Below are 57671 nucleotides of genomic sequence, written 5' to 3' on the forward strand. Positions count from 1 at the left end.
GTGATTTGAGAGAAATTAAGATTTTCAGCGAAGTTCCGAGATTGGATTGGCTGGCTGTGTGATATTGCATAGCGGGTTAATTGAAACAGAATTTGCCTGGCGGCCATAGCGCGGTGGACCCACCTGATTCCATGCCGAACTCAGAAGTGAAACGCCGTAGCGCCGATGGTAGTGTGGGGTCTCCCCATGCGAGAGTAGGACACTGCCAGGCATCAAATTTAGCGTGCTGATATGGCTCAGTTGGTAGAGCGCACCCTTGGTAAGGGTGAGGTCCCCAGTTCGACTCTGGGTATCAGCACCAGTTACATGGGTTAAAGTTCGGTAGTTGTAGAAAAGAATTTACCTGGCGGCAATAGCGCGGTGGTCCCACCTGACTCCATGCCGAACTCAGAAGTGAAACGCCGTAGCGCCGATGGTAGTGTGGGGTCTCCCCATGCGAGAGTAGGACACTGCCAGGTATCAAATAAAGTAAAGACCCCATGCCAAAAGCGTGGGGTTTTTGCGTTTCTGCTATCCCGTTAATATCTATACTTCTATCTTTTGATAGAGAGTCAGTAGCCCATACTCGCAGTGTTTTATCATCTTAATATCAGTTACTTTCCTATAATTCATTAAAAATCATATTGATAGTTATGACCGATCCTTCTGTTGTTACAGAGGATTTTTGCGTTTCTGCCATATATAAAATGAATACCTGCCGTTTGCTATACTGCATATGTTGAAATTTCAGCAATGAAACATTTTCAGGTTGTCGCAGATTACTCGACTTTTTATCAAAAAGCGGCTATCTTCAGGCATCTAGAAGTCTAAACGTATAAATGGATATATTGAGGATATGGCATGCCAATTCGGGTTCCTGATGAATTACCTGCGGTGAGTTTCTTGCGTAATGAGAATGTCTTTGTCATGACCTCATCGCGCGCAAAAACTCAGGAAATTCGTCCCCTGAAGGTGTTGGTTTTGAATCTAATGCCTAAAAAAATTGAGACGGAAAATCAATTCCTGCGTTTACTCTCTAACTCGCCCTTACAGGTCGATATCCAATTGCTGCGTATTGATAGCCGTGAGTCAAAAAACACGCCAGCCGAGCATCTAAACAACTTCTATTGCGACTTTGAAGACATTCAAGAGCAAAATTTTGATGGGTTGATTGTGACCGGCGCTCCGCTAGGTTTAGTTGATTTTTGTGATGTGGCTTATTGGCCGCAAATTGAGCGCATTATTGCATGGGCAAAAGATCATGTGACCTCGACCTTATTTGTGTGTTGGGCGGTACAGGCGGCATTAAATATCTTATATGGTATCCCTAAAATGACGCGTGAGACCAAGCTCTCAGGCATTTACCCACATCAAACAGATAAACCCCAGGCGCTACTTACGCGCGGCTTTGATGAGACATTCCTGGCCCCTCATTCCCGTTATGCAGATTTCCCCGTTGAGGTGCTACAGCAATACACTGATTTAGATATTCTGGTCTCATCGGAAGAAGCTGGTGCCTATCTATTTGCCAGTAAAGATAAGCGGGTTGCTTTCGTAACAGGCCATCCTGAGTATGATGTCGATACCTTGGCAGGTGAATATCAACGAGATCTGGCCGCGGGCCTTAACCCACAAATTCCCCTCAATTATTTCCCTAATGACGATGCTTCATTATCCCCAAAAGCATCTTGGCGTAGCCACGGGCACCTGTTGTTTGCTAACTGGCTGAACTACTACGTTTACCAAATCACACCATTTGATTTGCGTCATATGAATCCTACCCTCGACTAATTTTTCCCTTCTCTAAATGTCAATAAAGGCGGCTGAATCGAGGCCGCCTTTGTATTTATTGTTCTAATAAGCACCATTAATCCCACCCAAACTGGTCTGATCTCTTTATAAAACAATAAGTTATCGCGTGAAAAATCCGTTAATGGAATCTGGTTCCTATCTGTTTAATATTAATCATCTTGTTAACAGTATGATAATAAAAGATTAAAAAATTATTTTAAATAAAAATGGAAATCGTTTTTGATTTTCTAAATTAATTGATTATTCTTAGTCCTGTCGGGATGAAAAGTAACCATAAAATCTAGCCTTCAATTTCCGGTTGGAATGCATCATCCGATACAAATCCAAGAGTGACGCTGTATTAGCGTTGGTGTGAAAGTTGTGAGATTGGGAAGGGGAAGGGAAATGACACAACAGTTAGTCGGCACGGAGTTAGTTTTCACACAGCATTTTAATGCGGCGGAACGTCAGGTTTTGCCGGATGAAGCTATCGAATTCTTAACAGAATTGGTGGTGAAATTCGCTCAGCCACGTAACGAACTCCTTGCAGTACGGGCATCCTGGCAGAAAGATATCGATCAGGGAGCGTTGCCGGATTTTATTTCGGAAACTAATTCCATTCGTGATGATGACTGGAAAATCCAAGGGATTCCTACTGATTTACGTGATCGCCGCGTTGAGATTACCGGGCCAGTTGAGCGGAAAATGGTGATTAATGCCCTCAATGCCAATGTGAAAGTCTTTATGGCCGATTTTGAAGATTCATTGGCACCAAGCTGGGACAAAGTGATTGATGGCCAGATTAACCTGCACGATGCGGTTAAAGGGACAATTTCCTATACAAATGAATCCGGTAAAATTTATCAGCTCAAACCCAACCCAGCGGTACTGATTGCGCGAGTTCGCGGCCTGCATTTGCCAGAAAAACATGTGAAATATCAGGGTGAAGCTATTCCTGGCAGCCTGTTCGACTTTGCGTTGTATTTCTACCATAACTATAAGCAACTCCTGGCCAATGGCAGCGGGCCTTATTTTTATTTGCCGAAAATGCAATCTTATCAAGAGGCTGCGTGGTGGAGTGATGTTTTCACCTTTACCGAGCAGCGTTTCGACTTACCGCAAGGCACCATTAAAGCCACGGTATTAATTGAGACATTACCTGCAGTGTTTCAGATGGATGAGATTCTCTACCACCTGCGCCACCACATTGTGGGCCTCAATTGTGGCCGCTGGGACTATATCTTCAGCTATATCAAAACACTGAAAAACCACGGCGACCGTGTGTTGCCAGACCGCCAATCAGTCACCATGACTAAGCCTTTCCTCAGCGCGTATTCCCGTTTACTGATCAAAACCTGTCATAAGCGCGGAGCTTTAGCAATGGGCGGCATGGCGGCATTTATTCCGGATAAAGACCCAGTAAAGAATGCGTTAGTGTTGAATAAAGTCCGTGCTGACAAAGAGTTAGAAGCCAGCAATGGTCATGACGGTACTTGGGTCGCGCACCCAGGTTTGGCTGATACCGTGATGGAAGTTTTCAACAAAGTATTAGGGGCACGACCAAATCAATTAGAGGTTAGCCGCGAGCAGGATAAACCGATCACCGCCGCTGAGTTGCTGGAGCCATGTAGTGGTGAACGCACGGAAGAAGGGATGCGCGCCAATATCCGGGTGGCGGTGCAATACATTGAAGCATGGATATCGGGTAATGGTTGCGTGCCGATTTATGGCCTGATGGAAGATGCCGCAACGGCTGAGATTTCCCGCACTTCTATCTGGCAATGGATACATCATCAGAAAAGCCTGAGTAATGGTCAGACGGTGACGAAAGAGCTGTTCCGTAACATGTTGAGTGAAGAAATGCAGGTAGTGAAGCTTGAACTTGGCGCAGAGCGCTTCGATGGCGGGCGGTTTGAAGAAGCTGCGCGTCTGATGGAGCGAATTACAACACAAGACGAGCTTATCGACTTCCTGACCCTGCCTGGCTACGCGCTGTTGGCATAACCCTACAAAATTGAATAATAAGGAATATCGCTATGACTACCTCTCGTACTCAACAAATTCAGCAATTGGAACAGGAATGGAAATCACCGCGCTGGCAGGGCATTATTCGCCCATATAGTGCCGAAGAGGTGATTAAATTACGCGGTTCAGTGAATCCTGAGTGCACCTTGGCGCAGCACGGTGCGAAAAGATTATGGGAATTGTTGCACGGCAAATCGCGTAAAGATTATATCAACTGTTTGGGCGCGTTGACCGGTGGTCAGGCCTTGCAGCAAGCGAAAGCGGGGGTCGAGGCGATTTATCTGTCGGGCTGGCAAGTCGCGGCTGATGCTAACACTGCATCAAGCATGTATCCGGACCAATCACTGTACCCGGTGGACTCGGTGCCGGCGGTGGTTAAACGTATCAATAACAGCTTCCGCCGCGCAGATCAGATTCAGTGGTCGAATAATATTGAGCCGGGTAGCAAAGGTTATACCGACTATTTCCTACCGATTGTGGCTGATGCCGAGGCCGGTTTTGGCGGTGTGTTGAACGCGTTTGAACTGATGAAAGCCATGATTGAGGCAGGGGCCGCCGGTGTGCATTTCGAAGATCAACTGGCGGCGGTGAAGAAATGCGGCCATATGGGCGGTAAAGTTTTGGTGCCGACGCAAGAAGCAATTCAAAAGTTGGTCGCCGCCCGGCTGGCTGCGGACGTGCTGGGGGTGCCAACTCTGCTGATCGCCCGTACTGATGCCGATGCTGCTGACCTGCTGACCTCTGATTGTGACCCGCATGATAGCGAATTTATTAGTGGCGATCGCACCGCCGAAGGATTCTTCCGCACCCATGCCGGTATTGAACAAGCCATCAGCCGCGGTCTGGCCTATGCCCCTTATGCCGATTTGGTGTGGTGTGAAACTTCAACCCCCGACCTAGCGCTGGCTAAACGTTTTGCCGATGCGATTCATGCACAATTCCCTGGTAAGTTATTAGCTTACAACTGTTCGCCGTCATTTAACTGGAAAAAGAACCTGACTGACCAGCAGATTGCCAGCTTCCAAGATGACCTGTCTGCCATGGGTTACAAATACCAGTTTATTACCCTCGCGGGCATCCACAGCATGTGGTTCAACATGTTCGACCTGGCCCATGCTTATGCACAGGGCGAGGGTATGAAGCATTATGTTGAGAAGGTTCAGCAGCCAGAATTTGCCGCTGTTGAGCGCGGCTATACTTTTGCATCTCATCAACAAGAAGTGGGCACCGGCTACTTTGATAAAGTCACCAATATCATTCAGGGCGGCGAATCCTCCGTGACGGCATTGACTGGCTCGACGGAAGAACAGCAATTTTAACCCGCGGTTTGAATAAAAGTGTTTTTTATCATGAGCCTGCATATGCAGGCTCTGTTCCGTAGGGCTGGGGGGTTATCATGGCGGTAAAACTGGAACACTTAATCGCTCAGACAATTTTGCAGGGGTTCGATGCGCAATATGGCCGATTTCTGGAGGTCACTGCTGGCGCTCAGCATCGCTTTGAACAAGCAGAGTGGCATGCTGTACAACAGGCGATGAAAAAGCGTATTCATCTGTATGACCACCATGTGGGTCTGGTGGTCGAGCAATTGAAACATATCACTGACCAGCGCTGTTTTGATGTGGATTTTCTGACTCGAGTAAAAGAGATTTACACCGAGTTGCTGCCGGATTATCCGCGCTTCGAAATCGCCGAAAGTTTTTTTAATTCAGTCTATTGCCGGTTGTTCAAACACCGAGATTTAACGCCAGATAAATTGTTTGTGTTCAGCTCACAACCCGAGCAGCGCTTTCGGGAAATCCCCCGCCCATTAGCGCGCGAGTTTGCTCCTCAGGGCAATTTAAGCGGCATGTTGCAGCTGATGCTCAGTGATTTACCGCTGCGTTTGCCGTGGGAAGATCTGCCGCGCGATATTGGCTATATCGTGGCGGCCCTGCGGCAAAATTTTACTGATGAGCAACTCGCGGGTGCCCGCTTTCAAATTGCTAATGAACTGTTTTATCGCAATAAAGCTGCCTGGTTGGTGGGGAAAATGCGGCTAGCGGATGGGGTCTATCCATTCCTGTTGCCTATCCATCACAATGAATCAGGCGCGCTATTTATCGATACCTGCCTAACCAGCAAGGCAGAGGCCAGTATCGTGTTCGGCTTCGCCCGCTCTTATTTTATGGTGTATGCGCCATTGCCCGCGGCGATGGTGGAATGGCTACGGGAAATATTACCGGGCAAATCGACCGCTGAATTGTATATGGCGATTGGCTGTCAAAAGCACGGTAAAACCGAAAGTTACCGTGAATATCTCACCTTTGTTCATCAATCTAACGAGCAATTTATTATCGCGCCAGGGGTCAAAGGCATGGTGATGTTGGTGTTTACCCTGCCGTCATTTGATCGGGTGTTTAAGGTGATTAAAGATGAGTTTGCGCCGCAAAAAGAGGTCAGTCAGGCGCGAGTTTTAGAATGCTATCAATTGGTTAAAGATCATGACCGGGTAGGGCGAATGGCCGATACCCAAGAGTATGAGAATTTCGTGATTGATAAGCATCGTATCAGTGCTGAACTGCTGGCGGAGTTGCAGAAGGAAGTGCCGGAGAAACTGGAAGATTTAGGCGACCAAATCATTATTAAGCACCTGTATATGGAGCGGCGGATGACGCCATTGAATCTCTATATGGAGCAGGCAAATGATCAGCAATTGAAGGATGCGATTGAAGAATACGGCAATGCTATCAAGCAACTGGCAGCGGCGAATATTTTCCCCGGTGATATGCTGTTTAAGAACTTCGGCGTAACCCGCCATGGGCGCGTAGTGTTCTACGATTATGATGAAATTTGCTATATGACGGAGGTGAATTTCCGCGATATTCCGCCCCCGCGCTATCCGGAAGATGAGATGGCCAGCGAGCCGTGGTATAGCGTGTCACCCAATGATGTATTCCCAGAAGAATTTCGTCATTTCTTGTGCAGTGACCGGAAAGTGCGGCACTTTTTTGAGGAAACGCACAGTGACTTGTTCCACGCCAGCTATTGGCGAGGGTTGCAGCAGCGTATTAAAGACGGGCATGTGGAGGATGTTTTTGCCTATCGGCGGAAGCAGCGCTTCTCCCAAAGGGTTTTAAATTAACGGCGACTGCGCGTTGTCACTCTGAGATGGCGCTGCATGTACACTCCGGGGCACTCTGCGCTGGGCGCACTCAGATTGACTTAGCTCGCTACGCCTTGATTCGGGGGGAATATTTCCTTAACCGCGACTCCCACCACCATAAGATTGAGTAATTTCTTTTGCGGCATGAATAACCAGCGCGCCAAGTTCTGTGACGCGATCGTCGGTAATGCGCGATACTGGGCCGGAGATGGAAATTGCGGCAAAGGCTTCGTGGTGTTCGTCGAACAGGCAGGCGGCGATGCAGCGCAGGCCGAGAGCATGTTCTTCGTCGTCAAATGAATAACCTTGCTTGCGGATCAGGGCCAAATTTTCTTTCAGACTGGCTGGACTGGTGCGGGTGTGTTGAGTATAGGCATGCAGCCCTTTCTTATGTAAAAGCTGCACCAGTTGCTCGTCTGACAGGGTGGAGAGAAAAGCTTTGCCCGCCCCAGATGCATGCATGGGCAGCTTACCGCCAATCGGCGCTGACATACGCATCAGTGCGGTACATTGCACTTGGTCGATAATAATGGCTTGATAGTCACTGTGATCCAGTACCGCCAAGTTCACGGTTTCACCGGATTCATCCATTAAACGGCGCAACATCGGGTGAACCATAGCCAGCAAATTGCGGCTTTGCAAAAAGCTGCTGCCAACAATAAAGGCATGTGCGCCCATGGTCCAAAGGCCTAAATCACCCACTTGACGGACAAAACCTTGCTGTTGCATGGTAGTTAACAGGCGATGGGTGGTTGAGTTAGGTAAACCTGCCTGTTGGGCTAAATCTGTTAGCGCGACACTTCCTTGCGATTCGGAAATATATTCCAGTAATTTAAGTCCACGAGTCAATGATTGAACCTGACCTGTCGCCGCAGGGGTAGTTTGCGCGGCTGCCTTGGGTTTCTTTCCCCGTTTGATCGAAATAGGTAGCGCCATAAATCAGCCTCTTATCTATTATTATGGAATTCATTTTCGTTTTTCAATTATGCATGCAAACAGTCAAAAATGCTCATCCGATGAGTATGGCTTTCTACCTGAAAAAGTCTCAACTGTGACTGGACTCATTACATTGACAACTTGTGCTAGGATGACTGGCGGTCTGTTAAATGGCTTATTTTTGTAGCAAATGGATTTTTCAGCATATCTGATACAAATAAACAACAAAAGATGCATCGGATAATGGCAAGGCAACAGGGTAAAGAGGCGACAGTGGTGGATACAGTTACGAATAATAAGGTTAAGGAATTACACCAGCAATTAGCACAGCGGATTTTAGTGCTGGATGGTGGTATGGGGACTATGATCCAGAGCTATCGGCTGGAAGAGGAGGATTACCGGGGCGCGCGTTTTGCTGATTGGCCCAGTGATCTGAAAGGAAACAATGACTTATTGGTGCTTTCCAAGCCCGAAGTCATCATTGCCATTCACAATGCCTATCTTGAAGCCGGCGCTGATATTCTCGAAACCAATACCTTTAACTCCACCACCATCGCCATGGCGGATTATCAGATGGAGTCACTGTCAGCTGAAATTAACTATGAAGCTACTCGTCTGGCCCGAATCTGCGCGGATGAATGGACTGCCCGCACGCCCGAAAAACCCCGCTATGTCGCCGGGGTGCTGGGGCCGACCAACCGCACCGCCTCTATCTCGCCTAAAGTGAATGACCCTGCATTCCGTAATGTCAGTTTTGATCAGTTGGTTGAAGCTTATCGTGAGTCGACCCGCGCCCTGATTGAGGGCGGTGCTGACCTGATTATGATTGAAACGGTTTTCGATACCCTGAATGCCAAAGCGGCCACTTTTGCGGTTGAATCTGAATTTGAAGCTATGGGGGTGCTGTTGCCGGTGATGATTTCCGGCACCATTACCGATGCTTCGGGCCGGACTTTATCCGGCCAAACCACCGAAGCTTTTTATAATTCTCTGCGCCACGTGAAGCCGCTTTCTTTTGGCCTAAACTGTGCTCTGGGGCCAGATGAGTTGCGTCAATATGTCGCGGAGTTATCGCGTATCTCTGAATATTATGTCAGTGCGCACCCGAATGCTGGTTTGCCAAATGCCTTTGGTGAATATGATCTGGAAGCCAAAGAGATGGCCGAGCAGATTGGCGAGTGGGCGCGGGCAGGATTTTTGAATATTGTCGGTGGATGCTGCGGGACGACACCTCGACACATCGCCGCGATGGTCAAAGCTGTCGCTGGCGTGGCACCGCGGCCGTTGCCGGATATCCCGGTCGCGTGCCGTTTAGCGGGGCTGGAACCGCTGACGATTGATGCGAATACGCTGTTTGTTAACGTCGGCGAGCGGACTAACGTTACTGGCTCGGCCCGTTTCAAGCGGTTGATAAAAGAAGAAAAGTACGACGAAGCACTGGATGTTGCCCGCCAGCAGGTTGAAAGTGGCGCACAAATCATCGACATCAATATGGATGAGGGCATGCTGGATGCCGAAGCCGCTATGGTGCGCTTCCTTAATCTGATTGCCGGTGAACCTGATATTGCTCGGGTGCCGATTATGATTGACTCCTCGAAGTGGGATGTCATCGAAAAAGGCCTGAAATGTATTCAGGGCAAAGGGATTGTTAACTCCATTTCGATGAAAGAGGGCGAGGACGCCTTTATCCATCACGCCAAATTAGTGCGCCGCTATGGCGCGGCGATGGTGGTGATGGCGTTCGATGAAACCGGGCAGGCCGATACCCGTGAGCGTAAAATCGAAATTTGCCGTCGAGCTTATAAAATTCTGACTGAAACTGTTGGTTTCCCGCCGGAAGATATTATTTTTGACCCGAATATTTTTGCTGTCGCGACCGGGATTGAAGAACATAACAACTATGCGGTCGACTTTATTGAAGCTTGTGCTGATATCAAAGCCGAACTGCCGCACGCGATGATTTCAGGCGGTGTTTCCAATGTTTCATTCTCTTTCCGTGGCAATGATCCGGTGCGTGAAGCTATTCACGCGGTATTCCTTTATTACGCCATTCGTAATGGCATGGATATGGGTATCGTCAATGCCGGGCAGTTGGCTATCTATGACGACCTGTCGGATGAACTGCGTGATGCGGTTGAGGATGTCATTCTTAATCGCCGCAGCGACAGCACTGAGCGTTTGTTGGATTTGGCGGAAAAATACCGCAGCAGTAAAAGTGGTGAAGTCGCCATTCAGCAAGCCGAGTGGCGCGGTTGGGCGGTGGGAAAACGGCTGGAATATTCGCTGGTTAAAGGGATTACCGAGTTTATCGAGCTGGACACGGAAGAAGCCCGCCAGCAGGCCGAGCGGCCAATTGAGGTTATTGAAGGGCCGCTGATGGCGGGGATGAATGTGGTGGGCGACTTGTTCGGCGAGGGGAAAATGTTCCTGCCGCAGGTGGTAAAATCCGCGCGAGTGATGAAACAAGCGGTCGCCTATCTCGAACCTTATATTGAAGCCAGCAAACAGAAAGGCACCACCAACGGTAAGATCCTGTTGGCGACGGTCAAAGGCGATGTGCATGACATCGGCAAAAACATTGTTGGCGTAGTATTGCAATGTAATAACTATGAAATCATTGACTTAGGCGTGATGGTGCCGACCGAAAAAATTCTGCGTACCGCGCGGGAAGAAAAGGTCGATATTATTGGTTTGTCTGGTCTGATTACGCCGTCATTGGATGAGATGGTGAACGTCGCCAAAGAGATGGAGCGCCAGGGCTTTAATTTACCGTTACTGATTGGGGGGGCGACCACCTCCAAAGCGCATACCGCAGTTAAAATCGAGCAAAATTACAGCGGCTCCACTACCTATGTGTCTAACGCCTCACGCAGCGTCGGGGTGGTTTCAGCGCTGTTATCTGATACGCAACGCGATGATTTTATAGCAAAAACACGCAAAGAATATGAAACTGTGCGTATTCAGCATGCGCGTAAGAAGCCGCGCACACCACCGGTCAGCTTGCAGGCCGCACGCGCGAATCAAACTGTCATTGATTGGGCGAATTATACTCCGCCAGTGGCGCACAAATTGGGGGTTCAGGCGGTGGAAGCCAGCATTGAAACCCTGCGCAATTATATCGACTGGACGCCATTCTTTATGACCTGGGCGCTGGCGGGTAAGTATCCGCGCATTCTGGAAGATGAAGTGGTTGGGGAAGAAGCTAAGCGCTTGTTCGCCGATGCCAATGAGATGCTGGATAAGTTGTCAGCCGAAGATTTACTGCATCCCAAAGGGGTCGTCGGCCTGTTCCCCGCTAACAGTGTTGGCGATGATATCGAAATTTACCGTGATGAGCGGCGCGATGAAGTGCTGGTGGTTAGCCACCATTTACGCCAACAAACTGAGAAAACTGACTTCCCGAACTATTGTCTGGCGGATTACATTGCACCTAAATCCAGTGGTAAAGCTGATTATTACGGTGCCTTTGCGGTCACCGGTGGGCTGGAAGAGGATGCGCTGGCCGAGGCTTATGATGCTCAGCATGATGATTACAACAAAATCATGATCAAGGCGCTGTCTGACCGGCTGGCCGAGGCTTTTGCAGAATATCTGCATGAGCGGGTGCGTAAAGTGTATTGGGGCTTTTCACCCAATGAAAATCTGAGTAATGAAGAGTTAGTGCGGGAAAATTATCAAGGAATTCGTCCAGCACCGGGGTATCCAGCTTGCCCAGAACATACAGAAAAAGGCCAAATCTGGCAGCTATTGGATGTGGAAACTCACACCGGCATGAAACTGACTGAATCCTACGCCATGTGGCCGGGGGCATCAGTATCGGGTTGGTATTTCAGTCATCCGGACAGCAAATATTTTGCTGTGGCGCAGATTCAGCGGGATCAGGTTGAGGATTATGCCGCCCGTAAAGGGATGCCCGTCAGTGACGTTGAGCGCTGGTTAGCACCCAATTTGGGCTATGATGCAGACTGATAGTTAACTTAATGATTCGGAAAAGAAAAAGGAGATAACCGTATAGGCTATCTCCTTTTTTAATCACACTTTTGCTGAGTTATCTGGCTAATATTAGCCTCGAGTCACCCCGGCCATAGCATTTTTCTGTTCAGATCCGCCATGAGCACCAAGCACCGGCGTTTTACCGTCTTTCAAATCACTGAGTCCACTGCCAATCATTTCGGTCACTTTGGAAGAGGCCATTATCCTGGCTCCGCCCTCAGTGTGTTTGCCATTGATATCTTGTAACTCAAGGCCATGGGTTTCCAGTGTTACATCACTGTTCTGGTTAGATATTTTCCCGCCAATCAGTTGTGTTTTCCCACCAACTTTCAGGTTAACCGTTTCTTGACCGCTAATGGAGGATTGTTCTTCAACGGCTTCATTTTCAACGACTTCTACTTCAATTTTGCCTTTGCCATTGCCACCTTTGACAGACTCATTTTGTACTTTGTTTTTGACCTTGTTACCGACGGTTTTTGCGCCTTTTTGCCACCATTTATCTTTAGTTTCTTCCTCACTTGTTGATTCGTCCAAGGTCATTTTTTTGCCCTCTTTGGTGTAACTGAGAGTTTTGACATTATCTTCTTCTTTCGTGGTGAATTTGCTGGATATTTGGTCGTATTGCTTTTTGATTTTGTCGAACAGTTTGTTGGATTTGGTGTCTAGTTTTTTCTTGACCTTGTCTGAGCCGATTGGGCTGGAATCGGCCAATTGAGTGTTCAGACTGTCCTGTTTTCCGTTACTGTGACTGGCACCCAACGCGGTTGAGACATTGACTTTATGCAACTGATCTAAACGGCTTTCGACGACCAGATTACCGCCAACATTGCCATTAATATGCTCTGCTTTGAGCTGAGCCCCCGCCAGCATCAGATCTTTGGCGGTATGCAAATTAATATTGTCGCTGTTTATCTGGGTGTTTTGCTGTGTTATGGCATTCACATTATCAATGTCAACTTTAAGCTTGGCTCCGATATCATGGATTTTCTCATTACTTTTATTATCCGCAATTCCCTTATCATCTTTATTAAAGGTGCTGTTTTGTTGCGCATTGGCCTCTACTCCAAAGCTCCAGTTACTCTTATGCTCTTTGTCCTGAGCGGACTCCAGCAAAATACCGCCCTTATCTGCTGTTAGAGTGGTTTTTTGGCTATTGATATGGGTATTTTGCATGTGAATGGCTTGCTTATCAGCGCTGCCTGCTTTAACCGTCAATGCCCCGGAGCTATTGATAACGCTCCCTTGGTATTTCGTGGCCGACTCGTCTGTTTTGGCGACATCGACTTGCATACCTGCGCTAATTCCTTTGCCATTATCCGTGCCTTTACTTTTACTGATACCCGCATTGGCGCTGGCTGACCAGGTCATATCCTGTTTTGACCCCTGAGATTCAGCAGCTTTAATATCGACTTTGCCAGCAGCTGCCAGCAGAACATCACCCGTGGCCTTTTCTTTGCTGCCGAATGATGTGCCCGTCAGTGTTAGATCTTTCCCAGTATTCAGTTCAACCCCTTGTTGACCTTGAAGATTGCTGACTTGGGCAATAGACGTGCTGCTTTCGCCTTTACTGTGCCCACCGCCTAATCCGGCACCAAATTCTTTGCTGTTGGTGTTGGTGCCGAGATTCATTTTGGCATTAGCATCAACGTTATTATGGCTTTCACTGGTCAGGTTGGTGACTTGATCAAAACGAATATCGCCGCCCGCATTGACCGAGATTTTGCCATCCCCTGCATCCATATTGGTGCCTTGATAAATAGCATCTTCTTTAACATTGATATTGATACCATTTGCTGCGTTCATGCTGCCAACTTGCGCAATTTCACCTGTGACAAGCTGAACTTTAGATCCGCCTTTGCCTTTGCCATCAACGGTAATGTCTTTACCCGTGGTGGTATAAATTCGAATATCAGCGCCGCCAGAGGTTTCTTTGATGTGCTGTTCCACTCGATTAACCGCCGCTTCAGAAGTGTGGCTGGCGGCATTCAACGTGATGGAACCCTTATCTGCTTGATATTCAGTCCCTTGGTCTTTGACCGCGCCCGTCGCATTGATGTTAATGTCGCCGCCTTTGATTGATGTTCCGGTGGATGTGTTGCTACTGAGGCTGGTCTCTTTGGTTCCACCTTTGGCGTAAACATCCAGCCCGGCGTTAGGCCCACCGAACTCATCTGCGGCATCAAGCATGCCCCCTAAATCAAGCTCTTGTGCCTTTTCTACCATATCTTCAATCGGGCGGGTGACCTCGCCGTAGGCAATATTGGCACCATAACCGACATCGACTGTGGTGGTATTGGTGACGGTTTTTTCACTGTTTTCAGCGGCGAGATTATTAACATTGGTCGCATTGACGTTGTACGAACCATCGACCTGATGGTCACTTCCTTGGTTAGTGACATCTTTTGCGGCATTGATATTCAGGTTACCGGCGACCTGTGAACCCGAAACCACGGCGGTGGATTTATCTGTGGTAGCTTGCGTGTCTTCATAACTGACGTTGGCCCCGCTGCCCGCTTTATCCATCCCGCCGTCGTAATGAACATCAACACCGACAGTCTCTTTTTCTTTATTGCTGCTGAGGGTGTCCTGTGCTGCGATGAATGAGACATTTTCACCTTTAATCTCGGCATTACCTTGGGTGGCGGTCAGGTTTGAACCGGTAAATGTGACGTCTTTCCCTGCATCCAGCGTAATTGTGCCGCCCTCAAGGGTTGCGCCATGGTGTTGAACGCTCTCTGTTTTTTCACTTTCGCTGGTATGCTCCAGTTTAATACCCGCCTGGAACTGATTATTCCCATCATCACTGGTGAAGCCCTCGATGGTCAGCTTGGTCTTTTGCTCATCAATTTTCTGCTGTTCTGCCGCAGCTTTGACGTTAATTTCGCCCAAGGTTTCAATACCGAGTTCTCCGGCACTTTTTACCAAGCTACCAATCACATCGACATTATCTTTGCTGATGATTTTAAGATTGGTGTCTGAAACTAATTCACTGCCGGTGACTTTTTCATCACGATTATTGGCTTTGTGTGAACTGCCCGTAATATTAAAAGCAACCCCGGTGCGCTCATCAATTTTTGTGGTGGTGGTACTGATGGCATTATCGATTTTAATTCCGCCATCTGCCGCCTGAACATAACCATCTTTGCTGGCTTTGACTTTACTGCCAGTAATAGAAACACCTTTATTACCCACAACAAGAATATTACCGTCGGCGGTTATTTCTGAGCGGTGGCTGTCTTCTGCATTTTTATTGTTATTATTATGGTCTATCCCCCCCAACCCCATGTTTTGCTCATTTTTACCGTTTGAGATTTTTTGATCGCGGGTTTTTTGCACATTAATATTAACCTCATTAGCATTGATTAATAAATCACCGCCAGCAGCAGCCTTAATCCCCTTGGCGCTGATTTTCCCCTCTGCGGCCAGCCCCATATTGCCACCTGCTTGTAGCGTGGTTTTATTCAGTGTTTGGGTGTCAGTTTCATTATCCCAGGTTATATCTTTGATGGTATGTGCATAATCATGGCCTTTATCGTGGATTGAATTATTATTAATCACACTCTCTAATTTTAAGTCTTTCTTGGCTTTGATAGAGAGATTGTTACCTGCCTCAATAGAAGCTCCAGAGAGTTTTATATCTCCATTAGTTGATTGAAGAGAAAGGTTGTTCCCTGCAGTGATAGTGGTGCCAATATTTTTTTGTTGTTCAGATTTTTTATTGGAAGATTTATTCCACTTACCTATCCCCAAAAATCCATCAGCGCCATCTTTAGAACTACTCGATTGAGTATTAGTAATTTTTTCTGTACCTAATTGAATATTATCACCTTGCATAATAACGTTTTTACCATCAATGATGGCGGCATCAAGGTGATTATCTCTCTTGGCAACAATAGAAATATTAGAACCTTTAATTTTGGTGCGATCGAGTGTTTGTGTCGTCGAACCATTAGAAGAGGTTTCAATTATATCGCCTGAGGTGAAAATATCACCGGCGCTGATTGTTATATTTTCACCACTTAAGCTGGCGGGAGTAGGGTTATAATTCAATTCAGGATCGGAATCGACATCAAGATTAAGTCTGCCAGGCGTTGAAATCTCTATTGATTCACGGCCAGTATACCCTTTCGACATATTGACACCATTCCCCTCCGCAGTATTAATAATACGAATTCTGTTAGCCACCATACTGCCAAATATTTTACTGTCATATGCGACGCCAGTATAGGCGTCTGATTTGAGTATTTTTCCATCCGCACTGACTTTATTTTGGCCCAATATAATATTGATATTATCTCTGGAATCCATGCTTCCGAGCATATTAATGCGTGGCGCAATTAAATCCAGTGGCCCACCAAAAATTGCATAACCTTTACCAATATTCAATAGGTTGGTGTTATTTCTGGTATCAAAACCTTGTAGATTGCCCTGATCCACTAATGGATTACCAACCACCAATGAAGTCCGATTCGTATTAATAAAACCGCAGCCGTCACAGGTAATACCATTGGGGTTAGCCAGAATATAATCAGCTGCCATCCCAAAGACTTCTTGCTTCCCCAATAATAATGACGGATTACGGCTAATTACTTCATTCAGAATAATATTGGCCGCCTGACCATTTAAATTCTGGTTAGCACTTAATTGCCCTGCGAGTTGTGATTGACCAGAACTGAGGGAGTTATTAAGTACAGCCCCCGCGTTATTAACATTAAATTCATTATATTGGTTATGGGATAAACCGGAGGCCGAGGGTTTGACGATATTGACAACCGTAACCCCATTGACTGAATTAATCCCTGGGTTATGAGCGGGATCGCCCGCACCGACAATACCTGCGGCATAACAGGTGGCTACTGATACTGAAATAATAGCGACGGCTGCCGCCAGCTTTCCTGTCGGGGAGAGCTTGAACTTATTTTGTTTCATTTTACTTCTCCATTTTTCATATTATTTGGTGTTGATGAAAACGGGATTTCACTGGCAGCGGTTAATTAAAAGGAATAAGAGAAGCGCGCCAGAACTTGAACCGGATCTTTATTTTCTGATTTACCGGACAGCAGATGACCACGACTGGCTTCAATATCCAGTTTGATATCGCGGTAGCTAACATTGATGCCAGCACTCAACCCCATGGCGCTGCTCCAGCCTTGTGATGATTGCTGAATACGACCTATATCAGCCCCTAACCGTGGCGTTATAGTGGTGTTGCCGAGAGAGAAATTGCGCGACAGAGTATTTTGTAAATACCAACCTTTATCCGCAGATAAGGTATTGCGGCTAAAACCGCGAACAGCATTGCTGTCGGTGACACTCAACCATTCAACACCCGGCAAGCGGTCGTGGGTGTATTGGCCATAGAACTGATGACTAAACAAATAAAAGTCATCGAACAATTTGAAATATTGGTTGGAGGTAATGGTGGCTTTGGTTTTAGTAAATTGGCTATCTTGATAACTGGCTGACAAGTTCTGATCGGCACCCAACCACGATAATCCCTGTTCAATACTGAGATTTACATTGAATATGCCTGTGGGCAGGATATGCAGATGGTTAACACCTAATTCAAATATTGTCAGTGTTGGGCTGCTGACCGCGATTTTTTGGTCATTAAAATAGTTTTCGGCCTGTTTATAGGTCAATTGGGCACTTAAGCCATTAATCTGGTCTTGATCGCGATAGAAAACATAATCAGAACGTAAACCATGCTGTTGGGTTTTACCTTGTAGCTCGATGGTATTAAATTGTAATTGCACCGGATAAAGATATTCTGAATAGCTGGCAAAACCACTGAGCGTTAAGGCCCCATAAGGTACGGAATAAAAGAGTGAATAGGCACGGCTGTAGTTTTTTTGCGGGTTATCAGTGGTGCTGGAAATATTCAAACTGATGGAATCTGATAATCCAAACGGATTATCGAAAGAAAATGTATTTCGGCTCAGCCATTTCCCTGTGTTTTTATTACCATAATTATCGAGAGACGCTGTCAGATGCCAGGGTTTTGACCGGGTATTACTGATTTTTAGAATTGACCCGCCAGATTCACTTCCCGGTAATATGTCGACAGTAATTTTGTTGGAGGGGAGGCGATTAGCTTGATCTAAATTTTGATCGAGTTGTTTAATATTTAATGGATGACCCAACATATTGGGGAAAATAGTTTCACTATTTAATTCGGGATCATCACTTTCAATACTCTCAATAAAGCCCTCAGTGACATCCAGCCCGAGTTCTCCCTCGTCATCGGGGGGAATGAATCGGATACGCGCCATAATATAGCCGCTGCTAAGATAAAGTTGAGTGAGTTCTCGAGCCAGCAGATTGACATGTGCGCTATTGATACATTGATCGGGTATTGCGCTTAATGACTCTAAATCTGTTGAAGTCAATAAGGTAATGCCCTGAACATAGACTCCACTGATAGGGAGGCATTGTGCGTTATCCTCTAATTCAGGGGCGCTATTTTTGGGCGTATTTATCTCTGCTTCAGGCTGTTTAGCATGAGGCTGACGGCGCTCTTCTATTAATTGATTAATTTCATTACTGCTGTTCTGTAAATTTTGGCGTGATTCATTGATCGGAGAGGGAATATCCATCCCCGGAGTGGTATTAGCGTAGGCGCCGGTGCTCAATAAAAAACATAATGCGGTGCGTTTTTTGATCATGATATCTGTGGGGAAGAGCACTGACGGAATAGGTTCAGCTCCTCCATCCTTGAGTCAAATTTACGGGCAGCACTATTACCGTCCCTGATAAGTAAAAACGGCGGGGCGGCTTGGGAATTAAGTTATATTCAGGAAAAACTGAAATATAATAATTTTTTGATATTCGCAGACAGATAAATAATGAAATTTATAATTATTTAATTTCTATTCAGGTCAATACAGGATGTTATTGATTAAATTTCAACGGGAGGGGCACAGCAAGATAAAATGGAAGGAATAGATGCCCGTTGCTAGCGGGCATGGTGAATAGGCTGAATTACTCTTTGTCTTTATTTACCGGCTTACCTGACCAATAACCCGCCAGCAGTGAACCCGATAGGTTATGCCAGACAGAGAACAGTGCGCCAGGCAGTGCGGCCAGTGGTGAGAAGTAAATTTTACCCAAAGTGGCGGCCAGCCCTGAGTTTTGCATGCCGACTTCAATCGCCAATGTGCGGCAGGTTGACTCATCAAAGCCAAACAGTTTCCCGCCCCAATAGCCACTTAACAGACCAATTCCGTTATGCAGAATAACTGCAATAATTACCACGAAACCGACCGAGGCAATGTGGCTCTGGCTACCGGCAACCACGCCGCTGATGATGGCGACGATACAGACCATCGACATCGCCGGTAGGTAAGGTTCGATGCGTTTCACGGTTTTGGTAAAGGAGTGATGGACAATTAAGCCCGCAGTAATCGGGATAACCACAATTTGCAGGATACTTTTCAGCATCCCAATCACATCGACGCTGATGGTGGCATCAACATATAAACGAGTCAGCAGTGGGGTCGCGAACACTCCCACCAGGGTCGAAACCGCAGAGATAGTCACGGAGAGCGCGACGTCACCTTTCGCCAGGTAAATCATGACATTAGACGCTGTTCCGCTGGCAACACTGCCCACCAGTACCATACCGGCAGATAAATCCGGTGGCATACGGAACAGCATAGCCAGAATCCAGGCGGTGAGCGGCATGATCAGATAATGCAGGAAAGTTGCCGCCGCAACCGGTGCTGGGCGTGATAACACCCGTTTGAAATCATCCAACCGCAGAGTGACCCCCATCGCAAACATAATCAGCATCAGCAGTGGGCCGACATAAGGGCCAATGCCGATAAATGTTGTGGGGCGGAAATAGGCTGCGATTGAGAGCAGTAATGCCCAGAGAGGGAACAGCCGGGTGATTTTTACTAACATGAGGCGAGAGTCCTTAATCGTCAGTGTTAGAGATAAGAAAACCGGACGAAAGCGCCCGGTTTGTTTGTTATTGAAATAGTTTATTATTCAAAGAGATTATGATGCAGCGTTTGTACCACTTTCTCTGCATCATTACCCGGTACCAAGAAGCACAGATTGTGGCTGCTAGCTCCGTAGCAAATCATGCGGATATTGAATGGGTCTAGCACGCCGAACACTTCTTTGCCCACACCGCAAGCTTGCGACAAGTTATTACCAATAATTGCCACCAATGCCAGGTTTTCTTCCACTTCAACCCGGCACAAAGAAGAGAGTTCGGTCAGTAGCGAGCTGGTCAGCAAGCTGTCACCGGTTGATGTCGAACCGGTCGTATCCAGTGTTAGTGCCACACTGACTTCAGAGGTGGTTATCAAATCAACTGAGATATTGTGACGCGCCAAAATGTTAAACACTTCCGCCAGAAAACCGCGTGCGTGCAGCATATTCAGGCTATGCAGGGTCAGCAGAGTTTGTTTGCGGCGTAGTGCCAACGCCCTGAATAATGGCGGATTATAAGTTTCATTGCACACCAGCGTGCCGCCAGCTTCAGGATCTTTGCTTGACCCGACAAACACCGGAATATCACTGCGCACTGCCGGTAATAAGGTGGCTGGATGCAACACTTTGGCGCCGAAAGTTGCCATTTCAGCCGCTTCTTCAAAGGCGATTTTATCAATGCGTTTTGCGCCCGGAACCACCCGTGGGTCGGTGGTGTAAATCCCCGGAACATCTGTCCAGATATCAATCCGACTAACATTCAGCGCTTCACCCAGCAGTGCGGCGGTGTAATCACTGCCACCCCGGCCAAGAGTCGTGGTGCGGCCTTTACTTTCACTGCCGATAAAACCTTGCGTGACGATAATGGCTTGCTCAATACGCGGTGCTAACTGGGTCTGAGCCAGTTCAGACAATGCTTGGGTGTCCGGCTCGGCTCGGCCAAAACGGTCATTGGTGCGCATGATTTTGCGCACATCAAACCATTCCACCTCGACCTGACGTTGGCGTAATAGTTCGACAAATAGCAGGGTCGACATCAATTCGCCGTGGCTGACCAGTTCATCCGTCAGTGCCGCCGAAGTTGCCAGGCTAGCCGCTTCTGACAGCATGGCAATGTTCTCCAACATGCGGTCAATTTCTTCACGGATAACGGCGGGGTCAGAAAGTTTAGTGAGAATACTGTATTGAATACGGCGGATTTCATCTAAATGAAGGGCACGTGTTTCCTGTTCGCAACCATCGGCCAATGCGACCAACAAATTGGTAATCCCGGCTGAAGCCGACAAAATCACCAAACGAACATCCGGGTTCGATAAAACTACATCAGCACTGCGGCTCATGGCATCAAAATCAGCCACGCTAGTCCCACCAAATTTGGCGACGACAGTTGAGGACGCTGTGCTGCGAGTCTGTTGGGGATCAGTCTGCTGTTGTGAAGCCTGTCGTTGTGAAGCGGAAATCATCTAAAAAACCTCGTGTCAGATGCCATCTCGGGTAGTCGGCTGTATTTTTCTCTGTACAAGGAAATAACGGGTTATCCACTTTCTGTCAATGAAATGGCTATGAGGTATTTTCATATTTAATAATACGTTCCCTCATATCACTAAATTGATTGGATACTGGCCCGAATGTGAGCGGCTGCTATGATTGAAAGTCTTAAGATTATGATTAAAAGTCTGAAGATGGGCTGCCATTTTGAGAAAACAGGGAGCAGATCAAAAGTTGTTTCGAGAGATATTACCTATCGCAAGAAAAGAGATCTCAATCACAGGGTAACAGGATACAATCAGGGTATTCGTTTCATTAATCCTTAAGCCTAGAAGAGCGCCGCTATGAAAAATATTAATCCTAGTCAAACCGCTGCCTGGAAAGCGTTACAGCAACACTTTGAACAGATGAAAGACGTCACCATCAGCAGTCTGTTTGCCAAGGACGACCAGCGTTTTAACAAGTTTTCAGCGACTTTTGACGATCAAATGCTGGTGGATTTCTCCAAAAACCGCATTACCAGTGAAACCATGGAAAAACTGCAAGCTCTGGCCAAAGAAACTGATCTGGCGGGCGCAATTAAGTCTATGTTTGCTGGTGAGAAAATTAACCGCACGGAAGATCGCGCGGTACTGCATGTTGCTTTGCGTAACCGCAGCAATACGCCAATTGTGGTCGATGGCAAAGATGTGATGCCAGAAGTGAATGCGGTACTGGCAAAAATGAAACAGTTCTGTGACCGCGTGATTGGTGGTGACTGGAAAGGCTATACCGGTAAAGCGATTACCGATGTAGTGAATATCGGTATCGGTGGTTCTGACCTCGGCCCTTACATGGTGACCGAAGCGCTGCGTCCATACAAAAATCACCTGAATATGCATTTTGTTTCTAACGTCGATGGCACTCATATTGCTGAAACGTTGAAACCGCTGAACCCAGAAACCACGCTGTTCCTGGTGGCGTCAAAAACTTTCACTACCCAAGAAACCATGACCAACGCGCATAGCGCCCGTGACTGGTTCTTGTCTACCGCCAGTGATGAGAAGCATGTTGCCAAGCACTTTGCAGCATTATCGACCAACGCCAAAGCAGTCGGCGAGTTTGGTATTGATACTGACAATATGTTTGAATTCTGGGATTGGGTCGGTGGCCGTTATTCCCTGTGGTCGGCTATCGGCTTGTCTATCGCGCTGTCCGTGGGTTTTGAGCATTTTGAAGAACTGCTCAGTGGCGCACACGCCATGGATAAGCATTTTGCAGAAACGCCAGCAGAGAAAAACCTGCCGATTCTGTTGGCATTGATTGGCATCTGGTATAACAATTTCTTTGGTGCAGAAACCGAAGCTATCCTGCCTTATGACCAATATATGCACCGTTTCCCGGCTTACTTCCAGCAGGGCAATATGGAATCCAACGGTAAATATGTTGACCGTAATGGCAACCCGGTTGATTACCAGACTGGCCCGATTATCTGGGGTGAACCCGGTACCAATGGCCAACATGCGTTTTACCAGTTGATTCATCAAGGCACTAAATTGGTTCCTTGTGACTTTATCGCCCCGGCTATCAGTCATAACCCACTGAGCGATCACCACGCGAAGCTGCTGTCTAACTTCTTCGCACAAACTGAAGCGCTGGCTTTTGGCAAAACATTGGATGAAGTTGAAGCTGAATTTGCCGCTGCGGGCAAAACGCCGGAGCAAGTGGCTCATGTTGCGCCATTCAAAGTGTTCGAAGGTAACCGCCCAACCAACTCCATTTTGCTACGCGAAATCACGCCGTTTAGCTTAGGGGCCTTGATTGCGCTGTATGAGCACAAAATCTTCACACAAGGGATTATCCTGAATATTTACACCTTTGACCAATGGGGTGTAGAGCTGGGTAAACAACTGGCGAACCGCATTTTGCCAGAACTGGCAGATGACCAAGAAGTGACCAGCCACGACAGTTCTACCAATGCGTTGATTAACCGTTTCAAGAACTGGCGTTAAGCTAACGGGCTAAGCTCCTTGATCCGCGCTTATTAGCCCCTTACTGATGTAAGGGGCTTTTTTTCGGCCCGGATTATTTCACCTACTTTCAATAGGATTATTTATGGCCAAAAATTCGCGCTCACAGTGGATAGCCAAGAATCTACAGCGTTTACTGAATGTGGGGTTGATTGCATTGGCCGCTATTTTGGTGGTCTTTCTGATAAAGGAAACCTTTCATCTTGGAAAGGTACTCTTCGTCAATAATCAGGATGCGTCTTCTTACATGCTGATTGAAGGGATTGTGATTTACTTCCTGTACTTCGAATTTATTGCGTTGATTGTTAAGTACTTTGAGTCCGGTTATCACTTTCCATTGCGCTATTTTATTTATATCGGGATCACTGCGATTATCCGGCTGATCATTGTCGATCATGAAAATCCGATTGATACGCTGATTTATTCCGGTTCGATATTGCTGCTGGTGGTGACTTTGTATTTAGCCAATACCGATCGGCTAAAACGCGAATAAAAATGGCGGCCATGATGGCCGCCCTAAAGACACAGAACCAGAGAATTAAAGTACAGCAAGTCAAGCAGCGGCATAAACGTACGAAAACGTTAACCTTTCACGCCACCGGCCGTGAGACCCCCGACCAGCCAGCGCTGTGCTAGCAAGAAGACAGCGGTGATCGGAATGGCCGATAGCACGGCGGCAGCGGCAAAATCACCCCATAGATAGTTTTGCGGATTCAAATACTGCTGCATACCCACCGCCAGGGTGTAACTGTTCACGTCCCGCAACAATAATGAAGCGACCGGAACTTCAGTAATGGCGGCAATAAATGACAGGATAAAGACCACGGCTAAAATCGGCACAGACAGCGGCAATAGCACCAGTCTGAAAGCTTGCCATGGTGTCGCGCCGTCCAAAGCTGCGGCTTCTTCCAGTGAGTTATCAATGGTTTCGAAATAACCTTTGATGGTCCAGACGTGCAGGGCGATCCCGCCCATATAAGCAAAAATCACCCCGCCATGAGTATTTAACCCGATAAATGGCAGATATTGTCCCAAGCGGTCAAATAAAGCATATAGCGCGACCAAAGACAGTACCGCGGGGAACATTTGGAAGATTAACATCCCTTTCAACAGGCTGCTTTTGCCGCGAAAACGCATGCGGGCAAAGGCATAAGCACAGGTGGTAGAGAGGGTAACAATCCCAATTGCGGTGATAACCGCAATCTTGATGGAATTCCATAGCCACAGCATCACAGGGAACGGCGGCGGTGTCACACTGCCATCGGCGTGTGTCACACTCATACCCAGCGCCAGCTTCCAGTGTTCCCAAGAAATCTGATCGGGAATCAAGCTGCCGGTGGCGAAGTTGCCGGGCCGCAGCGAGATGGTAATCACCATCAGTAGCGGGAACATAATCAGCGCGATAAAGCACAGCATCAGAAAATGGGTGCCCCATAGACGCAAACGCTGGGATTTAGGTTGAACCATAGCCATCTGCATCTCCTCCTTAATCAAAATTCATTTTGCTGGCTTTCAAATTCAGTATCGCAAGTGCGCCTACCAGGATGAAAATCAGTGTTGCAATTGCCGCCGCCAGACCAAAGTCTTGCCCGCCGCCGCCTTCAAAGGCGATACGGTAGGTGTAGCTGACCAGTAAGTCGGTATACCCCGCAGGGGTAGTGGTGCCAATCATGTCTGGGCCGCCGTTGGTCAATAACTGAATCAACACGAAGTTGTTAAAGTTAAAGGCAAAACTGGCAATCATCAACGGCGTCAGTGGCTTAATCAGCAAAGGTAAAGTGATGCGGAAAAAGTTCTGGAATGGGCCTGCGCCATCCATTGCCGATGCTTCATACAAATCATCAGGAATCGCTTTCAATAACCCCATGCACAGAATCATCATGTAAGGGTAACCGAGCCAGGTATTGACGATCAGTATCATGCTCTTGGCGGTGATTGGGTCACTAAACCAGGCCGGTTTGATGCCAAATAAATGGTTTAGCATCAGGTTAATTTCACCGAAACTTTGGTTAAATAACCCCTTGAAAATCAATATTGAAATAAACGCGGGCACCGCATAGGGCAGGATCAGCAATACCCGATAAACGGCTTTGCCTTTCAGGGAATCCCATTGCACTACACAGGCCAGCACCATACCCACCGCCACTGTCAGCACGACCGTCAGCAATGAGAAAATAATGGTCCAGATAAATATTGAGATGAAAGGCTTCTGAATGCCTTCGTCATGCAGCACTCGTAGGAAGTTTTTCCAGCCAATAGTGACGGTAAAACCGGGGCTGAGTTTTTCATTCTCCCACTGCCCGTTAGCATTGATAGCCTGATAGAAACCGACATCAATATTTGGCCGGTAGATCACGCCAGTCTGCTGATTAATCAATTCCTTACCGTCAGCACCGAGCTTATAGAGCGGGCTGGTACCGGCGAATTGGCGCAGTGAGCTCATGCGCAGTTCACCGCCACCAGGCAAGATTGCCACCAATTCACTAAGCGCCTGGCGATTTTGGGTAATAATTCGCAAGGAAGCTTGTTCAGCGGTTTGCTCTGTGCTGGTTGGCACAACATTTATTTTTTGCTCGCCGGTGGTACTCAGGTTGAAAGGTTCAGAAACCAGGAGGGTATTATCATCCGGATTAGTGAGCTGTAACCGCCATTGGTCATGACTGGGATAAAGACCAAAAGTATAAGTTTTGCCAGTCTGGAACTGCCGGTCCATCAACACGGATTGGGCGCGTTCAAAGGTTAACTGGTTGGTACTGCTGTAGTTGGTAAAAGCGATGGCGATAGTGCAAATCAATGGGAACAGTACAAACAGCCCCATCCCTGCCACGCCGGGATAAACATAGCGCCAGGCATAAGCGCGGCGGTTAGCGAAAACATACAGCCCCAGACTCACCAGAATCAGCGTCACGATGGCAAAAAGATATTCACCTTGAGCATACATCAACACGATCAAATAGCAGGTGAATAGACTTAATGTGCCGATAATCAGCCATTTAAGTACATCACTTTGCCACCAGGCGGTTTTCTTTTTACGGCTTTCGAACTCGGTGTGGGATAACTGCATAATGGTCCCTTAATCTTCTTCTATTAGCGACTTCTACAACTGAAAACTGGGTCGGGGCGCGGCGAACCGCCCCCCTTTTGCAGGTGAAACTGTTATTTGACGATACGTGTTGCTGCATCGTTCAGTGCCGCTTCTACCGTTTGACGCCCAGTGATGGCGTTCAATACCGCACTGCGGGTTGCATACCAGAAGGCCGCCATTTGCGGAATATTCGGCATGATTTCGCCTTTAGTGGCGTTATCCATGGTGGCCGCAATCCGCGGATCTTTTGCCAGTTGCTCTTGGTATGAAATCAATGCAACCGCGCCCAGAGGTTTGTCTTTATTGACTTCAGCCAGGCCTTGGTCAGTTATCAGATAGTTTTCCAGGAATTCAGTCGCCAGTTCTTTGTTCGGGCTGGCGGCGTTAATACCGGCGGTCAGAACACCGACGAACGGCTTGGAAGGTTGGCCGTGGAAGGTTGGCAGTAAGGTCACGCCGTAGTTGATTTTGCTCTTATCAATGTTGGACCATGCCCATGGGCCATTGATGGTCATCGCGGTTTCGCCTTTGTTAAAGGCCGCTTCTGCGATGGAATAATCAGTATCGGCATTGATGTGTTTATTCTTCACTAAATCGACAATAAATTGCAGACCGGCTTTCGCACCGGCATTATTCACACCGACGTTTTTGACGTCATAGACACCGTTTTCAGATTTGAATGCATAACCGCCGTCAGCGGCGATAAGTGGCCAGGTGAAGTAGGGTTCTTGTAGGTTCCACATAATAGCGCTCTTGCCATTGGCGCGCAGTGCGGTATCCAGTGCAGGGATTTCTTCCCAAGTCTTCGGTGCTTCTTTGACCAGGTCTTTGTTGTAAATCAGCGACAATGCTTCGACCGCGATAGGGTAACCGATCAGCTTGCCATTAAAGCGAACAGCATCCCAAGTGAACGGGAACAGTTTATCTTGGAAAGCTTTAGACGGGTGCAGTTCGGCCAGTAAGCCTGATTGTGCATAACCACCAAAACGGTCATGTGCCCAGAAGATGATGTCTGGGCCATCGCCAGTGGCAGCCACTTGCGGGAATTTTTCTTCTAGTTTATCTGGGTGCTCGATAGTGACTTTGATGCCGGTATCTTTCTCAAATTTCTTACCGACTTCTGCCAGCCCGTTATAGCCTTTGTCGCCATTGATCCAGATAACCAACTTACCTTCTTCAATTTTGGCAAAAGCAGAGGAAGAGAGCACCAGCGTGGTTAGCGCTGAAAGGGCCAAAACACGTGCGGTCTTACCAATGCCGGATTTTGTGAAGCTGCGAGTCATAATCCAATCCTTTTATCCAATTTTGTGGGTACCGACTTTCTTGTGAGTCATTACATACATTTATTTATTACAGGGACTAATACATTACGCTGACATATTGAGTCACAACTGGATACACCATCATCCTCCCCCTCTCTACGCCCCCCAATGAGTTATTGTGACCCACTTAACACTGCTGCCTATTCTGTGGTGTCAGACACAATAATGTAGGTCGAAATTTGCGTGACTGATCACGTATTTGTATTTGTGATGGAACTTCTGCTCCCTAGGGTCGTTCTTTCATCCTCCCATCTCCTCCCCCATGAAAAACCTTGTTACGGATGATTACCAAATAGTGACACTCCCGCATTATCGGCAACATTGAAAAGCGGCACCGTCATTGAAACAGCATCGGTACCCTTGAAACTCAGCATCTTTGCTATGCGTTCACCAACAAAACGTGGTTGTTCGGTTAATTATTACTCAGCCAGATCAGGACGTTGCAGCGTTAAACAACGTGCGGCCCTATACTCAGGCCGCGACGTCGTCCGGGGCAACCTTGTGCAAGCATGGCGGTACGGCGCGCTGCAAGAGAGTCATCAGGGGCTGGGAGTCATCGACGGGTCATGCCGGAATTTGCTTCCGCCATTTTTCTTCAGTCAGGTTCATATGAAAAGTTGTTTGCGTAAGCAAAGGAGTAACAGATGGCTAATGTAACGCTGAGCGGCGTTTATAAAGCCTTTGGTGAGGCTGTGATTTCCAGAGACATCAATTTGGAAATTGATGACGGTGAGTTTGTGGTATTTGTTGGGCCATCTGGCTGTGGCAAGTCAACGCTGCTGCGGATGATTGCCGGGCTTGAGGACATTACCTCGGGTGAGTTGTTGATTGGCGGTAAGCGGATGAACGAAGTGCCGCCGTCTGAACGCGGTATCGGCATGGTGTTCCAGTCATATGCGCTTTATCCCCATTTGTCTGTGGCAGAGAACATGTCTTTTGGCTTGAAATTGGCCGGTGCGAAGAAAGCGGAAATTAACCAGCGAGTGAATCAGGTAGCTGAAGTGCTGCAACTGGCTCACCTGTTGGACCGCCGACCTAAGGCTTTATCAGGTGGTCAGCGTCAGCGTGTAGCGATTGGCCGGACTTTGGTTGCAGAGCCGGACGTTTTTCTGCTCGACGAACCACTTTCCAACCTGGATGCGGCGCTGCGGGTACAGATGCGCATCGAGATATCGCGCCTGCATAAACGCCTGCAACGCACCATGATTTATGTCACCCACGATCAGGTCGAAGCCATGACCTTGGCCGACAAAATTGTGGTGTTGGATGCGGGCAATGTGGCGCAAGTCGGTAAGCCACTTGAGCTGTACCACTACCCAGCTAACCGCTTTGTTGCGGGCTTTATCGGCTCGCCAAAAATGAATTTTTTACCGGTGAAAGTGACTGCCGTTGAACCTCGTCAGGTACAGATTGAACTGCCAAATCCAAATGGTCAGTTAGTGTGGCTGCCGGTCGAAGGTGACCAGGTTCAGGTCGGCGCAAATATGTCTTTGGGTATTCGCCCGGAACATCTGCTGCCAAGCAGTGCCTCTGAAGTCACGCTGGAAGGCGAGATTCAGGTGGTAGAGCAACTGGGTAATGAGACTCAAATTCACATCCAAATCCCTGCAATACGTCAAAACCTGGTCTACCGCCAGAACGACGTGGTGCTGGTAGAAGAAGGTGCAACATTCTCCATCGGTCTACCGCCCTATCGCTGTCATCTGTTCCGTGAAGATGGATCTGCGTGCAAGCGGCTGTACCAAGAACTGGGCGTCTAGTTTCCACGACGTCAAGTGACGGCAAATGTTAAGCACGCATGCCGACAGGCAAATATAACAGGAGATTACTGATGATTACTCTGCGCAAGTTACCGATAGCACTGGCTGTTGCCGCTGGTGTCCTTTCCACTCAAGCTATGGCTGTTGATTTCCACGGGTATGCGCGTTCCGGTATCGGCTGGACGGGAAGTGGCGGTGAACAACAATGTTTCAAAACAACCGGTGCTCAAAGTAAATACCGTCTGGGTAACGAATGTGAAACTTATGCGGAAATTAAGTTAGGCCAAGAATTGTGGAAAGAAGGTGATAAGAGCTTCTACTTAGATACTAACGTTGCGTATTCCGTTTCGCAACGTGATGACTGGGAGTCCACTGACCCGGCTTTCCGTGAAGCCAACGTGCAGGGTAAGAATCTGATTGAAGCGTTGCCAGGCTCCACCATGTGGGCTGGTAAGCGCTTCTATCAACGTCATGATGTTCATATGATTGACTTCTATTACTGGGATATTTCAGGCCCAGGTGCTGGTCTTGAAACTATTGACCTGGGCTTTGGTAAGTTATCTGTCGCTGCGACTCGTAACTCAGAATCGGGCGGCTCAAGTGCTTGGATCAATAACTCACGTAAAGATGCAGAGTATACGGTTAACAACGTATACGACGTGCGTCTGGCCGGTTTAGAAACTAACCCCGGTGGTTCATTGGAGTTAGGTTTTGATTATGGTCGCGCGGATACTCAAGAAGGTTACTCGTTAGCACCAAATGCTTCTAAAGATGGTGTGATGCTGACCGCTGAGCATACCCAAAGCATGATGGGTGGCTTCAACAAGTTCGTGTTGCAATATGCTACCGACTCGATGACGTCCTATAACACCGGTCACTCGCAAGGTACGTCAGTAAATAATAATGGCCACTTATTGCGTGTTATTGACCACGGTGCCATCAATCTGGCTGAGAAGTGGGACATGATGTATGTCGCGTTATACCAAGACATTGACTTGGATAACAATAACGGCAACACATGGTACAGCGTAGGTGTACGTCCGATGTACAAATGGACACCTATCATGAGTACGTTGCTGGAAGCAGGCTACGACAACGTTAAATCACAACATACCGGTGAACGTAACGGTCAATACAAACTGACTCTGGCCCAACAATGGCAGGCAGGTGATAGCATTTGGTCACGTCCGGCAATTCGTGTCTTCGCAACTTATGCCAACTGGGATGAGAAGTGGGGCTATAGCAATACAACCGGCGTAGCACAAGACGGCACTATTGGTACCAACAGCCGCGGCAAAAACAACGAAGTCACCTTCGGTGCGCAATTCGAAGCTTGGTGGTAACAGCAGTGATACAGCCGTCCTTTAGGGCGGCTGTTCTGTTTCGATGAGGCGGGCTGCGGCCCACCTCTAACCAGATAAAGCGATATACCCTAAATAATTCGCTAACTTTACCGACCTTGCCTGGCCCAGTTAGCACCGACGCTCAATGTATGAGGGTACAATAATGAAAAAGAATCTGCTGACACTCTGTCTGGCATTGGCTCTAGGGGTCACCGCGCCTCTGGCGGTGCATGCGGAGCAAACTATTTCTCCGGCGAATGTCTCTATCGCGCCAACTATCAGTACTGCTACTTTACAACAGTTGCCTTGGCAGCCTTTAGTGCCACCGGCGACGCAAGATATCAAACTGACTACTGCCAGCCCGCAAATCTCTCAGGGGAATGTGGAAGGGGCGGTGGCCGCTTTTGCTTTACCTGCGGATCGTGGATCGATGGAGATCACGCTCAGCAGCTTAGTCACTGATAACCAACTATTTTCCCCTAGCGTATTGGTGTTAGACGAACAAATGCGCCCAGCGGCTTATTACCCGTCCAGCTATTTCACTTATGAAAAAGCGGGCATCATGACCAGCGACCGGCTGCAAGGTGTGATGAAACTGACCCCAGCATTGGGTCAAAAACAAATCTATCTACTGGTTTACACCACCCGTGATGACTTGGCCAAAACTACCACGCTGCTGGACCCGGCCAAAGCTTATGCGATGGGCGTGGGTAATGCGGTGCCGGATATTCCAGACCCGATTGCTAAACATACTCCGACCGGTAATTTGAGAATTAAAGCGACCGCTGAGCAAGGTTTGGGCAACGTGATGATTGGCTTGATTCAATCAGCGCCAGCTTCGGCTCCTGTCGTGGTGGGCAGTGCTGTGCAACCTATGGCAGCCGCAGCGCCTACACCGACAAAACCAGCAGAGCCAATGCTGAGCGAGACTGAAAACTACTTCAACCAAGCGATTAAAGACGCGGTGAAAGCCGGCGATGTCGATAAGGCGCTGAAATTGTTGAACGAAGCGGAACATTTGGGCTCAACTTCAGCCCGAAAAACCTTTATTGGTAGTGTAAAAGGCAAGGGGTAAATCCCGGCACTGCCGAATATGGCTGGATGATTGGTGTGCCTTGGCACACCTTTTTTCGTTGGGTCTTATATACGGCTACTGCCGCTCGCGATGCCTCGTTTTGGTTAATTCTGTTTTAAACATCAAACTCATTCATTTCTTCACTAAATACTTAATCTTCCTCGCGACGAATAATCAGTTGCCTTAGTCTGTCGGCTCGCTAGAGAGACAAAAGATAAATAATAATCTACAAGTCCTGTCATTGAGCCGGTAGCAGTATCTTGGATTAGCTACCGGAGAGTCATAGTTAACGACTCTTCTTGTTCAAGTATTCAATTAAAGGAGTTAATTGATGTTCAAGAAAACTCAATTTTGCCTATGGATTGCGGTACTGCCTTGTTCAGCCCCGTTTGCAGAGGAAAACCATTCCCTCGCCCCACACACGACTATCAACCAACATGCTGATTTTATTGGACTCCCCGTCAAAGTAACGGCCAGAGATCATCTGGTATTGGAACAAATGGCAAAAAACCTGCCCAACGTAAATTCTACTGCGGAGCCGGTATTTCGGCAGGCAATGCAATTAATTGATAATTCTCGAAAAATGGATCAGAAAATGTGGGTTCAGCAATTCCCTCAAATCAGCGATGCTCGTGTGGGCAGAATTGTTGATCTTTACTTGCAACTCTATGATGCAGAAGATGTTGAACATGCGGATAGTTTGGCTGGTTTACTGAATTTAAGACCGGGATTGACTGCAGCCCAAGGCTATGAAAAAGCGCGCGTTATCAGTTTAGAGCGGGAAGTTCTTTTTAAGTTATTCCAAAAAGGCCTGACTCTATCTACGGAAGAAGAACTCACTCCGCTCGCCGCCCTGAGCCTTGTCTGGTGGCTGCATCAAGAGAGTCAGCCCACTCTGGCTGAATTATCTGCTGCAATTTATCGGGCTGAATATAAAGAAATCCGTATGCAGGCGACAATACTTTATAACCATTCCCATTATGGTCATCGCTATGGTGATATCGCGGGTATTCCGGCTACGGATTTGGACAATTGGGGCATGGGCCAACTGGATGAACCGGCGCAGCCGGTTTTTAGCGCCAGTAAGGCGTTAAGAGTCATTTATGAAGGGATGAGTGCCCCTCCTGCGATAGTGCAATCGCCGGCGGCTTATCTTGCCAATGGATTTGCACCGAAGAATGCCCAAGGCAGTTACCTAACAGACCAACTGCCAGAGATGATTTTGCAAGGATGCAACTTGGTTGGTTTTGATACGTGCAGCCAGCAGGATTTTACTCAATTTCTTGCTCTCCAACATCCCGTCGGCAGTCTGGCATTTTCGCTAAAAACCACACTCAATTTACATTATCAATTACAAGGTAAAAACCTTGATGAACTGGATGGAAAGGATACTGAGCAGTTGTATGGTTTATTGGTCGAAGAAGAAATACATTTACACCAAGCTGGCGGGGTGCGCTACAGCCCGACAGTTATCTTCCTCTCTCATTTCAGCCAGTCGAATGAAGTCGAACCCCTAACGGTCGAACAAATAGCCCGCGCATTCAAACCTATTGCGGGAGACATTGATGCGTCTGATTTGCCCGATTTGGCGCAGAGTACATTTATTCGACTCCAACTATTGGGTGACAACATTATTGATGGTGCAGCGATTGATTTGGAACAAGAAAGATTTGTGTCGGACCTCAAAAGTCTTGAGCCCTTTTTTGCGCTAAACCCACCGCTATATGCTCTGACACAGCGCGGATTGTATAAAACTGAGCAACAAAAAATAGCGCGACAATTGGATTATCTCGACATGCGTTTGGCCTATCGCCATCCTCCCGCCGCTTTTGATGAAGATCAGGCGATAAGAGAAATCCTGAGAGAAAAGGGTGTCAGAGACATTTATTTCCCTCGGCAATATACCTATCGGCGGGATCTCCAGCATGGCTTTCCACAGAAAGAATTTGATTCACCTGTAGATGAATTTAAACGGCGGCGAAATGCCAGCAATCACTTTGTTGCCAATATGTCGATGCCGGGCAATAACGGCAGGCCGATTAATGTGTTTGATACGCTGGATGCGAAAAAAGCCCAATATTATGCTCACATCAAAGCTCATCCGGCACTTCGCGCGCAAGCTATTGAAGCATTAATTAATAGCGGAGAGCGGCCAGAGGGCAGTCGACTGCAACATAAAATCAATGCGTTTGCCGAAGACTATCAGCCAGAATCTGAAAACACGCGTTTTTGGGGCAATGCCTGGACATCCTTGGAAAGTCATTGGGTTTGTAAAGTACCGCTACCGAATCCGATGTGCACCATCGCCAGAGTTGAGGCCCCGCGTTATCGTAATGATAAGGAAGGTATGGCGGCAGGGATGTCAGCAATGGTAATGGAGGCGGGCCAGTTGAGGGGCATGGAAAGGGGAGTTAAAGTGATGGAGAATCCCCCGCAGGGTATAAAATCATTTGAGGCTTCTGAGCCCGCCCCAAGTATCACTGAAGTGAACCGCCAGATGATTCAAAGCCCGCGTGGAACAGAAATTGAAGTGCAACAGGTTCGGCTTAAAGACCCGTCAGTATCAGGCGGAGCACGTCAAGCTTGGGTTCGGCAGGGGGGGAGCGGTGCCTATTGGGAGGTCGATTTAGCCACCGGTCAGGACTTGGGTGTTGTCCTGAAACAAGGCCCTGAATTTATCAAACAGGGCAAGCTATTGGGCGGCGGCGCGGGGCAATCAAAAGGTTCTAGCCTTGAATTTAACCCTGAAATAAAGTTAGGTAAAAGAATTGGTAGAGGCATGTTTGGAGATGTTTACCTTGACGTCAATAACCCGGGTTTTGTTTTAAAGAAATTATTTACACGAGACAAGGTGCTGATTACCGAAGTACACACGAAAGAGGTCGAGTTTTTTAATCGATACTATGGCGAAGGTTCTGCTGAGATAATTAATGAAGGTAATCAATACTATATCAGAATGTACAGGGTGCCAGGAAAAACGCTAACAGAGATTAATACTAAAATTTTCCCGCCAAGTGCAAAGGGAAGATTTTTAAGCATGATGGACGATTTAGGGTATTACAACATCACCCATGATGATTTGAATTTTAATAATGTTTTATATGATGTAAAAACTAACACTTTTTACCCTATCGATTTTGATAACGCTTATGATGCATATTATTCACCAAGAGAGGAAAGCATCGTCAATCAATCTTGGGAAAGAAAGATGAGGTTCGACGATATTATAAAACATATTGAAACTCATACGAAAAACTAGCTTTTTACTTGATTTTATGGGGTGCAATAAAAGCGGCCTGATATCCCCCGGATACCTATTTTGCGTTACAATGGTGTTCTATTTACCAATTGCGAGGATGGATATTTTATCCTCGGCAAGGAGCGGGCCGTATGTCTACCGGCGATGCATCAATTTTAAAACCTATCCAATGGTATGCCATTGAGCAGCCAAATATTCCTGCTGACGTCGCTGACTGGCTAATGGAGTTGGGATCAATGACCCGGCGTTTTGAGCAACATTGTCAGCAAGTTCATGTCGAACCGCGACGGGAATGCTTTATTACGCGCCATGAGCTAGGGGAGGATGGCGAATATTTGCCGGCAAGTGAGCGCTATTGGCTGCGCGAGATTGTCTTATGTGGCGATAATGTCCCTTGGCTATTGGGCCGCACGGTTATTCCCGAGGAAACACTGTCTGGCCCAGATAGGGCGCTGGTGGATTTAGGGACATTACCTCTGGGGCGCTATTTATTTGGTGGTAATAATTTAACCCGAGATTATATTCAAGTAGGGCGGCAGAATGAGCTTTGGGCGCGCCGTTCATTACTACGGCTGTCAGGTAAACCCCTATTACTGACTGAAGTTTTTTTACCGGCTTCGCCGTTGTATTTGATTTAAGGGGTGGTGAGATTTTGGAGAGTGAGAAATTGAAGGGAAGTCATGTTCAGAGCAAATGGCGGGCTTATTGCCGTTTGATGCGGATCGATAAGCCCATTGGCTCATTATTACTGCTGTGGCCGACATTGTGGGCATTATGGTTGGCAGAGAAAGGTATTCCCGACACCAATATATTGATTGTTTTTGTCTTGGGTGTCTTTTTCATGCGCGCCGCCGGTTGTGTCGTCAATGATTATGCTGACCGCAATATTGATGGCTTTGTGAAACGCACCGCATCACGACCATTACCCAGCGGCCTCATCAGTGAGAAAGAAAGCAAAATCCTGTTTGTTATCTTGGTGTTGCTCTCGTTTGGGCTGGTGCTCACGCTCAATAACATGACCATATGGCTGTCACTGGCGGCATTGGCCTTAGCCTGGGTTTACCCCTTTATGAAGCGGGTGACACACTTGCCGCAGGTGGTGTTGGGCGCGGCTTTTGGGTGGTCAATCCCGATGGGGTTTGCCGCGGTGAGTGAAAGTTTACCGCTGGTTTGCTGGTTGCTATTATTAGCCAATATCTGCTGGACGGTGGCTTATGACACCCAATATGCGATGGTCGACCGTGACGACGATCTGAGGATTGGTGTTAAGTCGACCGCTATTTTATTTGGCCAGCATGACAAACTGATTATCGGTTTGCTGCAACTGGCGACATTAGTATTAATGGTGGTGATTGGCTGGCTGATGGATTTGGGGGGCGCATTTTATTGGGCCATCCTGCTGGCTGGCGCATTGTTTGTCCACCAACAGAAGATGATTGCCAGACGTGAACGTGACCCCTGTTTCCGTGCATTTCTCAACAATAACTATGTCGGCTTAGTGTTGTTTCTCGGGATTTTTATTAGCTATTGGCAATAAATACCCTGCTGGGAGACAGTTAAAAAAATGGCCAGATGATGAATCCGGCCATTTTTGTTTATGATTTTTGCTTAGCGCGACGAAGAATTAGTTATCTTCTTTATCCTCTGCCGCGGGTTCTGGCAGCAGGTTATTAGTTTCAGCCGGCATACTGACACTTTCAATCGTCAGCTTCACTTCCGGCGTCATCAATGCACTCAGCATATTGTAAACTTCCAGCGTATGTTCCTGAATCGCATCACCGCTGTCACTGATATAACCCTCTTCGCGCAAGGTGCCCACCAGTGTGGAGAACACGGCTTTATCGAAGAATTCCGGCGCGTTAATGCCATGCAGAACAGACAAGCGCTGCGCCATAATGCGGCTCTCTTTCTCCAACGCGCCCCGATTGATGCTTGGGTTCGCACTGAGTAACGAAAGGGTAATCGCATAGCGTTGCAGGGTTTCGCGCACCCCGGCGGCCAGTAATTGCAGCGGACGAATACGGGCCGGATTCAGCACCAATTCATTCCCTTTGTCGCAAATCAACTGCTGACGCGCCAGTTCATCAATCAGCGTGTCCAATGTCTGTGGTAATTGTTCTTTACTGTAATGCAGGAATAATTCAGCTTTCAGCATCGGGTAGATCATGCTGATTTGACGCAATAACTCGGCACGAGTGATACGCCGTTGATACATAACCATACTGGCAATGAGCGATGGCAATATCAGCAAATGCTGGATGTTATTGCGATAGTAGGTCATCAGCACGGCTTGTTCCCGTGGCAGGATGATAATGTCACCAATATTGTCTTTTTCCACCTCAAACTTATTCATATTCAAGGCGTGATTAAGTAACTCTTCCGGCGTCTTATCCGGCACGGTGACATCTTTTGCATAAGGCACATTGCGCATCAGTTGCAAGTAGCAATCGAGTTGCTCGAGCAGTTGCTCGCGAGTGAGTGAGCGCTGACGTGAAGCTAACAATGCCGTCGAACATAAGTTCATGGCATTGGCCGCCGCCGCATTGTTAATCCGAACCATAATCTGGCCAGCCAAATCATTCACTGCCGGTGTCAGCCAGCTTGGGCGCTGTGCTTCGATAGGGTCGATAGCATCACGCCACTGCGGCACATTGGTGTTCAGATAGGTGGTCAACGGGATTGGCTCACCAAAGTTGACATAGCCCTGGCCGAGATTACGCAGCTTGCGCAAGCCCCGCAGCATCTGCAACAGGCTCTCTTTCTCTTTGGTCGCGCCACGTAATTCTTTGGCGTAAGTTCCCACTTCCATCACATGTTCGTAGCCGATATAAATCGGCACTAAGGTGATTGGGCGCGAACCGCCACGCAACATGGCCTGTATTGTCATCGACAGTGTGCCGGTTTTAGGCTCCAGCAGGCGGCCAGTCCGTGAGCGCCCACCTTCAACAAAGTATTCCACTGAATAACCACGGGTGAATAATTCGCCCAGATATTCACGAAACACAGTTGAATAAAGTTTATTGCCTTTAAAGGTACGGCGAATAAAGAACGCACCCAGACGGCGGAAAATCGGGCCAGCTGGCCAGAAATTCAAGTTAATACCGGCAGCAATATGCGGCGGCACCAGCCCTTGATGATAAAGCACATAGGAGAGCAGCAGATAGTCCATATGGCTGCGATGGCAAGGCACATAGACGATTTCATGGCCATCTTGTGCCAATTGCCGCACGCGCTCTGCATTGTGGACATTGATGCCCTGATACAAACGGTTCCACGTCCAGCTCAAGACTCGGTCGGACAGACGCACAGCTTCATAAGAGAAGTCGGCGGCTATTTCTTCCATTAGCGTAATGGCGTTTTGTTGCGCTTTCTCGTGAGAGATTTTTTTGGTTCGCGCTTCATCGGCGACTGCTTTTTCAATTGCTTTGGACGTTAACAGTTTTTTGAACAAATCCTGACGGGCCGGTAGGCTCGGGCCAACCGCAGCTAACCGCTGACGCGAGAAATGCATCCGCGCTACGCGTGCCAATTTATGGGCGATGGTTTTATCGGTACCATGCTCACTGGCCATTCGACGCAGTGATACCGTGGTCGAAAAGCGCACAAAACTATCGCGGCCCAGCCACAATACAGCAAAGAATTTCTGCACGCCGTTTAGCACGCGCAGATGTGGCGTACCATGGCCTTCACGCCCCGGAGAGCGGCCAAACATCACCGAGACCGGCAGCATTTGGATATCCAGCTCCGGATTATTGCGATGCAGATCCAGATAATCGTGGAATAGCTTGACCGACTCCTGTTTCGGGGCGTAATAGCGAAACACCCGCGGGCCGTTATCGATAAAGACATGGCTGGGAAGGCTTACGCCATCGATTTCCAATGGAATCAATGGGTCGGGCAGATCCTGCGCCAGACATTGCGCTCGCAAAGTCAGCAAATCAGCCTTAGAATTGTAAGGTAAAACGTACAGAATAGGACGAGACGGGTCTAACCCTAACTCAGTCACAGGATCTGCCGGAATAACCTTGCTTTTTACCAACAGTTTAAGTGGTAAATTCAACAACTTATAATATATTTTACGCCAACCTGACATAACTACATGAAGCCTCTTGTTAGCAATTCGTCGCAAGGATACCAGAAAGTGGTTTTGAGATCTGTGGTGATGAGACAACAGAAAACGGCAAAAATCATCATTAACTTAAGATAAAGGCAATAAAATATGGCGAACCAATCAACAGGGTTAATCCGAATCTATAAAGCAGCGGGTTATTCTGTTAAAGGCTTAACCGCAGCTTGGAAAAATGAAGCCGCATTTCGGCAAGAAATGGTGGCCGCCATACTCGCTATCATACTGGCCTTCTGGCTGGATGTAGATGCAATCACACGGATTTTATTGATTGGCAGTGTTGTTTTAGTGATTATTATCGAAATCATTAATAGTGCCATCGAAGCCGTGGTGGACCGCATCGGCAGTGAATTCCACGAACTATCAGGCCGGGCTAAAGATATGGGCTCTGCCGCCGTGTCTCTGGCCATCTTGTTGGCGCTATTTATATGGATAACTGTGCTTTGGCAACATGCTGGTTAATCAATGCTGTTGATGTAAACAGTGATTAATCCCTGTTTTTATTCACTCTTTGGTTCCCAATACCTGCTTACCTGTATATACTCACAGCAAGACTGTATAAACAAACAGGGGGCGGAATGAAAGCACTTACTACCAGACAGCAAGAGGTTTATGACCTGGTGCGCGACCACCTAGCGCAAACAGGTATGCCACCGACCCGTGCCGAAATTGCGCAGCGTCTGGGGTTTCGCTCTCCTAACGCCGCTGAAGAGCATTTAAAAGCACTGGCCCGTAAGGGCGTTATTGAGATTGTTTCCGGCGCTTCCCGTGGTATCCGTTTATTGATGGAAGAAGAAGATGGCCTGCCACTGATTGGTCGGGTTGCCGCAGGTGAGCCGCTGTTAGCCCAACAACATATCGAAGGGCATTACAAAGTTGATCCTTCCATGTTTAAGCCGAGTGCAGATTTTTTGTTGCGGGTTAATGGGATGTCGATGAGAGATATCGGTATTCTGGACGGTGACTTATTGGCGGTACATAAGACTCAAGATGTGCGTAATGGGCAAGTGGTTGTTGCGCGAATTGATGATGAAGTGACGGTAAAACGTTTGAAAAAACAAGGTAATATCGTACAACTTCTCCCAGAAAATAGTGAGTTTCAGCCGATTGTTGTCGATCTGCGTGAGCAAAGTTTCACTATTGAAGGTTTGGCTGTTGGTGTCATCCGCAATGGCGACTGGATCTGATTTTAACGTTTATTTATATACCCTTCAATGGAAGGGTATATAAAGCATTTAATTCCTCTAATACTTAACTCAATCTAGTTTGAGAATATTCTGATAATAACTTATTAATTGCTGTTTTAACTGAAAATTACGAGTTTTTATTTCCTGTTTATTGCTATGATGACAGTGATTAATATTAACCTTACTTTAATTGTCAGTATCCTTTGCTATAGTTATTCATACGGTAAGCGAAGCAACAATATTTAATTTAAATTATGACTGTGAATAACTCATTTAAATTAAATTTGTTTTTAGGGAGTAAATATACTTACCGTGTTGAATTAAATAAACTGACGAATCTTAAGGTAACGGAGATATTATGAATAAAGATCAAGTCGACGGTAACTGGAAGCAGTTTAAAGGTAAAGTTAAAGAGAATTGGGGCAAGCTGACTGATGATGACCTGACCGTCATTGAAGGTAAGCGTGACCAGTTGGTGGGTAAAATCCAGGAGAAATACGGCTATCAGAAAGAGCAAGCCGAGAAAGAAGTTAAAGCCTGGGAAGACCACAGTAAATATCGCTGGTAACAGCGTTAAATGGATTTAAACTGATATTGATATAAATCTATCGGGGCTCTCATTTTTCAGAATGCATTTTATTAAATGGCACATTCTATTCGTAGAGTGATGATTATTTTAATGAGGATGTTCTGCTACTCCTGTATTTATATCGATATGGACACAAGGAAGTGTCTTATTTATACTTTATTACTCTCCACCTATTCTATATATTATGAACCGCATCCATTATATTGGATATAGGCGGTAAATTTTTTATAAGTGGGTTCCCTTCGAAACTGCCGCCTTTCTAGCGACAGTTTGATTTTATCACCAGAAGGTTATTTCTTTTTCGTCACAATAGAATGGTCGTGGTCACAATGTTCATGACTTTCACAGGCTTCAACTTCTCCACATTCCGCACATAAACCATGAGCCTCAACCACACTATGACGTAGGGTAAAACCCGACTGTTTTGCTAACAGCGCCAAGGCTTCTTCGATGCCGACTGTGGTGCGTTCTGTCACAATCTTGCAGCGATCGCAGATAAAAAGCGCAGAAGTATGAGTTGGTTCTTCAAAATGATGACACAACACATAGCTGTTCGCTGATTCTACGCGGTGAATAAACCCTTGTTCCAACAAGAAATCCAAAGCGCGATAAACTGTGGGTGGTTTTGCTTGCGGCTCAGAAATACGCAGCAGATCTAACAGGTCATAAGCGCTGATTGCACCGGGCTGCTGTGCCATTAATCGTAATACTTCAAGACGTTGCGGTGTCAGCCGGACGTTACGTTGTTGGCACAGGCTCTCCGCCTGGGCAAGCAGCTTTTCCTGATTGATAGGGTTCATCATATACATCCCGCAGCATTCGAATAGTATCGATTTTATCATATTTACTAATAATCGCCGATAGATGAAAAAATGAGGAGCCACGGAGTGTCAATATTTTGGCAAGTCGCAGCAGTTAGCGGTAAATTTTCACTCTTTGCGCTACAACTATCACTCAGGCAGTCATCGTAAAGTTCTATGTTATAATCCCTGATTCCTTCCCATTGTTTAGTTTGCTCAATAAGTAATATCAATGGGCAATTGATGCAGTCATAACCGATGAAACCACAGTAAATGCACGAAGCTCAGACTTTTTCCAGCACTCAGGCCGAAAAGCCAAGTTATCCCCTGCAACGTTTTTCCGTCGCGCCGATGCTCGACTGGACAGATCGCCATTGCCGTTATTTCCATCGCTTGTTAACTAAACAGACTTTGTTGTACACCGAAATGGTGACCACCGGTGCCATTATCCACGGCAAAGGGGATTATCTGGCTTATAGTGAGCAAGACCATCCCGTGGCATTACAGCTGGGTGGCAGTGATCCGCAGGCCTTAGCGCATTGTGCCAAACAGGCAGAGCTTCGTGGGTATAATGAAATAAATCTTAATGTCGGTTGCCCCTCTGATCGGGTGCAAAATGGCCGTTTTGGGGCTTGCCTGATGGCGGAGGCCAATCTGGTCGCTGATTGCATTAAAGCAATGCGTGATGTGGTTTCTATTCCGGTAACGGTGAAAACCCGCATTGGTATTGATGAGTTGGATAGCTATGAGTTCTTGTGTGAATTCGTGCAAACCGTCGCAGGCCGTGGTGAGTGTGATATTTTCACTATTCATGCTCGTAAAGCTTGGCTTTCAGGACTCAGCCCGAAAGAAAATCGCGAAGTACCGCCACTGGATTATGAGCGAGTTTATCAGCTTAAACGTGATTTCCCGGCACTGACCATTGCCATTAATGGTGGGGTCAAAACGCTGGCTGAAGCCAAAGAACATCTCAAGCATCTTGATGGGGTGATGATGGGGCGCGAAGCTTACCAAAACCCCAGCATTTTGACCCAAGTGGATCGCGAACTGTTTGATCCGAATGCGCCAGTGGTTGACAGTGTGAAAGCCATCGAAGCGCTTTATCCTTACATTGAACAAGAGCTGTCACGCGGCGCTTATCTAGGCCATATAACCCGCCATATTCTGGGTATTTTCCAGGGAATTCCTGGCGCGCGCCAATGGCGTCGTCATCTGAGTGAAAATGCGCATAAGCCCGGTGCTGATGTATCTGTGGTAGAACAGGCGCTAGCGCTGGTCATCCGCCCGCAGCACAGTTCACTGTAATAAATTAACTACAAGTTAGCGAAATTGACCATGCCTGCCTATTTCCCTGGCAGGCAATTTTTTGTCTATAAGTAATAAATTCAATATGTTATCTGCTTGCTCTGGGTTGGCACGTTTCTTGTACTGTATCTTGGTAAACCGTTGATAAAATCTCTGTCGAGATCACTGTGTAAGTGATGCATTTACAGGGGATTAAACAGCAATTAAGGAGCCAGCCATGTTAGAAATTTTCTTTGTTATCGGTTTTTTCATCATGTTGATGGCAACCGGCATCTCCTTGTTGGGTATCTTCGCTGCATTATTGGTGGCCGCTGCTTTTATGATGTTGGGCGGCTTATTTGTGATGATGATTAAGTTGCTGCCATGGTTGATTTTAGCCGTGGTGGTGGTCTGGATCTGGCGCTCAATGCAGAAACCGGTAATACGCCGCTACTGATTATTTTGCTTTCTTGCGGGAGTGATCACAGGCTGAAAGTTTAGTTGCATGAATTGTTAGGAAAACGTGTTTTTTCCTAAACGGGCTTGCTAGGATGCTACCCAACACGATTTGTTATCACATTTTCATCCCTGTCAGAGGTAAAAATAGCCGTATAAACGGCAGGTTCATTTAAGTGAACATGGCTCTGACAGAATACCTAGCCGTACCCCTACAAATGCATCAATGAAACAGTAAAATCAGAGCCTCGAATAAATAGAGGCTCTGATTCTTACTTTTATAGCGTAAGATAGATGATTAGATACTCAGTATATAAAATATCAAATAATTAAGAGTCAAAATATTGAATAATTTAATGACATAAATGAAAGGTTCAATCACTAATATTAAAGGTTAGTAAAAAATCGATTGTAGTTGGCGATAATATAAACTATTTGTGCGACAAATGCTTCTTGGGCCAACTTCTTATCTTCTTCATTTTGACATTTTTCTTTTACATCAAAAAAACTTTGTTGCATCAATTGAACGGTAACATCAGCAGATTTTTGAAATGCTGACATATTATTGTTTTTATTGAATTTATCAAGTAACAAATCAAATTTTTGATCAGCGAAATCTCGCAGTATTTGGAATTCTTCATTGTTAATTTTATTATCGCAATAAAAAGCATTCAATAGTGTTTTTATATCTCTATTAATTTCTGAATCATGCATAATTAAAACCTCAGTATATGTAATGAATAATGTTGCTTCAGTATTACACATTGAGAGTATATAGATAATGCAATCAGAGCAATTGGGCTTCAGTAGTCAGCGGTCTGAAAATAATAAAAAAATAACTTTTTAATAATTTATAATGGATAATAATATTTATTATCCATTATTGCAGCAGGAAATTAAGGGATCAACAGACTGGAGCCGGTTGTCTGGCGGCTTTCTAATATTTTATGGGCACGGCGAGCATCACTTAGCGGGAATTGTTGGGCTTTAGCAACATCCACACTAATGTCACCACTGATAATTAATGAGAATAGCTCACGGCTAGCACTTTCCAACTCTTGCCGATTAGTCACATAGGCGTTTAAGGAAGCGCGAGTCACAAACAGTGAGCCTTTTTGGTTGAGTATGGCAAGGTCTACCCCGGTTACTGGGCCAGAGGCATTACCAAAGCTCACCATCAACCCTCTGCGTTTAAGGCTATTAAGCGAATCCAACCAGGTACTTTTCCCAACCGAATCATATACCACACCCACTTTTTCACCATTGGTCAGCTCCGCCACTCGCTCGGCGATATTTTCGGTGCGATAGTTTATGGTGGCCCAAGCTCCCTTGGATTTTGCCAATTCAGCTTTTTCATCGGAGCCGACGGTGCCAATCAGTTTTGCACCCAAAGCTTTTGCCCATTGGCAGGCTATCAACCCGACACCGCCTGCCGCCGCGTGGAATAAGAATACTTCGCCGGGTTTGATTTCATGGGTTTGGCGTAATAAATACTGCACTGTCAGCCCCTTAAGAAAAGAGGCCGCAGCTTGTTCGAAAGAGATTTCCGCAGGGAGCAGGGCGATTTTATTCGCGTCGACATTATGGACTTCGCTGTAAGCGCCAAGGGCTGATTGGGCGTATACTACTCGGTCACCGACTTTTATCGTGTTAACCGCCGAACCGACTTTGGTGACCAACCCGGCAGCCTCACTCCCTAAGCCGCTGGGGAACTGTGGCGGTGGATAGAGTCCGGTACGAACATAGGTATCAATATAGTTAATCCCAATAGCTTTGTTTTCTACCTGAACTTCATGTGCCGCAGGGTTCACCGGCGTGAAATCAAGGTATTGCAATACTTCCGGCCCGCCAGGGATGCTAAATTGAATATGCTTTGCCATGTTAGCTCCTCACAATAAGTGTATTTTCACCTTACAGAGTTCTACACGAGGTGCCCACTTCTTGCTAATACCGATAAGTAATAGGGAATTCATAATTACCCATCGGGTATCATCGCGTATACTAGGCGGCACTATTTTCCTATCGTTACAATTATCCTATCGCAACAGAGGTAAAGAGCACTTTTCATGGCAGCAAAAAAACCAACCAACAAGATGACAGAGCCACGCGATCGCCAGATGGAAGGGCTGAAACTCCCGCCTCATTCGCTGGAGGCAGAGCAGTCCGTGTTGGGCGGTTTGATGCTGGATAATGAGCGCTGGGATAACGTCTCTGAGCGCGTAGCCAGCAATGATTTTTTCAGCCGCCCACATCGCCGGATCTTTACTGAAATGCAGCGCTTGCTGGAAAATAGCAAGCCGATCGACTTGATCACCTTGTCCGAATCGCTCGAGCAAAAAGGTGATTTGGATTCGGTGGGGGGCTTTGCCTATCTGGCCGAGTTATCAAAAAATACGCCAAGTGCCGCGAATATCGGGGCTTATGCTGATATCGTCCGCGAACGTGCAGTCGTCCGTGAAATGATCTCGGTGGCTAATGAAATTGCTGATGCCGGCTATGATCCGCAAGGGCGTAGCAGTGAAGATCTGCTGGATCTGGCGGAATCTAAAGTATTCCAAATTGCCGAAAGCCGCGCCAGTAAAGATGAAGGGCCGAAAAGTGTCGATCAGATCCTCGAAGCTACAGTCGCGCGGATCGAACAGCTTTATCAGCGGCCACATGATGGTGTTACCGGGGTTTCGACCGGTTTTACTGACCTCGATAAAAAGACCGCCGGGCTGCAAAAGTCGGATTTGATCATTGTCGCCGCGCGTCCATCAATGGGGAAAACCACCTTTGCGATGAACTTATGTGAAAACGCCGCGATGATGCAGGAAAAACCGGTATTAATCTTCAGTTTGGAAATGCCCGGCGATCAGATAATGATGCGTATGTTGGCGTCCTTATCACATGTCGATCAGACCCGCATTCGTACCGGCCAGCTTGATGATGAGGATTGGGCGCGGATTTCCAGCACCATGGGCATATTGATGGAAAAGCGCAATATGTACATCGATGACTCCTCCGGCCTGACCCCGACTGAAGTGCGTTCCCGTGCGCGGCGTATTTTCCGCGAACACGGCGGGTTGAGCTTGATTATGATCGACTACCTGCAATTGATGCGGGTGCCGTCGCTTTCGGATAACCGCACCTTGGAAATCGCCGAAATCTCACGTTCCCTGAAAGCATTGGCAAAAGAGCTACAAGTGCCGGTGGTGGCGCTGTCTCAGCTTAACCGTAGTTTGGAGCAACGTGCCGATAAACGGCCGGTCAACTCCGACTTACGTGAATCAGGTTCTATTGAGCAGGATGCTGACTTAATCATGTTTATTTATCGTGATGAGGTTTATCACGAAAACAGTGATGAAAAAGGGATTGCGCAAATTATTTTGGGTAAACAGCGTAACGGCCCGATCGGTTCTGTCCGACTGAAGTTTAATGGTCAATGGTCGCGCTTTGATAATTATGCCGGCCCGCAATACGACGACGAATAGTATCCCTTCGTACTTGAAGCCGCAGGGTTGTTAGCTACGCTCACGCACCCGAATCACTGACTTGTGTCAGTTCATCGGGATTTGTTCGCTTGCTGCCTACCTGCAACTCCAATGACATTGGGCATAACATCTATTAAGTATTAAGGATAAGAAATGAAAGCGGCAACAGCAGTAATCGACCGCCGCGCTCTGCGACATAACTTGCAACAGGTTCGGCGCATGGCGCCGCAAAGTCGCCTGATTGCTGTTGTGAAAGCAAACGCTTATGGCCACGGGTTATTAGAAACAGCGCATACCTTACAGGATGCAGATTGCTATGGTGTTGCGCGGATCGGCGAAGCGCTAATGTTGCGATCTGGCGGAATTGTTAAACCGATTTTGCTGTTGGAAGGGTTCTTTGCCGCCGAAGATCTTCCGATTCTGGTGGCTAACCGCATTGAAACCGCAGTACACAGCATTGAACAACTGGAAGCGCTGGAAACGGCTAATCTTTCTGCCCCCATTAATGTTTGGATGAAACTGGATACCGGCATGCACCGCCTGGGCGTGCGCCCGGAACAAGCGGAGGCTTTTTACCAGCGTTTAAGCGCGTGCCGCAATATCATCCAACCAGTCAATATTATGAGCCACTTTAGCCGTGCAGATGAGCCGCAAGTGGAGACCACCCGCCAGCAACTTGACTGTTTTGATACCTTCATCACCGGCAAACCGGGGATGAAGTCCATCGCAGCATCTGGCGGTATTTTGCTGTGGCCAGAGGCGCACCGTGATTGGGTGCGCCCCGGTATCATACTGTATGGGGTTTCGCCGATGGACGAACCCTATGCCAGCCACTTTGATTTGTTGCCCGCAATGGCATTGAAATCCAGCCTGATTGCGGTTCGTGAGCATAAAGCTGGTGAACCTGTTGGCTATGGCGGTACTTGGGTCAGTGAGCGGGACACGCGTCTCGGCGTGGTGGCGATTGGTTATGGCGATGGTTATCCACGCAGCGCCCCTTCGGGCACACCAATGTGGCTGAATGGCCGCGAAGTTGGCATTGTTGGCCGGGTTTCAATGGATATGATTTCTGTTGATCTGGGGCCGGACGCCACGGACAAAGTGGGTGACGAAGTGTTGCTGTGGGGGGCTGAACTGCCGGTTGAAAAAATTGCTGCACAGACCGGTATCAGCGCCTATGAATTGATTACTAAGCTGACCTCCCGTGTTGCGATGGAATATTTAGGCGAATAATAATAAGGTAAGCTGCATAAAGATACCCGCCGTAGACAATTATTACCGATAAAGGAGAGCAGCGCCGTGTTCCAAAATGTTGACGCCTATGCAGGTGATCCGATCCTGTCGCTGATGGAAAGTTTTAAAGCCGATGACCGCGCACATAAAGTGAATTTGAGCATTGGGCTTTATTACAATGAGCTGGGCGAAATCCCATTGATGCAGGCAGTAAAAGCTGCCGAAGCGCAATTGAGCGCTCAGCCACACGGTACACCGGTCTATCTGCCGATGGAAGGTTTGCAACCTTATCGTAGCGCTATCCAGCAGCTATTATTTGGTGCAGAACATCCTATGTTGGCACAGAAGCGGGTGGCGACAATTCAAACCGTGGGTGGCTCTGGTGCATTGAAAGTCGGTGCTGATTTCCTCAATCATTATTTCCCAGATTCGCAGGTTTGGGTCAGTGACCCTACTTGGGAAAACCATGTTGCTATCTTTAGCGGCGCAGGTTTTAAAGTGAATACCTATCCGTATTTTGATCATGACAAGCTGGGCGTAAAGTTTGATCAAATGCTGGCAACACTCCAGCAGTTACCGGCCAAAAGCATTGTGTTATTACACCCTTGTTGCCACAACCCTACGGGATCGGATCTCACTAATGCGCAATGGGATCAGGTGATTGAAGTGGCTAAGGGCCGGGATCTGATCCCGTTCCTGGATATTGCTTATCAAGGTTTTGGTGTCGGGCTGAATGAAGATGCCTATGCTATCCGCGCGATGGCGGCAGCAGAATTGCCCTGTTTGGTCAGTAACTCCTTCTCTAAAATTTTCTCTCTGTATAACGAGCGGGTCGGTGGTTTGTCTGTCGTGTGTGAAAGTGAAGAAGCGGCAGGCCGTGTATTAGGGCAACTGAAAGCCACTGTTCGCCGTAACTATTCCAGCCCACCCAACTTTGGTGCGCAAGTGGTTTCAAAAGTGCTGCACGACACTGAATTACAAGCACAATGGCAAGCTGAAGTAGAGCAAATGCGTTTGCGTATTATTGAAATGCGCAGCAGGTTAGTCGATGCTTTGAAAGCTTCATTGCCTAATCGTAATTTTGACTATTTGCTGCAACAGCGCGGTATGTTCAGCTACACCGGTTTCAGCGCAGCACAAGTGGACCGTCTGCGTGAAGAGTTTGGTGTGTATCTGATTGCCAGCGGCAGGATGTGTATGGCGGGCGTCAATCACAGCAATGTTCAGCGCGTCGCGGCGGCTTTTGCTGCGGTGCAGTAAGTCGAGCTTCTAGTTTCTAAGGCGATAGCGATATCGCCTTTTTTATTTGTTTTTTTCGCCACCTTTCCGCGACTTATCTCTATATCCCGCTTGTTTGACCCATGGCCAATGGTTGTATGTTGATTAAAGAATATACTAATAAATACGGCGGACGCATGCCAAACGATCATTCATTGCTCACAGTAAATCTGTTGTCATAGGCGCAAGCTAGTCACTAAGAATATGTCACTGATGGCATGTATCACTGATTATGGAATAAATAACTTATGAGGCCCTGTCGCGAGACGCTACCGGCCCATTACAGGAGATATCCCCATGAATCATTCGGCATTACTGGAATACTGCATGTCCAAACCGGGGGCAGAGCAGAGTGACCACGAGGAGTGGCAGGCAAATCAGATTAAAGTGGCCGATGTCATGTTTGCTATGGTGGGTGAGACCCACGGGCGGCCCTCTATCTCATTGAAAACTAGCCCTGAATTGGCAGAAAGCCTAAGAGAGCAACATCCAGAGATCGTGCCGAGTGAACACTTGAATAAAGCGCACTGGAACACGGTGTTTCTGGATGGAAAATTACCGAATTCACAGTTCTATTCGCTAATTGACCGCTCTTATCAATTGGTTTTGCAGGGATTACCGGAACATAGAAGACAGGGGTTGGTCGTCTGAGGGCTAAAAAGAGCCTCTGGGACAGAGAGTTTCCTGCCCCAGAGTGCTAGTTTGATGTTTTATTTACGTTGCAACATCGGTTTGAGGAATCGGGCCGTGTGTGATGCCGCGCATTCTGCGACCGTCTCTGGTGTGCCGGAAACTAAAATCTCGCCGCCGCCACTGCCGCCCTCTGGCCCCAAATCGACAATCCAGTCTGCGGTCTTAATCACATCCAGATTATGCTCAATGACCACAATGGTATTGCCTTGATCGCGCAGCTGATGCAACACCGCCAATAGCTGCTGAATATCAGCAAAGTGCAGGCCGGTGGTCGGTTCATCCAGAATATAGAGTGTCTGGCCGGTGCCGCGTTTTGACAGTTCGCGAGATAATTTGACTCGCTGCGCTTCCCCGCCCGATAAGGTGGTCGCTGACTGGCCGAGACAAATATATGACAGGCCCACATCCATCAAGGTTTGCAGCTTACGCGCCAATGCTGGCACCGCATCAAAGAACTCGCGCGCCTCTTCGATAGTCATCGCCAACACTTCGTGAATACTTTTGCCTTTGTATTTCACTTCCAGTGTTTCGCGGTTATAGCGCTTACCTTTACATTGATCGCAAGGGACATAAATGTCTGGCAGGAAGTGCATTTCAACTTTAATCACCCCGTCACCCTGACAGGCTTCGCAACGGCCGCCTTTCACGTTAAAGCTAAAGCGGCCCGGAGTATAACCTCGAGCGCGTGACTCAGGTACGCCCGCAAATAGCTCGCGAATGGGGGTAAATATGCCGGTATAAGTTGCCGGGTTAGAGCGCGGAGTCCGGCCAATCGGGCTTTGGTCAATATCGATAACTTTATCGAAATGCTCTAGCCCTTGGATATCACGATACGGAGCCGGCTCATTACTGGTCGCCCCGTTCAACTGGCGCTGCGCAATACTATATAAAGTATCATTGATAAGAGTGGACTTACCCGAGCCAGAAACCCCGGTAATGCAGCTAAATAGCCCGACCGGCAGTGTTAGCGTCACATCTTTCAGGTTATTGCCGCTGGCACCAATTAACTTCAATACTTTGCTTGGGTCACCCGCGACCCGTTGGGCTGGGATGGCAATTTCCCTCTTGCCGCTGAGGAACTGGCCGGTGAGTGACTTAGGAGCGGCCATAATGTCATCAACCGTCCCTTCTGCGACCACTTCACCGCCATGCACTCCGGCACCTGGGCCGATATCAATCACATGGTCGGCGGCCCGAATAGCATCTTCATCATGCTCCACCACAATCACGGTATTACCCAGATTTCGCAGGTGAATCAATGTTTCCAGTAAACGTTCATTATCGCGCTGATGCAAGCCGATGGACGGCTCATCGAGCACATACATGACGCCAACCAAACCGGCCCCAATCTGGCTGGCCAGGCGGATACGCTGCGCTTCGCCACCGGAGAGGGTTTCCGCCGAGCGGGACAGTGACAGATAATTTAGCCCGACGTTCACCAGGAATTTTAGCCGGTCGCCAATTTCTTTCAGTATTTTCTCGGCAATTTGCGCCCGCTGGCCGCTCAGTTTCATATTCTGGAAGAAACTCAGCGCATGGCCGATACTCAGTTCCGAGATTTCCGGCAATGTAGTTTTTTCAACAAAGACATAACGCGCTTCGCGGCGCAGGCGGGTGCCGTTGCATGAGGTACAAGAGCGGTTGCTGATAAATTTAGCCAGCTCTTCGCGCACCGCACTAGATTCGGTCTCTTTATAACGGCGTTCCATATTGTGCAGCACCCCCTCGAAAGGATGGCGGCGCACGGTGGTATCACCGCGGTCATTTATGTATTTGAATTCAATAGTATCTTTGCCAGAACCGTATAACACAGCTTTCTGTGTTGCGGCATCTAGCGAGTTAAATGGCGCTTCGATATCAAACTTATAATGATCCGCCAATGAACGTAGCATCTGGAAGTAATAGAAGTTGCGGCGATCCCAGCCACGAATTGCGCCACCCGCCAGTGACAGCTCCGGGTTTTGCAGCACACGGTCTGGGTCAAAGAATTGTTGCACGCCCAGACCATCACAGGTCGGGCAAGCACCGGCTGGGTTGTTAAAGGAAAACAGGCGTGGTTCCAGCTCACTCATGCTATAGCCGCAAATTGGGCAAGCAAAGTTGGCGGAGAATAACAACTCTTCGGCGTGTGGATCGTCCATATCGGCGACCACGGCAGTACCGCCGGAAAGCTCCAATGCTGTTTCAAATGATTCGGCCAGGCGCTGTGCCAGATCTTCGCGTACTTTAAAGCGATCGACCACCACTTCAATGGTGTGTTTCTTTTGCAGCTCTAATTTCGGTGGATCAGACAGATCGCAAACTTCGCCATCGATCCGCGCCCGGATATAGCCCTGCATAGCCAGATTTTCCAGCGTTTTGGTATGTTCGCCTTTGCGATCTTTTACCACTGGCGCCAGTAACATCAGGCGGCGGCCCTCGGGCTGACTGATGACGTTATCCACCATCTGGCTGACCGTTTGGGCCGCCAGCGGGACATCATGATCCGGGCAGCGCGGCTCGCCGACACGGGCAAACAGCAAACGCAGGTAATCATGGATTTCAGTGATAGTTCCCACGGTGGAGCGCGGGTTATGGGAGGTTGATTTTTGCTCGATGGAGATGGCCGGAGAGAGACCTTCAATATGGTCGACATCCGGTTTTTCCATCAGCGACAGAAATTGGCGCGCATAGGCGGAGAGAGACTCAACATAGCGGCGTTGCCCCTCGGCATACAGGGTGTCAAAAGCCAGTGAGGATTTGCCTGAACCCGATAGACCGGTGACCACGATCAGTTTGTCGCGCGGGATAATCAGGTTGATATTCTTAAGATTATGGGTGCGAGCGCCCCGAACTTCGATATTATCCATTCAAACATTTCCCGGATGTAAACTGAGCCTCTCAGCGTATCCCTTTCACCTTTCGTACTTGAAACTACAGAGTTGTTAGCTTGCTGCCTACCTGCAATTCCAATTACTTTGGGTGATATATAGGTGCATTTTGCAACACCCCAAAAGGACATAGCCAGTACGAAACGGATAATTATGACACAAAAAAACCTGAATGGATATCCAGTGTCCGGGTGCAATTAAGGCTGTTATTGCGATAAATCTGCTATACATTCCGCAGTTATGATCAGTTGTGCCCTTTGCCTATTAGCGTGTTAAACTTACTCGCTTATACTCGTCATACTTTAAGTTGCATGTGCGTTGACCGCCTTCCTGCAACTCGAATTATTTAGAGTATGTACTGTACAAAATTTATTTCATCAGGAGAGTTCACATGGCCAGCAGAGGCGTAAACAAAGTGATTTTGGTCGGGAATTTGGGCCAAGACCCGGAAGTCCGCTACATGCCGAACGGCGGCGCTGTTGCCAATATCACCCTGGCGACTTCCGAAAGCTGGCGTGATAAAGCCACTGGCGAGCAGAAAGAAAAGACGGAATGGCACCGTGTAGTGTTGTTCGGCAAGCTGGCAGAAGTCGCGGGTGAATATCTGCGCAAAGGCTCTCAGGTCTATATTGAGGGTGCTCTACAGACCCGTAAGTGGACAGATCAGGCTGGTGTTGAGAAATACACCACAGAAGTTGTGGTTAACGTGGGTGGCACCATGCAAATGCTGGGTGGCCGTCAAGGCGGTGGTGCTCCAGCGGGTGGTAGCGCACCACAAGAGGGGGGTGCACAAGGCGGTTGGGGTCAACCTCAGCAGCCACAAGGTGGCAATCAGTTCAGTGGCGGCCAGACTTCGCGCCCAGCTCAGCCTGCTCCAGCAGCACAACCACAAGGCGGCAATGAGCCACCAATGGATTTTGACGACGATATTCCGTTCTGATCCCGGTAATTCAAGACTGAGAAATCAAACCCAGTGTAATAGCTGGGTTTTTTATACTGACCAGTCAAGGCATTGACGCTATTTTATCACATTGTCGCTGAAGACCTGTCAGGATACTTTCTGCTAAGTCAGCCGGAAAATCAGCGGGAAGTCGAGCCTGTACCTGGGTGATAACTCGTGGTGTTGCGGCAATAACTTCGTCAATAATAGTGTCAGCGAGAGCGGCTCCCAATCCAACAATCTCGGCCTGTTTTCGCCAATGGCGTCGCTGTATCTGGTTAATTAAATAGTAATTTTTACTCCCTCGCACCGCCATCGCTAACTTGGTTTTCTGGGCCGCAATTTGATTACGGCCCGTCCCGATAATCGGATGGGTTGGCACATATCCTCTTGCGGTAACCTGACAATCCAGCGGCTATCATTCGATAGTCGTCGGTCAAAGCGTTCAACAATCAATGCCTTTTGGTCTTCAAACCGGCCAATTTCACAGCGGGCGGCCTTGTTCGTTTGCTAACCATTCTTGGGCATAACTCTGTGATTCTTCGCCTCGTTTTTTTTCCCAATAACCAACTCGCTGGCCGTTCATCCAGATATTGAGCCGTTGAGTTCGACGAGTCATATCACCAATCCTCTTGTTTTGATGGTAAATGTTTTGACGGTAAATTTATCGCCTGACTTTTTTCTGACGGGTGCGTTTTACTGGGATGCGAGCTGACGTTTTTTTTCTCACCAAGGATCAGCTCGATATCTAAAAGATGCAATATTTTAAAAAGCCGTTCAACACTGGCCGATGCAGGATTAGCCTCAAGCTTTGCATAGGACTGTTGGGTAATGCCTAATAGTTGGGCCAAGCTGGCCTGAGTCAGCCCTTTATTCTTTCGAAAGCCAATTAATGTAGGGCGCAATTGACTCAAAATTTTAATAGGATAATCCATCAAGACCTCCTCAGGGAATGGTGCGCAATAACATAATACAGCATATAAACTGTAATCTCACAATACAACGAATAAGCTGTAAAGAAGAAATACAGACTATAAGTTGTGATTTGATAGTACAGCTTTTAGATTGTTATGGTGGATTACAATCTAAAGGCTGTTTTTATGATAATATCAGAATAAATAACGTTATCTGGCTCTCGACTATAATAACTTCTTTAGCATTGTAACTTTCTCGGTCGCTTATCATATGGAGCATGGTTATGGTCATTGTTCACCATCTGAATAATTCACGTTCACAACGAATCTTGTGGATGCTGGAAGAGTTACAAGTTCCCTACGAGTTGAAGCGCTATCAGCGCGACCCCAGCAGCTTGTTGGCACCACCGGAGTTGAAAAAAATCCACCCGTTGGGGAAATCGCCAGTGATTACTGATGGCGACCTGACACTGGCGGAATCAGGAGCCATTATCGAGTATCTACAGGAAACCTATGATGCACAGGGCTTGTTTAAACCCACTGGCCATTATGATCGCCAACAATTCCGTTATTGGATGCATTATGCTGAAGGGTCATTGATGCCGTTGCTGGTGATGAAGCTTATTTTCAGCCGCTTCGGTGGGCCGCCAGTGCCGTGGATTATTCGCCCGGTAGCCAAGGCATTGGGTGATGGGGTACAAAAAAGTTATTTGAATAAGCAAATAGCCACTCATCGCGATTATCTGGAACAACATTTAGCAAAGAATCAATGGTTTGCCGGCAGTGATTTCAGTGCCGCAGATATTCAAATGAGTTTTCCTATCGAGGCAATCAACACCCGTAATGGGCTTGAGGGCTTGCCAAAACTGCAAAATTTCTTGGTGCGTATCCATCAGCGCCCGGCTTATCAGCAGGCGATTGAAAAGGGCGGCGCTTTCAAATTAGAAAATGGATAAATCTACATGTGTTCCCTAATTAATGTCTCCCAGACAAATTAATGTAAGAAAATGCATTAAATGTCGCTTTCTGATGTTGATTAGTCGCTACGAATAGCTAGATAATCGTTTGCCTTACAATAAGGCTATTTTATTTGCCATTTTGAACTTGGGCAGTGCTAAAAATCCTCACGTACCGAGTGTACGCTCCGGTTTTTGCGCGCTGGCCGCGTCCAAACTGCCTGCAACAATGACGCTTATTGTAGTTTTTCTTCGATTTTTTTCAGTCATGCGTGTTTCCAGCTAATCGTTTGCTATTTTCTCCGTCATATCGGCGTTGGGAGAATTGACGAGTTAATCGGCAGAGACGGAAACGATTACGTTTGGAAAGGGCGCGGGCTTGTTGACTACTTTAAAATGACACACAGGGGACATAACCATGTCTAGCACCAATCCTCAGGGGAACCAGGCAGTCAAGCCAAAAGGTTCGCTTGATGCGTTTTTCAAGCTTAGTGAACGTGGCAGTAATGTACGCCAGGAAGTGCTGGCTGGCCTGACGACTTTTCTTGCCATGGTTTATTCGGTCATTGTTGTGCCGAGTATGTTAGGTAAAGCGGGCTTCCCCCCAACCGCAGTGTTTGTTGCTACCTGTCTGGTTGCTGGCTTGGGTTCTTTGTTGATGGGGTTGTGGGCGAATTTGCCAATGGCCATTGGCTGCGCCATCTCATTGACGGCGTTTACAGCATTTAGCTTGGTATTGGGCCAGCATATCAGTATTCCTGTCGCCTTGGGCGCGGTATTCCTGATGGGCGTGCTGTTTACTATTATCTCCGTCACCGGTATCCGCTCGTGGATATTGCGTAACTTGCCGATGGGCGTAGCACACGGTACCGGCATTGGTATTGGTTTGTTTTTGCTGCTCATTGCCGCGAATGGTGTCGGCTTGGTAATCAAAAACCCGATTGAAGGTTTGCCAGTCGCGCTGGGCGCTTTTACTTCTTTCCCGGTTATTATGACGTTATTGGGCTTGGCGGTGATTTTCGGGCTGGAAAAACTGCGGGTACCGGGTGGTATTCTGTTGGTGATTATTGCCATCTCAATTATCGGCCTGATTTTTGACCCAAGTGTGACTTACCAAGGGCTGTTTGCCATGCCAAGCCTGGCAGATGCTAACGGTAACTCATTGATTTTCAGTCTTGATATCATGGGCGCACTGAATCCTGTGGTGCTGCCAAGTGTGTTGGCGTTGGTGATGACGGCAGTCTTTGATGCTACCGGCACCATTCGCGCGGTAGCTGGGCAAGCCAACTTGCTGGATAAAGACGGCCAGATTATCAGTGGCGGCAAAGCGCTGACCTCTGACTCGGTCAGCAGCATCTTCGCCGGTTTGGTCGGCGCGGCACCAGCGGCAGTTTACATTGAATCCGCTGCTGGCACGGCGGCTGGCGGCAAAACCGGTATGACGGCCACTGTCGTCGGTATTTTGTTCCTGTTTATGCTGTTCCTTTCTCCGCTTTCCTATTTGGTTCCGGCATATGCGACGGCACCTGCGCTGATGTATGTCGGTTTGTTGATGTTGAGCAATGTCGCTAAATTGGATTTCGAAGATTTCGTTGATGCAATGTCCGGCCTACTCTGCGCGGTGTTTATCGTGCTGACTTGTAATATCGTCACCGGTATTATGCTGGGCTTCAGTTCACTGGTGATTGGCCGCATTTTCTCTGGTGAATGGCGTAAATTGA

The 57671-nt window shown here is 47.6% G+C and carries 42 protein-coding genes, 1 tRNA gene, 2 rRNA genes and 1 pseudogene (1 of these 46 running past the window's edge); 29 read left to right on the forward strand and 17 right to left on the reverse strand.

Annotated features, from left to right (window positions below):
* The first annotated feature begins 95 nt into the window (after positions 1–95).
* The 7 genes from rrf (OVO64_RS15270) (at position 96) to aceK (ending at position 6919) form a co-directional block, all read left to right on the forward strand.
* Positions 96–211 (forward strand): 5S ribosomal RNA (rrf, locus tag OVO64_RS15270).
* A 14-nt stretch (positions 212–225) separates the two neighbouring features.
* Positions 226–301, forward strand: a tRNA-Thr gene (locus tag OVO64_RS15275).
* A 41-nt stretch (positions 302–342) separates the two neighbouring features.
* Positions 343–458, forward strand: a 5S ribosomal RNA gene (gene rrf, locus OVO64_RS15280).
* 382 nt (positions 459–840) lie between these two features.
* Positions 841–1770 carry a homoserine O-acetyltransferase MetA gene (gene metA / locus OVO64_RS15285; protein WP_038638473.1) on the forward strand — a complete coding sequence of 310 codons (930 nt, stop codon included), beginning with the start codon at positions 841–843 and terminating at the stop codon, positions 1768–1770.
* Between the two features lie 405 nt (positions 1771–2175).
* Positions 2176–3774 carry a malate synthase A gene (gene aceB / locus OVO64_RS15290; protein ID WP_038638477.1) on the forward strand — a complete coding sequence of 533 codons (1599 nt, stop codon included), beginning with the start codon at positions 2176–2178 and terminating at the stop codon, positions 3772–3774.
* A gap of 32 nt (positions 3775–3806) precedes the next feature.
* Positions 3807–5114, forward strand: a complete 1308-nt coding sequence (gene aceA / locus OVO64_RS15295) for an isocitrate lyase (RefSeq protein WP_038638480.1) — start codon at positions 3807–3809, stop codon at positions 5112–5114.
* Between the two features lie 77 nt (positions 5115–5191).
* Positions 5192–6919, forward strand: a complete 1728-nt coding sequence (aceK, locus tag OVO64_RS15300; RefSeq protein WP_145586009.1) for a bifunctional isocitrate dehydrogenase kinase/phosphatase — start codon at positions 5192–5194, stop codon at positions 6917–6919.
* A gap of 117 nt (positions 6920–7036) precedes the next feature.
* On the opposite strand, the gene iclR is transcribed toward aceK, so the two are convergent.
* Positions 7037–7876, reverse strand: a complete 840-nt coding sequence (gene iclR, locus OVO64_RS15305; protein ID WP_038638485.1) for a glyoxylate bypass operon transcriptional repressor IclR — start codon at positions 7874–7876, stop codon at positions 7037–7039.
* Positions 7877–8149: 273 nt separating this feature from the next.
* Between iclR and metH the strand changes: the two genes are divergently transcribed.
* Positions 8150–11845, forward strand: a complete 3696-nt coding sequence (gene metH, locus OVO64_RS15310) for a methionine synthase (protein WP_145509391.1) — start codon at positions 8150–8152, stop codon at positions 11843–11845.
* 93 nt (positions 11846–11938) lie between these two features.
* On the opposite strand, the gene OVO64_RS15315 is transcribed toward metH, so the two are convergent.
* The 4 genes from OVO64_RS15315 to lysC form a co-directional block, all read right to left on the reverse strand.
* A complete protein-coding gene (locus OVO64_RS15315) occupies positions 11939–16798 on the reverse strand; it encodes a hemagglutinin repeat-containing protein (protein WP_267248878.1) in 4860 nt (1619 codons plus the stop codon).
* A gap of 65 nt (positions 16799–16863) precedes the next feature.
* A complete protein-coding gene (locus OVO64_RS15320) occupies positions 16864–18534 on the reverse strand; it encodes a ShlB/FhaC/HecB family hemolysin secretion/activation protein (RefSeq protein ID WP_038640003.1) in 1671 nt (556 codons plus the stop codon).
* Between the two features lie 316 nt (positions 18535–18850).
* Positions 18851–19774 (reverse strand): ketopantoate/pantoate/pantothenate transporter PanS, encoded by a 924-nt coding sequence (gene panS, locus OVO64_RS15325; protein WP_038638490.1) that lies wholly within the window; start codon positions 19772–19774, stop codon positions 18851–18853.
* Between the two features lie 83 nt (positions 19775–19857).
* On the reverse strand, positions 19858–21273 hold the full coding sequence (gene lysC / locus OVO64_RS15330; protein WP_038638493.1) for a lysine-sensitive aspartokinase 3: 1416 nt from the start codon (positions 21271–21273) through the stop codon (positions 19858–19860).
* 369 nt (positions 21274–21642) lie between these two features.
* On the opposite strand from lysC, the gene pgi reads away from it, so the two are divergent.
* Both pgi and psiE read left to right on the forward strand, forming a co-directional pair.
* A complete protein-coding gene (gene pgi / locus OVO64_RS15335) occupies positions 21643–23289 on the forward strand; it encodes a glucose-6-phosphate isomerase (protein WP_050292228.1) in 1647 nt (548 codons plus the stop codon).
* A gap of 103 nt (positions 23290–23392) precedes the next feature.
* Positions 23393–23800 (forward strand): phosphate-starvation-inducible protein PsiE, encoded by a 408-nt coding sequence (gene psiE, locus OVO64_RS15340; protein WP_004391867.1) that lies wholly within the window; start codon positions 23393–23395, stop codon positions 23798–23800.
* Between the two features lie 89 nt (positions 23801–23889).
* Here the strand turns inward: psiE and malG are convergent, their stop codons facing one another.
* The 3 genes from malG to malE all read right to left on the reverse strand — a co-directional run bounded on the left by malG (position 23890) and on the right by malE (position 27675).
* The gene (gene malG / locus OVO64_RS15345; RefSeq protein WP_038638499.1) at positions 23890–24780 is read right to left on the reverse strand and encodes a maltose ABC transporter permease MalG; all 891 of its coding nucleotides are present in this window, start codon (positions 24778–24780) and stop codon (positions 23890–23892) included.
* A gap of 13 nt (positions 24781–24793) precedes the next feature.
* The gene (malF, locus tag OVO64_RS15350; protein WP_038638502.1) at positions 24794–26371 is read right to left on the reverse strand and encodes a maltose ABC transporter permease MalF; all 1578 of its coding nucleotides are present in this window, start codon (positions 26369–26371) and stop codon (positions 24794–24796) included.
* 92 nt (positions 26372–26463) lie between these two features.
* Positions 26464–27675 (reverse strand): maltose/maltodextrin ABC transporter substrate-binding protein MalE, encoded by a 1212-nt coding sequence (gene malE, locus OVO64_RS15355; RefSeq protein WP_049561348.1) that lies wholly within the window; start codon positions 27673–27675, stop codon positions 26464–26466.
* Positions 27676–28114: 439 nt separating this feature from the next.
* Between malE and OVO64_RS20550 the strand changes: the two are divergent.
* From OVO64_RS20550 to ubiA, 7 genes and pseudogenes are all read left to right on the forward strand, one after another.
* Positions 28115–28343, forward strand: a pseudogene (locus OVO64_RS20550) (hypothetical protein).
* Positions 28344–28358: 15 nt separating this feature from the next.
* Entirely contained in the window at positions 28359–29474 is a 1116-nt protein-coding gene (gene malK, locus OVO64_RS15360; RefSeq protein WP_038638508.1) for a maltose/maltodextrin ABC transporter ATP-binding protein MalK, read from the forward strand.
* Between the two features lie 68 nt (positions 29475–29542).
* Positions 29543–30817, forward strand: a complete 1275-nt coding sequence (locus tag OVO64_RS15365) for a maltoporin (protein ID WP_196333105.1) — start codon at positions 29543–29545, stop codon at positions 30815–30817.
* Between the two features lie 163 nt (positions 30818–30980).
* Positions 30981–31892, forward strand: coding sequence for a maltose operon protein MalM (gene malM, locus OVO64_RS15370; protein WP_032820466.1), 912 nt, complete (start codon positions 30981–30983; stop codon positions 31890–31892).
* A 331-nt stretch (positions 31893–32223) separates the two neighbouring features.
* On the forward strand, positions 32224–35151 hold the full coding sequence (locus tag OVO64_RS15375; RefSeq protein WP_267248879.1) for a serine/threonine-protein kinase: 2928 nt from the start codon (positions 32224–32226) through the stop codon (positions 35149–35151).
* A gap of 131 nt (positions 35152–35282) precedes the next feature.
* A complete protein-coding gene (gene ubiC, locus OVO64_RS15380) occupies positions 35283–35789 on the forward strand; it encodes a chorismate lyase (protein ID WP_267248880.1) in 507 nt (168 codons plus the stop codon).
* Between the two features lie 29 nt (positions 35790–35818).
* The gene (ubiA, locus tag OVO64_RS15385) at positions 35819–36688 is read left to right on the forward strand and encodes a 4-hydroxybenzoate octaprenyltransferase (protein WP_267248892.1); all 870 of its coding nucleotides are present in this window, start codon (positions 35819–35821) and stop codon (positions 36686–36688) included.
* Between the two features lie 87 nt (positions 36689–36775).
* Here the strand turns inward: ubiA and plsB are convergent, their stop codons facing one another.
* The gene (plsB, locus tag OVO64_RS15390) at positions 36776–39244 is read right to left on the reverse strand and encodes a glycerol-3-phosphate 1-O-acyltransferase PlsB (protein WP_038638521.1); all 2469 of its coding nucleotides are present in this window, start codon (positions 39242–39244) and stop codon (positions 36776–36778) included.
* A 126-nt stretch (positions 39245–39370) separates the two neighbouring features.
* Here plsB and OVO64_RS15395 point away from each other — a divergent pair, with 126 nt between their 5' ends.
* The 3 genes from OVO64_RS15395 to OVO64_RS15405 all read left to right on the forward strand — a co-directional run bounded on the left by OVO64_RS15395 (position 39371) and on the right by OVO64_RS15405 (position 41032).
* The gene (locus OVO64_RS15395) at positions 39371–39739 is read left to right on the forward strand and encodes a diacylglycerol kinase (protein WP_038638525.1); all 369 of its coding nucleotides are present in this window, start codon (positions 39371–39373) and stop codon (positions 39737–39739) included.
* A 116-nt stretch (positions 39740–39855) separates the two neighbouring features.
* Positions 39856–40464 (forward strand): transcriptional repressor LexA, encoded by a 609-nt coding sequence (gene lexA / locus OVO64_RS15400; RefSeq protein WP_004704739.1) that lies wholly within the window; start codon positions 39856–39858, stop codon positions 40462–40464.
* A gap of 358 nt (positions 40465–40822) precedes the next feature.
* Complete coding sequence (locus OVO64_RS15405) at positions 40823–41032, forward strand: CsbD family protein (protein WP_038638529.1); 210 nt, start codon at positions 40823–40825, stop codon at positions 41030–41032.
* Positions 41033–41343: 311 nt separating this feature from the next.
* Here OVO64_RS15405 and zur read toward each other — a convergent pair whose 3' ends face one another.
* A complete protein-coding gene (gene zur, locus OVO64_RS15410; protein WP_032820476.1) occupies positions 41344–41853 on the reverse strand; it encodes a zinc uptake transcriptional repressor Zur in 510 nt (169 codons plus the stop codon).
* A 273-nt stretch (positions 41854–42126) separates the two neighbouring features.
* On the opposite strand from zur, the gene dusA reads away from it, so the two are divergent.
* Together dusA and pspG are read left to right on the forward strand one after the other, a co-directional pair.
* Positions 42127–43158, forward strand: a complete 1032-nt coding sequence (gene dusA, locus OVO64_RS15415; RefSeq protein ID WP_038638532.1) for a tRNA dihydrouridine(20/20a) synthase DusA — start codon at positions 42127–42129, stop codon at positions 43156–43158.
* A gap of 217 nt (positions 43159–43375) precedes the next feature.
* The gene (gene pspG / locus OVO64_RS15420) at positions 43376–43594 is read left to right on the forward strand and encodes an envelope stress response protein PspG (protein ID WP_038638535.1); all 219 of its coding nucleotides are present in this window, start codon (positions 43376–43378) and stop codon (positions 43592–43594) included.
* A 386-nt stretch (positions 43595–43980) separates the two neighbouring features.
* On the opposite strand, the gene OVO64_RS15425 is transcribed toward pspG, so the two are convergent.
* Positions 43981–44307, reverse strand: a complete 327-nt coding sequence (locus OVO64_RS15425) for a hypothetical protein (RefSeq protein ID WP_120011532.1) — start codon at positions 44305–44307, stop codon at positions 43981–43983.
* 182 nt (positions 44308–44489) lie between these two features.
* The gene (locus OVO64_RS15430; RefSeq protein ID WP_038638542.1) at positions 44490–45473 is read right to left on the reverse strand and encodes a quinone oxidoreductase; all 984 of its coding nucleotides are present in this window, start codon (positions 45471–45473) and stop codon (positions 44490–44492) included.
* A gap of 186 nt (positions 45474–45659) precedes the next feature.
* On the opposite strand from OVO64_RS15430, the gene dnaB reads away from it, so the two are divergent.
* From dnaB to OVO64_RS15450, 4 genes are all read left to right on the forward strand, one after another.
* The gene (dnaB, locus tag OVO64_RS15435; protein ID WP_038638544.1) at positions 45660–47066 is read left to right on the forward strand and encodes a replicative DNA helicase; all 1407 of its coding nucleotides are present in this window, start codon (positions 45660–45662) and stop codon (positions 47064–47066) included.
* Positions 47067–47219: 153 nt separating this feature from the next.
* Positions 47220–48299, forward strand: coding sequence for an alanine racemase (alr, locus tag OVO64_RS15440; RefSeq protein ID WP_038638548.1), 1080 nt, complete (start codon positions 47220–47222; stop codon positions 48297–48299).
* A gap of 66 nt (positions 48300–48365) precedes the next feature.
* Entirely contained in the window at positions 48366–49559 is a 1194-nt protein-coding gene (locus OVO64_RS15445; protein WP_050292221.1) for an amino acid aminotransferase, read from the forward strand.
* Between the two features lie 315 nt (positions 49560–49874).
* Complete coding sequence (locus OVO64_RS15450; RefSeq protein ID WP_038638554.1) at positions 49875–50228, forward strand: MmcQ/YjbR family DNA-binding protein; 354 nt, start codon at positions 49875–49877, stop codon at positions 50226–50228.
* 59 nt (positions 50229–50287) lie between these two features.
* Here OVO64_RS15450 and uvrA read toward each other — a convergent pair whose 3' ends face one another.
* Positions 50288–53119, reverse strand: coding sequence for an excinuclease ABC subunit UvrA (uvrA, locus tag OVO64_RS15455; protein WP_038638557.1), 2832 nt, complete (start codon positions 53117–53119; stop codon positions 50288–50290).
* Positions 53120–53531: 412 nt separating this feature from the next.
* Here uvrA and OVO64_RS15460 point away from each other — a divergent pair, with 412 nt between their 5' ends.
* Positions 53532–54080 (forward strand): single-stranded DNA-binding protein, encoded by a 549-nt coding sequence (locus OVO64_RS15460; protein WP_267248881.1) that lies wholly within the window; start codon positions 53532–53534, stop codon positions 54078–54080.
* A 64-nt stretch (positions 54081–54144) separates the two neighbouring features.
* Here the strand turns inward: OVO64_RS15460 and OVO64_RS15465 are convergent, their stop codons facing one another.
* From OVO64_RS15465 to OVO64_RS15475, 4 genes are read right to left on the reverse strand one after another with little or no spacing between them, the layout of a single operon-like run.
* Positions 54145–54462, reverse strand: a complete 318-nt coding sequence (locus OVO64_RS15465) for a hypothetical protein (protein WP_038638562.1) — start codon at positions 54460–54462, stop codon at positions 54145–54147.
* Positions 54399–54536, reverse strand: a complete 138-nt coding sequence (locus tag OVO64_RS20555; protein ID WP_322887870.1) for a hypothetical protein — start codon at positions 54534–54536, stop codon at positions 54399–54401. Before OVO64_RS20555 ends, OVO64_RS15465 begins: the two co-directional genes overlap by 64 nt.
* A gap of 28 nt (positions 54537–54564) precedes the next feature.
* Positions 54565–54699 (reverse strand): hypothetical protein, encoded by a 135-nt coding sequence (locus tag OVO64_RS15470; RefSeq protein ID WP_267248882.1) that lies wholly within the window; start codon positions 54697–54699, stop codon positions 54565–54567.
* Position 54700: 1 nt separating this feature from the next.
* Complete coding sequence (locus OVO64_RS15475) at positions 54701–55015, reverse strand: helix-turn-helix transcriptional regulator (RefSeq protein ID WP_038638565.1); 315 nt, start codon at positions 55013–55015, stop codon at positions 54701–54703.
* A 263-nt stretch (positions 55016–55278) separates the two neighbouring features.
* Between OVO64_RS15475 and OVO64_RS15480 the strand changes: the two genes are divergently transcribed.
* Positions 55279–55950 carry a glutathione S-transferase family protein gene (locus OVO64_RS15480; protein ID WP_038638568.1) on the forward strand — a complete coding sequence of 224 codons (672 nt, stop codon included), beginning with the start codon at positions 55279–55281 and terminating at the stop codon, positions 55948–55950.
* 418 nt (positions 55951–56368) lie between these two features.
* Positions 56369–57671, forward strand: the 5' portion of a protein-coding gene (locus tag OVO64_RS15485) for an NCS2 family permease (protein ID WP_038638571.1). Its footprint extends 65 nt past the window's final position; only the first 1303 of its 1368 coding nucleotides appear in the window; its start codon is at positions 56369–56371; the stop codon falls past the right edge of the window.

This window comes from Yersinia sp. Marseille-Q5920, assembly GCF_946902935.1.
GTDB classification, from domain to species: domain Bacteria; phylum Pseudomonadota; class Gammaproteobacteria; order Enterobacterales; family Enterobacteriaceae; genus Yersinia; species Yersinia rochesterensis.

Excerpts from the sequence above, each read along its gene's own strand:
- dnaB (WP_038638544.1), top strand. The coding sequence starts at position 45,660 with ATGGCAGCAAAAAAACCAACCAACAAGATGACAGAGCCACGCGATCGC.
- aceA (WP_038638480.1), top strand. The coding sequence starts at position 3,807 with ATGACTACCTCTCGTACTCAACAAATTCAGCAATTGGAACAGGAATGG.
- OVO64_RS15450 (WP_038638554.1), top strand. The coding sequence starts at position 49,875 with ATGAATCATTCGGCATTACTGGAATACTGCATGTCCAAACCGGGGGCA.
- malG (WP_038638499.1), bottom strand. The coding sequence starts at position 24,780 with ATGGCTATGGTTCAACCTAAATCCCAGCGTTTGCGTCTATGGGGCACC.
- zur (WP_032820476.1), bottom strand. The coding sequence starts at position 41,853 with ATGAACCCTATCAATCAGGAAAAGCTGCTTGCCCAGGCGGAGAGCCTG.
- OVO64_RS15430 (WP_038638542.1), bottom strand. The coding sequence starts at position 45,473 with ATGGCAAAGCATATTCAATTTAGCATCCCTGGCGGGCCGGAAGTATTG.
- OVO64_RS15480 (WP_038638568.1), top strand. The coding sequence starts at position 55,279 with ATGGTCATTGTTCACCATCTGAATAATTCACGTTCACAACGAATCTTG.
- malE (WP_049561348.1), bottom strand. The coding sequence starts at position 27,675 with ATGACTCGCAGCTTCACAAAATCCGGCATTGGTAAGACCGCACGTGTT.
- OVO64_RS15425 (WP_120011532.1), bottom strand. The coding sequence starts at position 44,307 with ATGCATGATTCAGAAATTAATAGAGATATAAAAACACTATTGAATGCT.
- malF (WP_038638502.1), bottom strand. The coding sequence starts at position 26,371 with ATGCAGTTATCCCACACCGAGTTCGAAAGCCGTAAAAAGAAAACCGCC.
- aceB (WP_038638477.1), top strand. The coding sequence starts at position 2,176 with ATGACACAACAGTTAGTCGGCACGGAGTTAGTTTTCACACAGCATTTT.
- ubiC (WP_267248880.1), top strand. The coding sequence starts at position 35,283 with ATGTCTACCGGCGATGCATCAATTTTAAAACCTATCCAATGGTATGCC.
- pgi (WP_050292228.1), top strand. The coding sequence starts at position 21,643 with ATGAAAAATATTAATCCTAGTCAAACCGCTGCCTGGAAAGCGTTACAG.
- metA (WP_038638473.1), top strand. The coding sequence starts at position 841 with ATGCCAATTCGGGTTCCTGATGAATTACCTGCGGTGAGTTTCTTGCGT.
- iclR (WP_038638485.1), bottom strand. The coding sequence starts at position 7,876 with ATGGCGCTACCTATTTCGATCAAACGGGGAAAGAAACCCAAGGCAGCC.
- OVO64_RS15320 (WP_038640003.1), bottom strand. The coding sequence starts at position 18,534 with ATGATCAAAAAACGCACCGCATTATGTTTTTTATTGAGCACCGGCGCC.
- OVO64_RS15405 (WP_038638529.1), top strand. The coding sequence starts at position 40,823 with ATGAATAAAGATCAAGTCGACGGTAACTGGAAGCAGTTTAAAGGTAAA.
- plsB (WP_038638521.1), bottom strand. The coding sequence starts at position 39,244 with ATGTCAGGTTGGCGTAAAATATATTATAAGTTGTTGAATTTACCACTT.
- aceK (WP_145586009.1), top strand. The coding sequence starts at position 5,192 with ATGGCGGTAAAACTGGAACACTTAATCGCTCAGACAATTTTGCAGGGG.
- lysC (WP_038638493.1), bottom strand. The coding sequence starts at position 21,273 with ATGATTTCCGCTTCACAACGACAGGCTTCACAACAGCAGACTGATCCC.
- uvrA (WP_038638557.1), bottom strand. The coding sequence starts at position 53,119 with ATGGATAATATCGAAGTTCGGGGCGCTCGCACCCATAATCTTAAGAAT.
- OVO64_RS15375 (WP_267248879.1), top strand. The coding sequence starts at position 32,224 with ATGTTCAAGAAAACTCAATTTTGCCTATGGATTGCGGTACTGCCTTGT.
- OVO64_RS15315 (WP_267248878.1), bottom strand. The coding sequence starts at position 16,798 with ATGAAACAAAATAAGTTCAAGCTCTCCCCGACAGGAAAGCTGGCGGCA.
- lexA (WP_004704739.1), top strand. The coding sequence starts at position 39,856 with ATGAAAGCACTTACTACCAGACAGCAAGAGGTTTATGACCTGGTGCGC.
- OVO64_RS15395 (WP_038638525.1), top strand. The coding sequence starts at position 39,371 with ATGGCGAACCAATCAACAGGGTTAATCCGAATCTATAAAGCAGCGGGT.
- OVO64_RS15470 (WP_267248882.1), bottom strand. The coding sequence starts at position 54,699 with ATGACTCGTCGAACTCAACGGCTCAATATCTGGATGAACGGCCAGCGA.
- alr (WP_038638548.1), top strand. The coding sequence starts at position 47,220 with ATGAAAGCGGCAACAGCAGTAATCGACCGCCGCGCTCTGCGACATAAC.
- pspG (WP_038638535.1), top strand. The coding sequence starts at position 43,376 with ATGTTAGAAATTTTCTTTGTTATCGGTTTTTTCATCATGTTGATGGCA.
- OVO64_RS15475 (WP_038638565.1), bottom strand. The coding sequence starts at position 55,015 with ATGGATTATCCTATTAAAATTTTGAGTCAATTGCGCCCTACATTAATT.
- panS (WP_038638490.1), bottom strand. The coding sequence starts at position 19,774 with ATGTTAGTAAAAATCACCCGGCTGTTCCCTCTCTGGGCATTACTGCTC.
- malM (WP_032820466.1), top strand. The coding sequence starts at position 30,981 with ATGAAAAAGAATCTGCTGACACTCTGTCTGGCATTGGCTCTAGGGGTC.
- psiE (WP_004391867.1), top strand. The coding sequence starts at position 23,393 with ATGGCCAAAAATTCGCGCTCACAGTGGATAGCCAAGAATCTACAGCGT.
- OVO64_RS15460 (WP_267248881.1), top strand. The coding sequence starts at position 53,532 with ATGGCCAGCAGAGGCGTAAACAAAGTGATTTTGGTCGGGAATTTGGGC.
- malK (WP_038638508.1), top strand. The coding sequence starts at position 28,359 with ATGGCTAATGTAACGCTGAGCGGCGTTTATAAAGCCTTTGGTGAGGCT.
- dusA (WP_038638532.1), top strand. The coding sequence starts at position 42,127 with ATGCACGAAGCTCAGACTTTTTCCAGCACTCAGGCCGAAAAGCCAAGT.